At 41.9% G+C, this 45105-nt stretch carries 37 protein-coding genes; 12 read left to right on the top strand and 25 right to left on the bottom strand.

The window, feature by feature from the left end:
* Window positions 1–334: 334 nt before the first annotated feature.
* The 11 genes from BIY37_RS07040 to BIY37_RS06990 form a co-directional block, all read right to left on the bottom strand.
* Window positions 335–889, bottom strand: coding sequence for a PD-(D/E)XK nuclease family protein (locus BIY37_RS07040; RefSeq protein WP_070067128.1), 555 nt, complete (start codon window positions 887–889; stop codon window positions 335–337).
* A 499-nt stretch (window positions 890–1388) separates the two neighbouring features.
* Window positions 1389–4295 (bottom strand): UvrD-helicase domain-containing protein, encoded by a 2907-nt coding sequence (locus tag BIY37_RS07035; RefSeq protein WP_070067127.1) that lies wholly within the window; start codon window positions 4293–4295, stop codon window positions 1389–1391.
* Window positions 4296–4652: 357 nt separating this feature from the next.
* Window positions 4653–5540, bottom strand: coding sequence for a tetratricopeptide repeat protein (locus tag BIY37_RS07030; RefSeq protein WP_070067126.1), 888 nt, complete (start codon window positions 5538–5540; stop codon window positions 4653–4655).
* Window positions 5537–7378, bottom strand: coding sequence for a BatD family protein (locus BIY37_RS07025; protein ID WP_070067125.1), 1842 nt, complete (start codon window positions 7376–7378; stop codon window positions 5537–5539). The genes BIY37_RS07030 and BIY37_RS07025 overlap by 4 nt, the downstream gene beginning before the upstream one ends.
* 23 nt (window positions 7379–7401) lie before the next feature.
* Complete coding sequence (locus BIY37_RS07020; RefSeq protein ID WP_179129322.1) at window positions 7402–8283, bottom strand: tetratricopeptide repeat protein; 882 nt, start codon at window positions 8281–8283, stop codon at window positions 7402–7404.
* Between the two features lie 33 nt (window positions 8284–8316).
* A complete protein-coding gene (locus BIY37_RS07015) occupies window positions 8317–9315 on the bottom strand; it encodes a VWA domain-containing protein (RefSeq protein WP_070067123.1) in 999 nt (332 codons plus the stop codon).
* Window positions 9315–10310 (bottom strand): vWA domain-containing protein, encoded by a 996-nt coding sequence (locus BIY37_RS07010; RefSeq protein WP_070067122.1) that lies wholly within the window; start codon window positions 10308–10310, stop codon window positions 9315–9317. The genes BIY37_RS07015 and BIY37_RS07010 overlap by 1 nt, the downstream gene beginning before the upstream one ends.
* A 6-nt stretch (window positions 10311–10316) precedes the next feature.
* The gene (locus tag BIY37_RS07005; RefSeq protein WP_070067121.1) at window positions 10317–10835 is read right to left on the bottom strand and encodes a hypothetical protein; all 519 of its coding nucleotides are present in this window, start codon (window positions 10833–10835) and stop codon (window positions 10317–10319) included.
* Window positions 10836–10959: 124 nt separating this feature from the next.
* Window positions 10960–11943, bottom strand: a complete 984-nt coding sequence (locus BIY37_RS07000) for a hypothetical protein (RefSeq protein ID WP_143299201.1) — start codon at window positions 11941–11943, stop codon at window positions 10960–10962.
* 61 nt (window positions 11944–12004) lie between these two features.
* The gene (locus BIY37_RS06995; RefSeq protein ID WP_070067119.1) at window positions 12005–12880 is read right to left on the bottom strand and encodes a DUF58 domain-containing protein; all 876 of its coding nucleotides are present in this window, start codon (window positions 12878–12880) and stop codon (window positions 12005–12007) included.
* A 116-nt stretch (window positions 12881–12996) separates the two neighbouring features.
* Entirely contained in the window at window positions 12997–13986 is a 990-nt protein-coding gene (locus BIY37_RS06990) for an AAA family ATPase (RefSeq protein WP_070067118.1), read from the bottom strand.
* A 570-nt stretch (window positions 13987–14556) separates the two neighbouring features.
* On the opposite strand from BIY37_RS06990, the gene mobB reads away from it, so the two are divergent.
* The 3 genes from mobB (at window position 14557) to rtcA (ending at window position 16653) form a co-directional block, all read left to right on the top strand.
* A complete protein-coding gene (gene mobB, locus BIY37_RS06985) occupies window positions 14557–15057 on the top strand; it encodes a molybdopterin-guanine dinucleotide biosynthesis protein B (protein ID WP_179129321.1) in 501 nt (166 codons plus the stop codon).
* Between the two features lie 126 nt (window positions 15058–15183).
* On the top strand, window positions 15184–15531 hold the full coding sequence (locus BIY37_RS06980; RefSeq protein ID WP_070067116.1) for a c-type cytochrome: 348 nt from the start codon (window positions 15184–15186) through the stop codon (window positions 15529–15531).
* Between the two features lie 45 nt (window positions 15532–15576).
* A complete protein-coding gene (rtcA, locus tag BIY37_RS06975; protein ID WP_080324919.1) occupies window positions 15577–16653 on the top strand; it encodes an RNA 3'-terminal phosphate cyclase in 1077 nt (358 codons plus the stop codon).
* A 17-nt stretch (window positions 16654–16670) separates the two neighbouring features.
* Here rtcA and BIY37_RS06970 read toward each other — a convergent pair whose 3' ends face one another.
* Window positions 16671–17717, bottom strand: coding sequence for a hypothetical protein (locus BIY37_RS06970; RefSeq protein WP_070067115.1), 1047 nt, complete (start codon window positions 17715–17717; stop codon window positions 16671–16673).
* Window positions 17718–18726: 1009 nt separating this feature from the next.
* Here BIY37_RS06970 and BIY37_RS06965 point away from each other — a divergent pair.
* A complete protein-coding gene (locus tag BIY37_RS06965) occupies window positions 18727–19407 on the top strand; it encodes a class I SAM-dependent methyltransferase (RefSeq protein WP_070067114.1) in 681 nt (226 codons plus the stop codon).
* 113 nt (window positions 19408–19520) lie between these two features.
* On the top strand, window positions 19521–20495 hold the full coding sequence (locus BIY37_RS06960) for a deoxyhypusine synthase family protein (protein WP_070067132.1): 975 nt from the start codon (window positions 19521–19523) through the stop codon (window positions 20493–20495).
* Between the two features lie 344 nt (window positions 20496–20839).
* On the opposite strand, the gene BIY37_RS06950 is transcribed toward BIY37_RS06960, so the two are convergent.
* Genes BIY37_RS06950 through BIY37_RS06940 form a run of 3 tightly spaced genes read right to left on the bottom strand, consistent with a single transcriptional unit; the run spans window position 20840 to window position 26685 of the window.
* On the bottom strand, window positions 20840–22372 hold the full coding sequence (locus BIY37_RS06950; protein ID WP_230402459.1) for a TolC family protein: 1533 nt from the start codon (window positions 22370–22372) through the stop codon (window positions 20840–20842).
* Between the two features lie 4 nt (window positions 22373–22376).
* The gene (locus BIY37_RS06945; protein WP_070067112.1) at window positions 22377–25532 is read right to left on the bottom strand and encodes an efflux RND transporter permease subunit; all 3156 of its coding nucleotides are present in this window, start codon (window positions 25530–25532) and stop codon (window positions 22377–22379) included.
* Between the two features lie 10 nt (window positions 25533–25542).
* Complete coding sequence (locus tag BIY37_RS06940) at window positions 25543–26685, bottom strand: efflux RND transporter periplasmic adaptor subunit (protein WP_070067130.1); 1143 nt, start codon at window positions 26683–26685, stop codon at window positions 25543–25545.
* Window positions 26686–27321: 636 nt separating this feature from the next.
* On the opposite strand from BIY37_RS06940, the gene BIY37_RS06935 reads away from it, so the two are divergent.
* From BIY37_RS06935 to BIY37_RS06910, 6 genes are all read left to right on the top strand, one after another.
* Window positions 27322–27768, top strand: coding sequence for a hypothetical protein (locus tag BIY37_RS06935; RefSeq protein ID WP_070067111.1), 447 nt, complete (start codon window positions 27322–27324; stop codon window positions 27766–27768).
* A gap of 329 nt (window positions 27769–28097) precedes the next feature.
* Window positions 28098–28964: a hypothetical protein gene (locus tag BIY37_RS06930; RefSeq protein ID WP_070067110.1), complete on the top strand. Its 867-nt coding sequence runs from the start codon at window positions 28098–28100 to the stop codon at window positions 28962–28964.
* A 530-nt stretch (window positions 28965–29494) separates the two neighbouring features.
* Window positions 29495–30541 (top strand): transporter, encoded by a 1047-nt coding sequence (locus tag BIY37_RS06925; protein WP_070067109.1) that lies wholly within the window; start codon window positions 29495–29497, stop codon window positions 30539–30541.
* 526 nt (window positions 30542–31067) lie between these two features.
* Window positions 31068–32048, top strand: a complete 981-nt coding sequence (locus BIY37_RS06920) for a toll/interleukin-1 receptor domain-containing protein (protein WP_070067108.1) — start codon at window positions 31068–31070, stop codon at window positions 32046–32048.
* 109 nt (window positions 32049–32157) lie between these two features.
* On the top strand, window positions 32158–32346 hold the full coding sequence (locus BIY37_RS06915) for a hypothetical protein (RefSeq protein WP_070067107.1): 189 nt from the start codon (window positions 32158–32160) through the stop codon (window positions 32344–32346).
* On the top strand, window positions 32331–32627 hold the full coding sequence (locus BIY37_RS06910) for a type II toxin-antitoxin system RelE/ParE family toxin (protein ID WP_070067106.1): 297 nt from the start codon (window positions 32331–32333) through the stop codon (window positions 32625–32627). The genes BIY37_RS06915 and BIY37_RS06910 overlap by 16 nt, the downstream gene beginning before the upstream one ends.
* Window positions 32628–32810: 183 nt before the next feature.
* Here BIY37_RS06910 and guaA read toward each other — a convergent pair whose 3' ends face one another.
* A complete protein-coding gene (gene guaA, locus BIY37_RS06905) occupies window positions 32811–34361 on the bottom strand; it encodes a glutamine-hydrolyzing GMP synthase (RefSeq protein WP_080324918.1) in 1551 nt (516 codons plus the stop codon).
* A gap of 224 nt (window positions 34362–34585) precedes the next feature.
* Between guaA and BIY37_RS14365 the strand changes: the two genes are divergently transcribed.
* Complete coding sequence (locus BIY37_RS14365; protein WP_201789408.1) at window positions 34586–34687, top strand: hypothetical protein; 102 nt, start codon at window positions 34586–34588, stop codon at window positions 34685–34687.
* A 309-nt stretch (window positions 34688–34996) separates the two neighbouring features.
* On the opposite strand, the gene purM is transcribed toward BIY37_RS14365, so the two are convergent.
* The 9 genes from purM to BIY37_RS06860 all read right to left on the bottom strand — a co-directional run bounded on the left by purM (window position 34997) and on the right by BIY37_RS06860 (window position 43835).
* Window positions 34997–36067 carry a phosphoribosylformylglycinamidine cyclo-ligase gene (gene purM, locus BIY37_RS06900; protein WP_070067105.1) on the bottom strand — a complete coding sequence of 357 codons (1071 nt, stop codon included), beginning with the start codon at window positions 36065–36067 and terminating at the stop codon, window positions 34997–34999.
* Window positions 36068–36208: 141 nt separating this feature from the next.
* Window positions 36209–37258 (bottom strand): glycosyltransferase family 2 protein, encoded by a 1050-nt coding sequence (locus BIY37_RS06895; protein ID WP_070067104.1) that lies wholly within the window; start codon window positions 37256–37258, stop codon window positions 36209–36211.
* 43 nt (window positions 37259–37301) lie between these two features.
* The gene (locus tag BIY37_RS06890) at window positions 37302–38723 is read right to left on the bottom strand and encodes a B12-binding domain-containing radical SAM protein (RefSeq protein ID WP_070067103.1); all 1422 of its coding nucleotides are present in this window, start codon (window positions 38721–38723) and stop codon (window positions 37302–37304) included.
* 397 nt (window positions 38724–39120) lie between these two features.
* Window positions 39121–40491, bottom strand: coding sequence for a replication-associated recombination protein A (locus BIY37_RS06885; RefSeq protein ID WP_070067102.1), 1371 nt, complete (start codon window positions 40489–40491; stop codon window positions 39121–39123).
* 76 nt (window positions 40492–40567) lie between these two features.
* A complete protein-coding gene (gene fsa / locus BIY37_RS06880; protein WP_070067101.1) occupies window positions 40568–41215 on the bottom strand; it encodes a fructose-6-phosphate aldolase in 648 nt (215 codons plus the stop codon).
* A gap of 170 nt (window positions 41216–41385) precedes the next feature.
* Window positions 41386–41526, bottom strand: coding sequence for a DUF433 domain-containing protein (locus BIY37_RS14360; protein ID WP_420886187.1), 141 nt, complete (start codon window positions 41524–41526; stop codon window positions 41386–41388).
* A 430-nt stretch (window positions 41527–41956) separates the two neighbouring features.
* Window positions 41957–42949 (bottom strand): DNA polymerase III subunit delta, encoded by a 993-nt coding sequence (gene holA, locus BIY37_RS06870; RefSeq protein WP_070067100.1) that lies wholly within the window; start codon window positions 42947–42949, stop codon window positions 41957–41959.
* A complete protein-coding gene (gene cobU, locus BIY37_RS06865) occupies window positions 42949–43515 on the bottom strand; it encodes a bifunctional adenosylcobinamide kinase/adenosylcobinamide-phosphate guanylyltransferase (RefSeq protein ID WP_070067099.1) in 567 nt (188 codons plus the stop codon). Before cobU ends, holA begins: the two co-directional genes overlap by 1 nt.
* A 26-nt stretch (window positions 43516–43541) precedes the next feature.
* Window positions 43542–43835, bottom strand: a complete 294-nt coding sequence (locus tag BIY37_RS06860) for a hypothetical protein (protein ID WP_070067098.1) — start codon at window positions 43833–43835, stop codon at window positions 43542–43544.
* Between the last annotated feature and the right edge of the window lie 1270 nt (window positions 43836–45105).

The following is a 45105-nucleotide window of genomic DNA, read 5'->3' as shown; positions in this document are numbered from 1 at the left end:
AAACTTGTTTGTCCATGTTGTTTGAATATACACACGGATTTGGAATATATCACACGAACAAACAAAGTTTGTCAGCGCCACCCTGTGACCCGCTTAAATAAAATAAAAATTCCTATACAATTAAATTTAGATTTCATATAAAAAACGGTGTTTCCTGAGAAAATCAGGTCAATCTGTGAAAAATATCGGTATAATTCAGCAGAATTGTGTGTAATAGCTTAAGGATATGCTCAAAATCCATGCCTAATCAGAAAAATTCAATGGCTGGAAGTAGTATGGGTAGATAAAATTGAGATGAAAGAATGAACTTACTCGGGGAAGACATTTGACTACATTAAGAAATAGCTACTGCTTTACCTGCCCTGAGGAAGATAAGCTTAAATTCAGGGTTATCTATTTTCAGGCAGCGCCTGGCAGCCTCCACATAGACCGTTTTTTGATACGCATATTCTTCTGCCTTTGCTGGCAGCCCGGTCGTGGCGACGTAATCCGTCTTATAATCGGCAATAATGATACGATCTCCAATCTTGTAAAGGATGTCAATGGATCCCCTCATGATTTGGCCATTCCAATTAAGCAGGATGAACACTTCACGGCCAAGGATCTCTGCTATCTGTAGTTCTTTATACGCATCAGAATTCATAAAAGCAGAAAGTATCTTTACTACCTCTGTTTTTATATATTCCATATTCTGAAATTGTGCAGATGATTCTTCCCTCGTCATTTCAAAATTCATAGACCATTTTACCACTGACTCGACCATCCTTTGAAGTTCCTGGGAAGTTCCGTGAAAATCCCATTCCTCCAATACACGGTGACAGATGGAGCCAACTAATACAGCATGGCTTGGACTTGTCTGATCAGTGTCAGGTTGAATTTCTTTGACCATACATCTTTATTCCTTATTTAAGCCTGCAAAACAGCGGTTTATCCTTACCTAGAAAACGTAACAAATAAGTATACATGCAATTACATTGCGAGGATGACAGCCCGAAGCAATCTCCAGTGCCCGGATTGCTTCGCGGAATTTACATTGAACAATGCGAATGTGCTCTCAACGACGACTTTCTTTTTGCGTTCACTAGAGTATCTTCCAAGGATCATTTTGACATTTTCGATAAATATTATGGGCAACTTAGCCCTATTATATTTGTTGTGTCCTTCATGACAATGCCTCCTATGTGACTATTTTGAAACGTGCCCGGAGTGAAACTGGCTGTAAGGCTAGAATTGAATTTGACCGGGTTGAGACATGAATTCGGCACTTCGGGTTTTGCCTTTACCGACTTATTCGGGTTAGAAGACAAAACATCCTTTGGGACAGACTCAAAGTGTCTTATCTCGTCTGGCATCCTTTAAATTCATTCGGATAAAGCCGGGGTAACTCTTCAGCTCTCTGGTGCTGCGGACATATTTATTTCCATTGTTTCTTCATGTGCTATTGACGTTGGAGAAATAAAAAGAGGTGTCTTTGCTGCTTCAGACATTGCAGCATCTCTCTTCTTCCATGCTTCTACAAAAGTCGCCCAGTCAGCATTCAGAAATTTCTCTTTTGCAGCGCTTTTGGGGGGGCGTATTCCATCAAACATGAAATGTTCGACAAAGACCTCTGCCTTACCTAAAGGGAAGCTCACCGTTTCCTTAGAGCAACCGGAATTCATGAATATTTCATCACAAAGCTCACTACCAGCCGCGTCTCTTATCGATTGTATAATAAGTCCCATATACGATTTATTGTCGTCCTTTCTTGCCCCCGTAAGGATCAATCGTTCCTTTGCCCTGGTTGTAGCTACATACAAGACACGTTTCTCTTCTTCCCACGAACGATCATTGAGCTTCTTTTCAATCGCCATACTTTGCAGGTTCCTCACTTGTTGATCCCCCCGGCCAATAACAACACCTGTGGTAGATGTAGACCAATCAAATACCACACCGTTCAACGCTTCTTTGTCATTTCTTACTTCGCCATGGAGGTTGCCCAGAATAACAACAGGAAATTCCAGCCCTTTAGACTTATGGATGGTAAGAATTTTCACAACATCCAGCGTTTCATCCGACAGAGGACTTTCACCTTCTTCCCTGCCTTCCTTTATTCGCGCCTTAATACGGTTAAGAAAGGTTTTAAGTGAAATACTCCCCTGTTGTTCCATGTCACAAGCCATCCCGTATAGTTTCCAGAGATTGGCCAGCTTCTGTTCACCATGCCAGGCGCTGGCAGTAATCTCTGCAATATGAGTGCTGTCTAAAATTTCTGCGATAAGGTGAGAAACGGGAATGATGCTTGCCCGTGGATGGATTTCTCTTAAAAAAGCATAAAATGGTTCTGCCGGAGTCTTACCCAGGGCATCGTTGCGGTAATCTAATGAATGATTTACCCGAAGTTCATATATCTCCCGATCTGTCAGGCCTGCAATCGGCGAGCGGAGCACACCCACCAATGCAATCAGATCGTGAGGGTTTTCGATTACGCGCAAGAGGTTTATGAAATCGAGAATTTCCTGGGTAGTATAAAAATATTTTTCACCTTCTACAAGATAAGGAACTGCATACCGTTTCAATGCTTCAACATAAGGTCGTACCTGAGTAAACGCCCGCAAAAGTAATGCTACGTCTTTGTATGCAAGCTTACGAATCCCGTTTTCGGCTAATGCATCTTCCACGGTTTCATGATTCACATGTTTGGTAATCCATCGTGCAATCCACTCGGCTTCAGCTTCCCTTGCATCATCTGCTTTCAGTCCATTTCCTTCTCCATCGGAAACCAGGACTGCCTCAACTTTCTGGAAAGGATACTTCTTTTGTCTGCTCGCATGGAGAGGAATATAGTGCGGTTGCAAACCAGGCTGCCCTACCATAATTCTGCCGTCAAATAGCTGGTTTACCACCTCAATAATACCGGAATGACTTCTGAAATTTTCCTGTAATTTCAACGGCTCATCCTGTCCGCATATCTGCTTAACCACATATTCATAAGCCTCAATATCCGCCTTGCGAAAAGCGTAAATGGATTGTTTGGGATCGCCCACGATAAAGAGCTTTCCCTCCTCAAGGGTTACCTTTCGCGCATCCGTGTGGTAATGTTCTAACGACTCGGAAAGGAAAAGAACAATCTCGTATTGGACAGGATCCGTATCCTGAAACTCATCAACAAGCAGAACCCGGAAATCGTTCTTCAGCTTGTCGCGAATATACCGGTATTCTTTCTTTTGCAGTAAGTCTCTGGCCAGGATAAGAAGTCCGTCAAAGGAGACATATCCCTGGGATAAATAGGTTTGCCGAAAGGCTTTTGCAAATGGGAGAACGAGTTCTATTGCGGTTGCAACAAGGACGTGATCGACCATCTTGAGTTTTTTTAGTGTTACTTGACATTCCGTTACTAGCTTTTGTGCGGATGCAAATTCTTCTTCTGTCCAATCTTTTTTTGCCTGAGAGACACCTCTCTCGAGATCGTATGCCAAGGTAGATAAGTAATTGATACCGTGTTTCTTTATAGCATCCAAAATGCTTGACAATTCCTGTAATTGAATGAGAAGATTGTTTTTAGGATTCTTACAGGAAGGAACGATTTTCCTAATTCTGCGGGAAAGGGAATCGATCAGCAATTGGACTTTTGATTCATCATTCGCTTGTGACAAAAGCGAATCCGGGGGAATAGCAAACTCCGACAATCTCTTTGCCAGGTCTTTGAGGCTCTCTAGATCCAATCTCTTCAACACGCCTTTCCATCGGTGTGCATTGGGAGCAGTTAGTGTAAGTTCTGCCTCGGCCCAAGCGTTCCATTCTTTATCAAACATCTCCTCAAATACATCACCTTCATCCACGGTAAATCCGGGGACTACCCCTGATTCTACAGGATAGAGACGCAAGATATGGGCTGCAAAGCTGTGAATAGTCCCGATTATGGCCTTATCCATGTCCTTCAAAGATTTCTGTGCACGCCGTTCAATCTCAGCATGAGTCGTATGGTAAGCATCTCGGATGTGCGAAAGAAATGCTTCTCCCTTAATCTGCTCTTGTTGTGATGCATTTCCACGGATAACAGCAACAATCTTTTCCAACTCTCCTATCAGCCGCATCTTCATATCGCTGGCAGCCTTCTCTGTAAAGGTCATGGCCACGATCCTGAGGACAGGGCTTTCTTCTTTCTGAAACCTTTTATGACCCAGGAGTATGTGTAACATGCGGTTTACCAGGAGTGTTGTCTTGCCTGTCCCAGCTCCCGCGATCACAACGATGTTTTTCTTCAGTTCAGATACGGCAACTTCTCTTGTTTCATTATCGATGGGTTTTGGCATGTCAAGAAACCGGGGGAAAGCAATTGGAAAACACGTCGGAAAAGTCAAAATACAATGCACGAAAGCCGTGCTTCAACACTGTCTGGGGTTGAAACCCGACAGTGTTAATTTCGCCCTTATCTTCGCGAGAAATGTCACACTTAACTTTTAAAGATTCTATAATTTCGTTATCCCTTAATTTCGCCGCAACACATGGCAGATTGACTCTTTTGCTATCAGGTTCTACTCAGAAGAGGGTGTTTTGTCATCTTTTTTTCCAAAAATAATATTCATACAAACAATGCCCGTCATGAGAGCAATAAACGTACTATATGCGGCAATCAATAACTTTCCATAGAATCCGCCCATCTCATACTCCTAAATGGTATCTACATATTTTTTTTGTAACCACCCACTTCTTACCTCATTGCCGGTCTTTTCCCCGGCTCTTGCTTCTGAACCGGCACCGAGCTTTACCCCTACTTTTACATATACACGATACCAATCGTTTTTTTCATCTTCAATCACACATTCCGCGCCATTATGTATTTCAAATTTCGGTTCATATTCTTCTCCCGGTCCATAACGTACCTCGCACTTCGAAGCAATAATCACTCCATGATTCACACCTCGTTCAAGATAGATTTTCAGACCGAGGGAAACCACCACGATAAAGAGAACGGAAGAAATACCGATGAAGATTCTTTTAATCCCTCCATATTTGCAAACATTCGAAAAGAACAATACCACCATCAATAAAACATAGAGTGATATTGCTACGAGAGATAATTCGTTCTGATTCAGGAAAAATAACCAAAAGAATATCCGTTTCACTATGGCTGGAATTTCTGTTGACAGTTCTTTGTCTTCTGTAGAATCTTTTGCCAACCTCAGATTTGCGCTGAGATCTACGCTTCTCGGTATAAACCGCGCTGCCCTCCGGTAGTTTACAATCGCCTTCCCCAATTCTCCGCGACGATAATAGGTATTTCCCAGATTATAATATATATGACCGTTTTTGAATCCACCTGTCAGGATTGTTTCGTATTGTTCTGTCGCTTCTTTTAGCTTATGATCCGCTTCCGGTAAGTTTTTTGATGCAATCAACTTTATTGCCTGGAGATATTTTTCATTGGCGTCTGCAAATAGTTTGACTGCCTCGTCCCGAGACATTTCAGATTTTGACAACTCACCATGTGCTACCTGCGTTCCCCAGAGAAATAATGAATAGAGAAAGAAAAGGGGGATAACAATACATATCTTCATGACAATTGTCTCTCCATCTTTGTAATGAGTTCTTCCGCGCGCTTCAAAGAATGCTCCATTTCGTCCCATGTCCCGCTGTCTTTCGAGAATCGCCGACGATCAAAATCAGTCAGACTGCGGGAAACTTCCTCAACAATATCATCTTTCACCCCTCGTTGTTGCAATAGGACGATCACCTTGTCTTCCGTAGCGCTTGCCGGAGGAATGTTAAATTTATCCGCCAGGTAATCGGATATTGCCTTGGAAAGGCAGGAATAAAATTCTCCCTGCCGATGCTGATGAAGCACAGACAGGGCCCCATTCAGTCTCTTTTTTGCAACCGCGTGTGCCCTCCTTGTCCTGGCATATCCAACATCTGATGTTAGTCTCTCTTTATGCCTGGTTAACATAAACGAGGCAATAACTGCAACTGCCGGAATCAAGAGGCACCCCATGACAAATGGATTCCGGTAAACAGGGTTTCCCTGGTTTCGCAAAGAGGCCAGATTGGTCATAGGGGGCAGGATATCTTCCATAAGCAGTTGTACCTGACGTTTGGCCAGTGCCGGCTTGTCATGAGAAAGCGTTAACTGGATGGGTAATTCCTGTTCTCCCGCCTCTATCGTAATAGGAATCGGTTCTTTGGTAATTGTTTTATATTGGCCGGCACGCGGATCAAAAAAGCTAAATACGATTGCCGGCGTGAATTTTAGATCTGGTTTCAGAGGCTCGATGACCTTACTAAACACCTTTCTGCCTCGTAACAGTTCTTCCCTGTTTGTAATTTGCGTGGTAGATTCGGCAGGATATACTTTAAAATCGTCCTCCTTGTTTATGACCAGTGCCGGTTCTTGAATCGTCTGGATATTCCCTTCACCATACACAGACATGGAAAGCGTGATCGGATCACCGACCTTTAACCGCTGCGTCTTCGTTGAGACCTCCATATCAAAGCTACCTACAGCGCCTTTAAAATCTTTGGGTTTTCCTTCTTCCGGCAACGGTTTTATGCTTAGGGCAATTGCATTTGTTGCCCTTTCAATAGGGTATCGTTTCTGTTCTCTTCCAAAAAAGTCATCAAAGAAGGCGTCGCTAAAATAACTATCAGACGATGTATTCCTGCCTCTGCGCTGCGACACAATCAAATTGCATTTCAGTTTGGCTGACGATATCGCAAGCTCTCCCGACATCATCGGGAAAAGCGCCGTACGTAACTCTAGAACATTGTAGAGAACTCCTTCCCGAATCTCCTCATATTGTCTCTGATCCCCAAGTTTTTCTTCCATAAAGCTTTTTGTTGTCGGCTCACTATAATTTATATCACTTACCGGTAATCCTTTTTGAAAATAGAACTTGAATGATAGTATGATCTGTTCATTTACATATGCTTCATTTTTATCAACGCTTAATTCGACAAAGACAAGCTTTTCAAGATCCGGGGCTTGTGGGTCGGATGAGCGGGATTTATCAACCACTTCCACCGTTACTGGTTGAGAAGAATACATTTTTCCTTCGAATTCTACCGTTGACGGACCAATCGTGAATTTACCTTTTGCAGCAGGTTGCAACACGTAGGTATAGCCTTTACTTACCGAGACCACACCGTTCACATTTCGTGTTTGAGCAGAGATGCTTGGACCGTAGAGCAGGGTAAATCCCTCGATAACGGGAAAAGAAGGAGGTGCGGTATCCTGTGTGCCATGAATGGTCAAAGTCAATCTCAGTTGATCGCCTAATGTCAGGATATTTTGATCGACGGTCGCCGTTAGGCGAATATCCTGCGCACATAATTTACCAACGTATCCAAAGACAATAACAACAGAAATCAAAATACAACAATAGAACTTATATCTTCTCATCTCAAAAACCTTTTAGAAAGAAATCACCAATCCTTTTCTACGGATTTATGCTGCAGACGCTGATTATCCTTCAACATCTGTCTCGTCTCTTTTTCAGCATGATTTAATGCATCAAGAAACCGTTCAGCCTCCTCTTTTGACATTTGTCTCTGCCCTTGAGGCTGCATCGGCTGAGGCTGTTTTGCATCCTGATCTTTTTCTTTATCCTTATCCGATTGATCCTGTTTATCTTCTCTTGCGTCGTCATCGTTTTTCTGGGTATTTTTTTGCCCGGATTCCTGTTTATCATTTTGCGGTTCGTTTTTTTTCTTTTCCTCGTCCTTGTCTTCTTTTTGATGCTGATCTTCTTTTTTGTCCCTGGTATCTTGCTCTTGCTTCTGCTCATTTTCCTTCTGATTCTGCTCCTGTTGCTTCCGTTCATCTTCCTTCATCTTTCGCTCAACGTACTCGTAATTGTACCTGGCATCATTTTTCAGAGAATTCATTGCTTCGTCACCCTTGTATTCCAGTTCGTCGGTAAAATCCACCGCTTTCTTATAACATTCCATAGCCTCTTTCATTTTCCCCTGCCGGTACAGGGTATTTCCCATATTAAAGCTTGCCTTTGCTTGCATCTCAGGATCATCAGTTTGTACTATTTTTTCAAACAAACGAGCAGCCTCGTCGTATTTTTTTCTTTGGTATTGGGTATCGGCTATATTAAAATCCAACTGAGATACCTGAGGAGCATGAACCTGAGCATCAACGTATTTGTCCAACGCCTCTTCGTATGCACCCTTATGGTACAACTGGTTTCCTTCTCTCACTTTATCAGCCATAGGATCAATCCATCCCAACGAAGTCACGATAAGGAACGGTATCATGAAATAACCAAATTTGTAAATCTTACCTTTTCTATAAATCATATTCATCAGCTATTTAACGAGATTTCGCGTTATTTATCTTTTTCTATCCAGGAGAAAACTCTCCACGGTAATAAAAATCATTGCAATAAAAAGAGGAATCTGATATCTGTTCACGTACCTTTTCACCCGCTGAGTTTTATAGGCAGAACCTTCTATTTTAGCAATACTATCGTTATAAATCTTTTCTAACCCCCACCTGGTACCGTATGCCGGTGTATAAAGACCGCCAGTTTCCAGTGCAATTTTATTTAAGGTAATTTCATCCAGTTTTGACTTAACAACCTGACCTTGTCTATCTTTCAGTAATCGATCCTGACCACTTTCATCTTTTATTTTGATATAGGAACCATCCTTCTTTCCCACACCTACCGTATAAATAACAATACCCTCCTTTTTAGCAATAGCGGCTGCCTGTAACGGATCATCTTCGTGATTCTCACCATCGGTAATCAGAATAATAACTTTGTGATTTTTTGAATTTGCTTCAAACGAAGCAATCCCTTTTTTTATCGCCTCTGCCAGGGCAGTCCCACCCAGCGGAACGAGATTCGTATTAACATCCTGCAAAAAGAGTCGAAAGGCGCCGTAATCTGACGTTAGCGGGCAGTACGGGAACGCCGAACCTGCAAACACGACAAGGCCGATACGGTCTCCTTTCAGGACACGCAACAAATCTTCAATCTCCCGTTTTGCCATTTCCAGTCGATTGGGCTTTACATCATCCGCCAGCATGCTTCGTGAAGTATCCACGGCAATTATAATATCAATCCCTTTTTTCTCGACATCTTCCCAATGATATCCCAACTTCGGCTCAATAAGTGCTATAACCAAAAAAAAGATGCCAAGAATTATGAAAACAGCCTTAAACCACAACTTTTTTTTATGAATGGAGAGTCCGGTCTTTTGTAACAATTCAAGACTTGCAAAGGTATTGAGGTCGCGCATCTTTTTTTTGAAGGCAAGGAAGTATCCGAGACTCAAAACCGGAATAACCGCAAGCAGGTAAAGGTAAATAAGGTTTCCGTATTTCATTAAGGTATTTTTCTTAATTTTGTTTTTGCTAAACCTAATTCAACGAATAATAACCCAAAGGCAGACAATAAAAAATAATGAAACAACTCGTTATATTCTGTGTACTGGGTCACATCTGATTCTGTTTTTTCAAGTTTATCGATTTGGCCATAAATTTCTTTCAGCGACTCGGTATCTGTTGCACGGTAATAATTCCCGTCGGTAATTCTTGCAATTTCTCTCAGGGCATCATCGTCGATATCAACCTTCACTTGTTTCATCACCTTGTTTCCAAAGATATCAAATGCCGGAAACGGGGCAAGCCCCTTTGTGCCGGCGCCTATCGCATAAATCTTAATTCCAAATGTTCGGGCTATTTCTGCTGCGGTAAATGGATCGATCTCGCCCGAGTTGTTTCTGCCGTCCGTTAAAAGAATAATTACCTTGCTCTTCGCCTTGGTATTTTTCAGCCTTTCAATGGATGAACCCAGGGCAGAGCCTATGGCAGTGCCGTCTTCAACCATTCCAATCTCCACCTTGTCCAGGAGCTGTAACAACATACCGTAATCGAGCGTCATTGGGCACTGGGTATATGGCCGTCCGGCAAAAACGACCAAACCAATACGATCATTTGTACGTTTCATGATAAAATCTTTCACCACCTGTTTAACGACATGAAGCCGGTTATAGCGCCTGCCGGCGATTTCAAAATCCTCAGCCAACATGCTCCCCGATACATCCACGGCTAGAACAATATCAATCCCTTCCGTTGTTACCTTCGTTTGTTTGTTTCCATACTGAGGCCGGGCCAGGGCAATCACAAACAGTACAATTGCCGTCGATCTAAGGATAATGAGTATGTGCCTGTACCTTTGGGCAAATGAGGGTTTTATCTTTTTTAGCGCTTCCAGGGAAGGAAAGACAACCTGATTGGTTCCCCTGCTTCGAAAGTAAACATAGATCAGGGGTGGAATAACAAGAAGAAATACCAGAAATAATGGGTCACGAAAGATCATGGAAACTTATATGACAGGAAAAGAATATTGCACCTGTTTCCCTTTTGAAATAGCATTCCAGACATCTGTTTCCGGAATTTCCTTGTCGGTTAAAACATTCACGAGAAAGCGAAGCGCCTCATTGGTTGACTTGAGGAGGTCTTCCATTCCTGTTACATACGTAAAATAACGGCTGAGATTCATTTCTGCCTGCTTGTACACCTGTGCTCCTGCAAGCTCTTTCCGGAAGCCCATATTCTCCTCATACCCCATGGAAATACCTTTATCAACATATTTCAGGCTTACACGTACCTTATCATTCTCTATTTCAAAAAAACGAATTTCCTGCTTCCTTGCAAGGATTTCTTTGATCTCTGGAGTACAATATATGCCCCATAAAGTCTGCATATTTTTTTTAAGTCTTGCAAGTTCTTCCGTTGTGACCTTGCGCACAGGTGTAACTGATGACTTTGCAACCGGCTTCCCTTTCAACTTCTTTTCGTAACTTAAATACTCATCCAAAAATTTTTCTGGCGCTTTTACCATTTTTCTCATCCTTGTAAAAAAGGTTTACTCTATTAAGAGCCGATATCCTTAAAGTACAGTCATCGAAAAGAGAACGCCCGGGTATGCAATCGACAAACTTACTCTGTAAGACAATCTCTCACTTTTATGCAGGAATCGCCTCTTTGTTTTCCATGCATTCTTTGGTCTCATCGACAAATCGTTTTGCAGCGTCATAAATCTCCTGAATTTCCGACACCGATGGATCATATGTCGCATATTTTACCATATCGCATCGTTCAAGGAATTCCCGAATCAATCGTTTATGAATATCATTTAACTTATTCGTATGTGCCATTTCTGCAAGAAACTCCTCTGTTGTGCGTTCCGGCGCCAACAAATCAAACCGATTTTCAATATAATGACGCACGATACCCGTTAAACGATAATAATATTCTTTAATGAATCCTTTTGCTATCAAATCTTCTTTCAATAACCCTTCCAGCAATTCGTAGGCAATTTCATGAGGTAATTTTACTATCAACTCTCGTTCCTGCATTTTTTTCTTCCGTTTTGTGATTAACCAGAAAATAATCCCTGATAGCAACAATACGGTAAATACAGCGCCTATCCACGAAAGCAGCCGTTTGAAACTAGCAGGCACATCAGCAGGCGGGATAATGTCCTTAATATCGCCGGAAATTTCATCTCCTTGCAAAACTCCCTTGATATCAATAGATATTTCATTGGTAACAACTTCTCCCTCGCCTTGAGTCCCCTGATACGATATCTTTAATGGCGGAATCGATTGATGTCCAATTTCATATGAACTCAATACATAATAACAATCGACCGTAAACCGGCCGTCTTTTTCTTTTTTCGGTCCTTCAGCAACTCCCATTTTTTTTACCGTAAATACGCCAAGTTGCTGATCTAATTCAGGAAACCGCGGAACGACGCCATCCTTATACGTCACCCGAATTCCAAATTTTATCTTATCGCCAATGGTTATTTCATTTCTGTCTGCATGCGCAATAGCCTCTATCGAAGGTACGCCTTCTGTAGCCTGGTTTCCCGAAGCAAAGGCGCTATTTCTAACCACACCTAGTGTATAAACTACCCCTATCAAAAGCAATAGGATATTTAGCAACGAACGGTATCTTTTCACTACCATTTTCAAGAAGACCTAAGATGAATTATTTTAAAAATAATCAATATCTTTTTTCCCTTATCCTGAAAAAACGAACAATAGGCTCAACATAGTGCCGGTCGGTACCGACGATAATTTCGTCGATACCCATTGAACGGAACAATCTTGACCGTTCGTGCTTTTGTCTGGTATTGAGCGCATGAAATTCTTTTCTTGTCAATGTGTTTGCCGTATCGATCAAGAGTATCTCATCTGACTCAGCATCTCTTAACTCAAGTAAACCTACATTCGGTAATTCTTGTTCCCGCGGGTCAACAATGGTAATCGCAATCACATCATGCTTCTTATTTGCAATGCGAAGTGCATGTGCATAATCATTTGCAATAAAATCAGACACCACGAACGAGATCGCACGCCGTGAGGAAATCTTATCCATATATTCCAGCGCCACAGAAATATTTGTCCCTTTCCCCGCCGGTTTTGCACACAAGAGTTCCCGGATAACCCGCAATACATGTTTTGCGCCTTTTTTAGGAGGAATAAATTTTTCAATTCTATCTGTAAACATGATCACGCCCACTTTATCGTTATTCTTTATAGCGGAAAATGCAAGCAATGCACAGACCTCTATCGCGATTTCATTCTTCAATTGTCTGATTGATCCAAAGTTTCCGGATGCGCTCATATCCACAAGGAGCATTACCGTTAATTCCCGTTCTTCGACGTAGCGTTTGATAAAAGGACGACCCATGCGCGCCGTCACATTCCAGTCAATCGTCCGGATTTCATCCCCTGGTTGATACTCCCGCACCTCATCAAACTCCATCCCCCGTCCCTTGAAAACACTGTGATACTCACCGATAAACGACTCATTGACAAGACGACGGGTATGAATCTCTATCTGCTGGATTTTCTTCAGGATATCTTTCGTAATCATGATAATCTATCTCTCTGGTATGTCTGCTGGTTCAGACAATTACAGGATACACACACGGCACAAATACTTTGCCTTGCTTGAGCCTGCGAAACGATTAAACTGCCTGACCCGGCACTTTATGGAACCTCTACGGTATCAAATATCTTTTGAACAATATCTTCAGCGCGTATCTCCTCAGCTTCGGCTTCATACGTAATAATTACACGATGGCGAAGTACATCCATTCCTATGGATTTCACATCCTGCGGGGTAACAAACCCCCTGCCCCTGATAAAGGCGTGTGCCTTGGCTGCAAGGGCGAGGTAAATCGTTGCGCGCGGCGATGCCCCATATTCAATAAAATCTTCCATTTTCAGATTATATGCCTTTGGCTCCCTTGATGCGAATACAATATCGACAATGTAATCCTTGATTTTATCGTCGATATAAATCTCATCAACAATGGAACGCAAACGCAGAATATCTGCAGGAGATATAACGGGGGTTACCTTAAAATCTTTCTTGGTCAATGCCATGCGTTCCAGAATCTCACGTTCTTCTTTCTTGTCAGGATACGTGATGATTAATTTTAGCATAAACCGGTCTACCTGCGCCTCAGGCAATGGATAGGTTCCTTCATGCTCAATGGGATTCTGGGTAGCCAACACAAGAAAAGGATCCTCTAACTGAAATGTCTGATCCCCTATGGTAACCTGCCTGTCCTGCATTGCCTCCAGGAGTGCGCTCTGCACCTTTGCTGGTGCCCGGTTGATCTCATCGGCAAGAACAATATTGGTAAAAATAGGACCCTTCCGTATCGTAAAATCACCACTCTTGGGATTGTAAATAAGAGTGCCAACAAGATCGGCAGGGAGTAAATCCGGTGTAAACTGGATCCTTTGAAATCCGGCTTGCATTGCCTTGGCCAGGGTCATAACAGACATTGTTTTTGCCAGACCCGGTACGCCTTCCAGTAATACATGGCCGTTGGAGAGGATACCAATGAGCAATCTTTCAATTAAATATTTCTGACCTACAATTACTTTTCCAACTTCATACATCAGGGTATTCACAAAATCACTTTCCTGCTTCACCCTTTCCGTAATTTTTTTAACGTCTGATTCCATCGCTCCCTCCGCTAAAATGTGAATTGCACAAATTAGATACCTCGTATTAAAACGTTTTCAGCTTAGCATCTGTAAATAACCTTGTATTTACAAATGTTGTCGTGGCCAGAATTCTCATCATGTACTTTGTTATTAAACAGCGAACATCGCTGGATTTGTTCCTTGTAGTATTGTCATGAAAGGGCTTTTTTTATTGCAAGTTTTTTACCCCCCTTCAGCTATCTTAACAGGAGGATTGATTATGGCTTTGTTATGCAATATAGATACTAGTAAGCTTCAGACATCATGGCATAATACGGGTAGCTATTATATAGCAAATTTTCCCGATTTAAAATACCCATTTTACAAATTCTGCAGAAAGGAAAGTCCTTGACACTATATGCAAGAGATGTTACGATTTTTTTCACCGTTAAAAATCTGAAAATCTTTGATGTCGGAGTACTTGTTTCAGTAGATAACGTAAAGAGTATTTGTTATTTAAATTTTCGCAAAGTAATAAAATCTTAGAGGTATTTATTACAAAAGGCACCGGACATCCGGTGCTATTTACAGAATTCCAGATAAATAACATTGTCAAAAGCCATTCCCGTTGTTTCAATCATTGGTAAACAGAATACCGGAAAGACAACACTTATAGAGATACTTATTCCTTTATTAAAGAAGAAGGGATACCGGATTGGAACTATTAAATATAATGTACCCTTCTTTCAAGTTGATTACGAAGGCAAGGATACGCATCGACACTATGCAGCGGGGGCAGATGTAGTTTCTATATCATCGCCGGAAAAACTTGCGATTATAAAAAGGGGTGGAGGAAAATCGCCTTCAATAAAAACTCTTATTGAAACTAATTACCGGGATGTTGATGTTATATTCGTAGAGGGGTATAAGCATTGGAATTACCCTTCTATTGAAATCCAGCAAGACCAACAACACATGATATCAAAAAACAAAGAATATAAACATCGTTTGAGGATTACCAATACTGCAAAAACATCTTCTCACGCGCCCAGTTTTACGCAAGATGATTTAGATAAAGCTATTCATTTTATTGAATCCAAGATGATGTAAACCCGATAGGAGGTGATGAGGATTTCAGAAAAAGCCTGTAAATATGTGTTACTATAATTATTTCACAAAACTTATTTTTCGTGCATTTATTAATGTTCAGGTAATTCTTATTAGGAGGATAGTCCATTGAAAAAGATTTTCACCTATTGCGCAATTCCCATTGTAACGATGTTTGGCATATGTTTAGGTCTTCCCAGTTTTACGGCGCATGCCGGAGACGTGAAAAAGATTTATAAAGATACCTGCGAACTATGCCATGGCGCTGATGGAAAAGGGAGCGAGGCGGGAAAGCAGTTTAACGTACCGGATTTCACAAATCCAGAATATCAAAAGTCGAGAACTGACGCAGACATGAAAAAGTCCATGACTGAAGGCACCAAAAACCCAAATTATGTTAAACTTTCCGACCTTGGAGTTGATACTGCCGATCTTGACCCGCTTATCAAACTCGTTCGGGAATTTAATGGTAAATAAATTAACCTGCAAACAGATATTATTCAAGCAACAAAAGGGTAGGGCATGAAATGTCCTACCCTTTTGTTTTCCGCACCCATGAAGACGGATGTTATTACCATTGACGGTTCCTTTGGCGAAGGGGGAGGTCAAATCTTGCGCACAGCCCTTTCGCTATCCGCCATTACCCAAAGACCTTTTGAAATACACAATATACGGGCGCATAGAAAAACACCCGGCCTCAGCCATCAGCACCTGCAATCAGTCAATGCCACAGCCAGCATTTGCAACGCAGAAGTTATCGGGAATCATTTGCGATCCACCAATCTCAAATTTTTTCCAGGGGAGATACAAGCTGGCACCTATCATTTTGACATTGGGACGGCCGGCTCTGTTTCACTCGTTTTGCAGACTATATTTTATCCGCTCAGCCTTGCGAATAAACCTTCTTCGCTTACTATCATTGGCGGCACACACGTCAGTCATAGCCCCTCTGCAGACTACCTCACGCACCAATGGTTGTACTTTCTTGAGAAAATCGGCTTTGCTGCTGAAATACAAACCCTGCGGGCAGGATTCTACCCGCGCGGTGGCGGCGAGATCATTGTCAAAATAAATCCCCAAAACCCCCTGAATCCAATCCATCTGGAAGAGAGAGGGGAGCTCCTGATAGTGCATGGAATATCCACTGTAAGCAACTTGGATAGTAACATTGCACAGAGACAACAAACCCAGGCCAGGAAGAAATTTATAGAACGAAGCATCCCCCATAAAATAGAAATTTCAAAAATACCCGCAATAGGAAAGGGTACGATGCTACTTCTGGTGGGAAAATTTGGAAAAAGCCAATGCTGTTACTTTAGTTTGGGCGCCATTGGCAAACGTGCGGAAACCGTCGCAGACGAGGCTTGCGATAAGTTCTTCTACTTTCTTGAAACCAAAGGCGTCATCGATGAGTACCTGGCAGACCAGCTCATCATTCCCCTCGCTCTTACAAAAGGACTATCGCAATATACCACCCCCAGAATTACCCAACATCTGCTTACTAATATTGAAATTGTAAAATTATTTTTGCCGGCAACGATCGTCGTCGTTGGAAATCCTGATGAGGAAGGTTTAGTAAAAATACATTGTCATGTCTAAGGGGAATTACCAAGTTTTTATATACGAATCGGGATCAACGTTGCAACGGATTCAATCGTCTTTCTGAAAGGTGTATTTCGAACATATCTCCATTTTTCATCAGTCGTTCCATGCTCCGGAGAAGTGATGTTGTTGATAAGAGGAAATCCTTTGAGCCCTTTCTTGAAAGTAACAGCCATTGTCCTGGCGCCTGCCTCTCCCATTGGAACAATATCGGCAACAAAATCCACCAGCACCTGTGCATCATCAAACACCTCGGTAGTTATCTCCTGTCCTTTTTTACAATTACCTATGGTCGCATCGGGAACTACTTCTGCAAGATTCATGCAGGCTAATACCGCGTTTTCACTTATATGAATAGCGCTTCTTGGCACACCCACGACCACATCTCTAAACAAGGCATCCACAAATATCTTCTTAAAGAAATGCTTTGTAGATTCCAACGCATTTGTCGGTAGCTTCTCACCTTTCGGTGCATATTTACCTAACGTCACGCCACTTGCCATATCTTTGAAAAAACTAACCAACGTACCTCCTAATCCCACTTTTTTACCTTCCTGGACGAGACCGTCTTTGTCAATATATTTAAACGGTGCACCGGGGCCAAAATCCTTAAAGATATTTATGATATTTTTCCCGGCATCCTTCATATCTTTCCCTACCCGTACCGCAAACTGAGATTGATCCCCCTGATAGTCTATTACATGAGTCTTCTTATCCAGGTTGAAGTGATCCCCGCCAGGATTTGATAACAATTGGTCCTCTTTATATTTCTGAAATTGATCTTTTAATGACATGGGTTGTATCTTTTTCTTTATCTCTGCATTTGTTACTAATGTTTCAAATGCATTACGTTCAAGCAAAGATAATGCCCCACCCTCTATTCTGCTTGTTACCGTATCATAATCATAGGTTTGTCTTTTATTCAACTCACGATCACACCTCTCTACTTCATCATAGATGATTTTTCTGAAAGGAGAAGTCTCCCTGCTACTATATGCACCAAATTTAACATCAAACTCTATCGGTTTACTACTTCTTCCTACTTTTGATGCCTCTATCATGACCCGTCTTTCAGTATAGGTTTTCCTGTGGAAATCTCTTTATTTCCTATGGAATGATTTGAGCAAATGATATACCTTCACAACTCGTTTTAGTTAAATCTTGATGTGTGAACTCTAACTCGTAATGACATTGAGAATTAAAATTACAATGAAAGCATATTTTGTTATAAGCTATACAATGAGTAAGCCCATCACGGGGAATCTATTTCCTACTATTCGATCACTTTTAGTAAATTCTTTTCTATCCGTCAAATTATTGCAAGTTATTTAGAAATCCATCTCTCATTTGCTAGATATTTCTCCCCTTTCCTGTAGCAGCGCCAGACCTTGCCACTGCGACATTGGTCAATTACGAATTTGGTGTACATCAGACCCCTATAAAGAATTTGAGTTATGTTTTTGTACATTTTTATACCTTGTTTAACGATAGTATCGTTATCTGCGGTCAGTGCCCAAATTATGAGGAAATGCATACGGGGAATTCAACAAACAGGGGTGTTGAAGTCGCAGCGGACCAACAGGCCATAGAGAATCGTTTGATATTTTGAGGAAATTACTCATATAACAATGCTGACAGGTTGGCGTTTGGAACTTCAAGACATACGGTAGACGTCGGTATTCATTGGAATTACAAAAACTGGAGGTTGTTCCTATCTCACGCCGAGGTTTTCCAAGAATGGTTTTATGTCCTTTCTTCGATACCCATACCATGTAATACTTGCATTCTCATTCTGCATGTGCTAAACTCTTTTCACTTTCAACTCCCTTCGTACGGATTGACCACAAAAACAACCTAAGGGTCATCCTAAGAAAGAAGTATCTCTATTTCAAATACTTCAGTATAGCTTTTGCTATCCCTTCAATGTAGTTGGGGATTCAGCTTAGCAATTATTTTATCAAGACAACGCTCTGTATCTCTTTTTTAAGAGGGAATTTTACCGTTAGTAATTTAACCTAATGACACTGAATCTCGACTGCTCATTAACTTGAACGGATGTATTAGAAGTATATGAAAAAAACGTTTTATATTTTCACATTTGTATTTTTACAGATATGTCTATTTTCAATTCCTGTATATGCTGAGAAATCAGAAAAGGAGATATTCTTTGACAATGCAGCAAACAATTGGGAGAAGTCGTCCACCAATGCCAAAGAGCTTTCACAGATAAGTGAAGTTATTGATTATTTTGGACTAAAAGAGGGAGAGACCGTGCTTGACGCAGGTTGTGGTACCGGACGTCTCATTCCATTTTTATACACTAACGTTGGTAAAAATGGCTATGTATATGGAATAGATTTTTCACAAGAAATGCTTCGTATAGCAAAACAAAAATACCATAATGAAAATATTTCTTTTATTAAGGCAGATATTGCACAAATACCGCTGAGCTCGGAAAGTATAGACAGGATAATATGTTTTTGTACCTTTCCACACATTGACAACAAAATGGTTGCGCTCAGTGAATTTCACCGATTGCTGAAACCATCTGGTATTTTAGTGATATGCAATCTTTTGGGTAGCAAGGAACTCAATGATCTGCATAAAAAAATTGGCGGGGCTGTAGCAAACGATACTTCTCCCTGTGCCGAAGAAATGAAACGGCTTTTTCTTGAAAGTAACTTTATCCCTCTAGAACTGCAGGATTTTCAAACATCGTATTTAATGACGGCAAGCAAGCCGCATTACTAATATTTTAAAAGTGCAACATAGCATTTGATAAATAAAAGGAGAACATAATGATAAAAGATTTTAATAGGTTGGATTTTGCAAAGACAGCGGAGTCGCATGAAAAAAAATATAAAATGACTCATAGCCCCATTTCTCAATTTATAAGCCATCATTACCGGCATTTTAACGCTGCTGTTATGATTGATGCAGCCAGGGCTTATACGCAGCACCTTGAAAACGGCGGAAAGATGTTTTTGACAATGGGAGGCGCAATGAGCACCGCAGAACTCGGACTATCCCTTGCAGAGATGATTCGCCAGGATAAGGTTCACGGTATCTGCTGTACGGGTGCAAATCTGGAAGAAGACGTCTTTAATCTTGTAGCACATGACCATTACGTACGTATCCCAAACTATCGGGAGTTGACTCCTGCTGATGAAGAAAGCTTATGTAAGCGACACCTGAATCGTGTAACCGACACCTGCATCCCGGAAGCAGAGGCATTAAGACGCATTGAAAACGCAGTCCTTGAAGAATGGATTGCGTCTGATAATCGGGGTGAACGATTTTTCCCTCATGAGTTTATGTTCAAAATTCTTTTAAGTGGTAAACTCAAGGAACACTATCAGATTGATCCAAAAGATAGTTGGCTTATGGAAGCTGCGATACGAAATCTGCCAATTTTTGTTCCTGGCTGGGAGGATTCAACGCTAGGCAACATGTACGCCGCACATTGCATTTCCGGCGAGGTTAAAAACATCCACACAGTAAAAACCGGAATTGAATATATGATTTTATTGGCGGAATGGTACACACAAATCGCTCCGGATGGACTGGGCTTTTTTCAAATCGGCGGCGGCATTGCCGGAGATTTTCCTATTTGTGTCGTACCGATGCTCCACCAAGACCTGAGACGCCCTGAAGTTCCACTTTGGTCATACTTTTGTCAAATTAGTGATTCAACGACAAGCTATGGTTCATATTCTGGTGCAGTGCCGAATGAAAAAATTACCTGGGGCAAGCTTGGCAAGGAGTCCCCAAAATTTATCATTGAATCGGACGCTACCATTGTTGCACCACTGATTTTTGCCTATGTGCTTGGATGGTAAGAATCAATTATTTTGGTAATAGCCACACTTTCTTTTGCAATCAGCGTGTTTTGTGAATGTTATGTTCAGGTTGTGCCATTGTGAAGGCCAACGCCACACTTTCTTTTGCAATCAGCGTGTTTTGTGAATTATCACGGATAATATGCAAAAGAAAGTGCTGACCGTCATGGACAGGGTCAGCAATGTCCTTACCCGTTAGAATTTGCAGAGAAAAGTCATCCATTTGCGAACGGCTTATCGGCTAAACAATGGAATGTAATACAAAGAAATGTGCGTTTGGTAAAAACTCCTTTTTCTGATAAGCATTTGGGCAATCTTACGCCCGCTAAATACTTTTCTTTCGTCTATCTCCAACCGCCACCAAGTGCCTTATAAATATTTATACCGGCATTAAATTGTTGTTGTTTGGTGTTTACTAATTCTAATTTCGATTGGAGGGCATTTTGTTGTGCTATTAATACCTCTAAATAATTTGCCCTGCCGGTTTTGAACAGTTCCAACGATATTTCTATAGATTGAGTTAACGCAGCCACTTTTTTGGTTATAAGTTTGTATGCCCGTTCCAGATTCTTAATATTATTCATTTCATTATATACTTCAATAAAACCATGGATAATGGTTTTTTGATAATTGTACAATGCCTCTATCTGTTTCGCTTGTGCAGTTTTAAATTGTGCCTGAATCGCGCTCCGGTTAATTAATGGAAAAGTTAAACTACCTATTGCTGTGTACGCAATTGATTCAGGTGATCGAAATAAAAAAGAGGGATTAAAAGCCTGGAATCCCATTGCCCCCGTAATGTTGAAAGAAGGATAGAATGCCTTCTTTGCTGATTTTACATCTGCTTTCGTGGCCATCAACTCATACTCAGCTTGTTTTATATCAGGCCTGTTTTCTAACAAATCGGATGGAATACCGATCATTACCTGAGCAGGAATTTCTTTAGTGAGAATTGATTTTTTACGATTGACCGGTTGTGGAAACCTACTCAATAAATAATTTATTCTGTTTTCACTCACGGTAATTCTTTGAAGAACTTCAACTTCCAATGCCCTTGAATGTAACAATTGCGCTTCAAACTGCTGCACAGCCAACTCATTAGCTGTGGCAACTTGTTTTTGAGTGGTAACGATGGAAATCGCATCTTCCTGCAGCTTGATGGTTTCTCCGATAATTTCCAATTCCGTGTCTAAACTCAACAACTCGTAATAGGTAATCGCTATCTCCGAAATTAAGTTAGTAAGTACGAGATTTTTTCCTTCGATGCTGCCAAGGTAACGAGCAAATGCAGCTTCCTTCTTGCCGCGGAGTTTACCCCAAATATCCATTTCCCATGTAGTTTGTAAACCGATATGATAATCAGGAAGATCGGTGGGTACTGTGTGTCCGGGGGTAATATCCGTTGTCCTGTTTCCCGCTCCATCCATAGTGTAACGTCCGAATCTTCTTTGAGAAACGGAGCCACCACCGGAAATTTCAGGAAACAAAGCCCCTTTACGTAATCGCAGGTCAGCCCGTGCAATTTCAATTTTTTGCAAGGTCATCAATACGTCCAGGTTGTTTTTAAAAGCTATATCGATCAGATCAATTAATGTAGTATCCGAGAAAAATTGTCGCCAGACAATTGTTGCAGAATTTACGGAATCCTTCGTGTGTGCAAACGTTTCCGGTATTTGTTTTGTGACATCATTCTCAATATTTCTCGTTGTCTGACAACCTGCCACAAGCAAGCATGCAGCCACGAATCCAAAAGCTGGTATGTTTTTAGCATCCTGCAAAAAACATTTTAACATTTCCAGCAAAAATATTTTTTGCAATATCAAAGCGTATCTTTCCAGCCTAGTCTTTTCCGATTCATTCAGGTCAGATTTCTTCATTGATTTATATTGCCTCGGTTAATGCTATTTCCTCTTTGATCTTTTTCTTCGAAAACAGTTCTGCAAGAGTTGCAAAAACAACATACAGTCCCGGAATAATAATTACTCCAAATATAGTTCCGAATAGCATGCCCCCTGCGGCCGCTGCGCCAATTGTTCTGTTACCGACAGCGCCGGCACCGGATGCAAGCATTAATGGAATCAATCCGGCAATAAAAGCAAAAGAGGTCATGAGAATCGGCCGTAACCTCACGGTTGCCCCTTCAATGGCGGCTTGCATGGGTGTTCGCCCTTCCCGGTGTTTTAAGGAAGCAAACTCAACAATCAGAATGGCGTTTTTCCCCAGTAAGCCGATAAGCATAATCATAGCTACCTGCGCATACACATTGTTTTCTAAACCCATCAGCATCAGAAGTAAAAATGCCCCGAAAATTCCGGTTGGCAAAGAAAGAATAACGGGCATGGGCAGGAGAAAACTTTCATACTGCGCAGATAACAACAGATACACAAATACCAAGCAGATAATAAAAATAGATATTGCTTCATTGCCAGCCAGGATTTCATCACGGGTCATACCCGCCCAATCTATGCTGTAACCTTTCGGTAGTCTTTCTTTGGCTACTTCCTGAATGGCTGCGATAGCGCTCCCACTGCTGTATCCGCTGGCCGCTTCACCGTTCAACTCAGCAGATTGATACATATTGTAACGGGTAATCTGATCCATCCCATATATGCGTTCCATAGTTATGAACGCAGATAAGGGCACCATTTTATTTTCATCGTTTTCCACATACAACTTAAGAATATCATCCGGCTTAGCCCGGTATTCTGGTAATGCTTGTACCATAACCTTGTACATTTGACCAAAACGAATGAAGTTTGTAGCATACTCACTTCCTAATAAGGTTTGTAATGTGCTCATCGCATTATTAACTGTTACTCCTTTTTGAGCAGCCTTATCAGTATCAACATGAATCATATATTGCGGGTAGCTTGCATCAAAAATAGTAAAAGCCCTTGCTATCTCAGGCCGGTCTTTTAAATCTTTAACGAATTGATTGACCACCGTTTCCATTTTTTTAAAATCACCGACGCCTGTCCTATCCAATAATCTCAATTCAAAACCACTGGCATTCCCATAGCCCGGCACGGCTGGCGGAGGGAAGAATTCAATTTTTGCATCTTTAATGTGCTTCGTTTTTTCGGCAACGTGTTCAATGATGTCATTGACCGATTCCTTCCGGTCGTCCCAATCTTTTAAGTTAATTAGACAAGTGCCGTAAGTAGCGCCCGTTCCATCGGACAAAATATTTATTCCTGCCAAGGAAGAAACGGACGCTATAGTTTCTATCTCTTCGCATACTTTTTGCACTTCATTTACTACTTCTTTAGTTCTTTCTAATGTTGAGCCGGGAGGAGTAGCGATACTGGCGTAGAATGTCCCCTGGTCTTCGTTGGGAATAAACCCTGAAGGCAGGAGTTTCCCGAAAATACCCGTTCCTGCGCAAAAAAGTAACAGGATTGAGAATGTGATGACCTTGCGGTTTACAATGAGGCCGAGCAGCTTTTGATACTTTGCAGAAAGATTTCCATACCAATTATTAAAGCCTGTAAAAAAACGATCTAAAATATTTTTCTTTTTATGCCCGGCGTGTGTATTTTTTAAAAACAAGGCACAGAGCGCCGGAGTAAGCGTTAACGCACCAATACCTGAAAGAACAATCGATATGGCTATGGTGATGGAGAACTGTTTATAAAAAACGCCAACAGGACCTGTCATAAAAGAGGTTGGAACAAAAACTGCAGACATTACCAGGGTAATTGCAATGATGGCGCCACTTATTTCCTTCATTGCTTGTTCGGTAGCTTCCTTTGCTCCAATATTCGAGTGCTCCATTTTTGCATGCACCGCCTCCACCACTACTATGGCGTTATCTACCACAATACCTATAGCAAGAACTAATGCAAAAAGGGTAATCAGGTTTAAAGAGAAGCCTAATATCTGCATGAAAAAGAGGGTGCCAATCAAGGAAACCGGTACAGCAATAGCGGGAATGAGTGTTGAACGCCAATCCTGCAGAAAAATAAATATCACGAATGATACAAGTAAAAACGCTTCAATGAGGGTTTTTAATACCTTATGAACAGAAGCATCCAAAAAACGCGAGATATCATAACTGATCGCATAATCCATACCTTCAACGAATGAGGATTCTTTAATTTCAGCCATTCGACTTTTCACTTCACTGATTACCTCGCTGGCATTAGAGCCTGGCAACTGCTTCAGCATAATTGAAGCTGTAGGTCTGCCATTTAGTCTAGACTCTACACCAAAATAAACTGCGCTAAACTCCACGTCAGCGATATCTTTTATGCGAAGTATAGCTCCGTCAGAGTTCGATTTTACCGGTATATTTTCATACTGTTCTTCGGTGTTGTATCTTCCCGTGTATTTTATCACGTATTGTAATGCTTGTGCTGATTTGTCCGAACTTTCTCCAACAGTACCCGGTGCAGCTTCTACATTTTGTTCTCGTAATGCGTTCAGTACATCATTTGTTGAAATATTGTAGGCAAGCATTTTATCGGGTTTTAACCAGATACGCATTGCGTATTCCTTGGCTCCCAATATAGCTGCATAACTAACGCCATTAATTCTTTTTAATTCCGGCAGTATGTTAATATCCGTAAAATTGTACAGGAATTCTTCCTCTAACGCGTTATTAATGCTGAAGATATCTAAATACATCAGCATAGATCTCTCTTCCTTGGCAATTTTTACCCCGTTTTTTATTACCTCCGCAGGGAGTTCGTCCACTACGGTACCTACTCTGTTTTGAACATTAACTGCGGCTATGTCGGGATCGGTACCCACTTTAAAAATGATTTGCACTATTCCCATACCATCATTTCCCGCCAACGACGACATATATTTCATTCCCGGGACACCATTGATAGCACGTTCCAAAGGCACAATAACGGCTTTTGTTACAGTTTCTGCATTGGCGCCAGTAAACTTAACAGAAACATTTACCACTGGCGGGGCTATACTGGGAAATTGCTCCTTTGGTAATTTGGCTAAAGACAACACCCCTAACAAGGTGATGATTAAAGACAGGACTATGGATAAAATAGGTCTATGGATAAATTTAGAGCTCATTATGTTTTTTTTAATTTTGAACTGTAAACATGGTTTGAGATTTTGATTGTTCCGTCAGAATTTGTTTCATAGGAACCATTTCAGGAATGATCTTATCTCCCTCTTTCACCAACTGAATGCCTTCATAAACAATTCTATCATTGGAAGATAACCCGGATTCAATTACATATAATTGGGGAACACGGAGTTTGGGAACAACGCTTCTCATTTTTACTATATTGTCAGAATCCACCGTAAATACATATATTTTATCCTGAATTTCAAAGGTAGCTTTTTGCGGAATTATCAAGGCGCCTCTTTCTTCCTTTATTATTCTGACTTCTCCGCTGGAACCGTGTTTCAAAAGAAGGTCCGGATTAGGAAAAGAAGCCCTGAAAGCTATGTTTCCGGTGGTTTTGTCAATTTTTCCTGCAACGGTTTCAATACATCCTTTATACTTATGAATTTGATTATTGGCTAAAACAAATACCACATCATTCTCCTTTCCTGAGTCCATGATCGTGGTAAATTCTAAATATTCTTTTTCCGGTACGTTGAAATATGCAAATACCCTTGTATTATCTGAAATGGTAGTCAACAGAGTTCCTTCATCGACTAAACTTCCAACCTTATTGGGAATTCTGTCAATAATTCCATCAAATGGCGCTTTTATTACTGTGTAAGAAAGATTTAATTTAGCGCTTGTTACCTGAGATTGCGCTTCATCAACTTTTGCACGAAATGCATCCAGTTTAGCCTGAGCCATTTCAAGCGCTGTTTTTGAGACAATGTTTTTTTCTACCAGTATTTTTACATTTTGCAAATCCAGTTCAGCAGTCTTTGCATCTGCAATGGCACTTTTCTGCATTGCCTTCGTTTTTAATAAATTCACTTCATATTCCTTGCGGCTAATACTAAAAAGGATTTGTCCGTCTTTTACGCTATCACCTTCGTCAACATGAATTTTTTCGATATATCCTTTAACCCTGGTCCTTAGCTCTACATGCTGCAAAGACTGTATGTGCGCTACATAATCATGCGTATAGGGCATATCCATCACGATAGGATTGGTAACAGGGAATTTTTCCTGCTTAACGCTACTTTTTTTATCCGATGAACATGCGCTTATGAATAAAACTGTCCAGACACTCAAATACATGAATTTGTTTTTCATAGTGATCATTAGCAATAAAAAATGTGATAGAAAATTACCCTTTCCGTAAGCACAGTACAGTAATGTATTAACAGAAAGTGCTAGAATAATGTTCCTTGTATACCATGAAATTGGATTAGTAAGAATACCAGTAAAGTCTAAATTCTGCAAATGATTTTCGTATAGCGAAAATCGGGACGGGGACATACCCTCCTCCCTTGCACGGTGTTTTCAACACAAAAAATACCCCAAGTCAAAGATAAAAATCACTTTCTGCCCGAACATAGTACTCAGCAACATGCCTTCTCACGCCGTCTATCAACCTGGCTATAATCATGTGTACCGCTTCGACAAACTGACACCCTGCGTTCACTATACAATGATAAATCAAAAACTCTTTGACTTATTCCAGGATTGCATGATATATATCAACCGTGAAATTCAGATAGGATAAGTTTTTTCAGGAAAGTCTATCCATAATAATCTTTTTATTAAAGAAATAGAAACACCTTACGTAAGGGGTGGTACATTATTTTAGTATAGGGCATTTCTTTTGCGAATGTCGTTCTTTTACGGTATCTTTTTAAACGACTATTTTCCAAAGTAACTTCCTGGTTTATAATTGAATTTTATGGGTAATGCTATGGATGAGGAAAAATGCGGACAACTATAAGTAACGTAAATAAGGTACTTGCCTCTATTCAAATCCTCTTTCTTCTCAGCCTTGCCTTGTTTAACAACGGTATTTCCTTTAATACATCAATAGAGCCGGATGAGTTTCCCTGTAAAAACCATGCATGCGGTTGCAAATCTGCGGCTGATTGCAAGGCGCATTGCTGTTGTTCTTCACACGGAAATCTGTTAATGTCTCAATCTGGCGTAAACAAACAAAAAAACAGTTTTCAATCATTCATAGGCAGTCTCAGATGTAAATCAGGAAGTGATGTAATTACTGGTATATATGCCGAGTTTAAATACATACCAGAGGAGTGTTGTGGAATTCCTCAAATACCATTTTTATGTTTTCTTACCAGCGATACCCTGACTCGCCTCTGTGAAATCATGGTATCACCTCCCGAAAAACCTCCACGTTGTCACGTATAAAGTCCAATCTCATATTCTCGTAAACGACGAAAGAAAGTTGCCATGAGGATATTTCGCACTGAAACAATCCCTATATTGGGGTCGTTTTATTGCCGCCCTTGAGGTCTATTACCCGTCAACTTATTTTAGGCGTTTACTAGAACATTGCTAATCAATAGATCCGATACATAGGCAGGATACTACCGGCAACCCGGCATTGGCCTGTTCACAGGGATATCATATTGTATGTTTTTGTTTCCCATCAGCCATCTTCTATGCTTATCTTGCCCATGACGAGCGTGAAAATACGTAATAACTACATCATTTTTAAGAGTTGGAGGAAATATCATATGGTAAAATTTTCAAAACATCTTATCGTTGTCACAATTTTTGCGACACTGATTATATCAGAAAACGCTGTAGCACACACAACAGTTATGTCGAAAAATACTCCTACGAATTACAGCTCTCGTGATGAGCTTGAGGGAACGAGTGGTTTCAATTGGTTTAGTATACCCCATGGATGCGGGGCAACGGCGGTCCACGCTCACGGCACAAAAAATCAGCCTGTACGGGCGCAGAGCGTTGTTTTTCCCAATGGTGAGGACTCTATAGCTGAACGCATGGATACAAAAGAATCCGTAAATCTTCAGGATCATATCGTAGGTAATCCCGTAATGACTCCGAAACCTGCAGTAAACAGTCTCTTCAAAATAATCAAGACGTTGACAGGGCCTGTTCCGGCATTTATTTCACATGGTTCAGAATTAACAGAAGACGTCAGGGCCTTTGTTTTTACCAATGGTAAACTACAGGACGGTTTGCTGGGAGTCATTCCATGGAGCGCATCATTTCCCACGTTTAAATCAGATTCCTGCGCAACGGCGCTGACCGTGTACATTGCTATTGCTAACTATTGCACCAAATCCAGCAACAAGAATGATGACGATCGCGCGGATATATGGTTAGGTCGGTTAACGGAAAAGTTCGACGACGCTGACATCGTATCGGTGGATTTTTGGCCAAACCTCAGAGTCGTACGAGACCTGGAAAAGAATCCTCTACCGGAGGGGTGTGACAAAGGATTTGAGATTGGTGTATATCCTTCCGATGAGGCTATCGATAAATTTCTGCCGATTGCCGGATATTGGCCTGCAAATGGTAATCACGGAGACCATGGAGATCATGGAGGCCACCACGGCGGCCATAACCACTAAAGCCGTTCCTGCGTTCCCTATAGTTTATGGTAGTTCGGTGTTTTCCTTGTAACCTGAATGCAGACAGGAAAAGGACAGTCATCTTTTGCATATTGACCGTTCGCTGGGGAAATTCTGCATTTAATGCATTAAATTTTTAATTACCCTCCTGATCCTCCCGTAAACGAAGGGAAGTCTGTCTCCCTCCCTGTTTACGGGGAGGCTAGGGATAAGGTTAACCAAATACCATTAGCTGCAGGCCTGATTTAATGTTAAGGAATTTCAAAGCTACGGTTGTAGAGCGACGAGGCTTATCGCTCTACAGATACAAAGTTGCCAAATGTCTAATTAAACAAATCCCCGAACCAGAATGGACCGGAAAAGACCGGAGTGGCAAGGTGCGCCTCATTATCACCAAAAAACATTTTTGCTAAAATGTGAGAATATTTATCGCAAACTAAGCCTCCTTCTGCAATGGGGTGCATGGGATCGACTCTGGCGCAAATTACACTTTTTTGATTATACGTTATTCAATTTTCCGAGGAAATATTATGAGAATCTTTGGTACATTTTTTTTAGTCCTCTTTTTTACTTCCGGCGTTGCTTACGCACATGGCGAATGTTGCCTCTCAAGATCGCTTTGCGAGGCAACCACCTCAAATGTCATCACGGCAACAAATTTTGGTCTCTCACTTCAATACGAGTATTCCAATATGGAGACGATACGGGAGGGCAGCCATAGCAGAAGCCCTAATTCAGTATTGGATGATGTTGCTTCAACGTGGCCCAAAATGCCAAAAGAGGAAAAAAGTTTTTCTGTCCCGACACGAATGATTATGCAAAAATATACCCTGCTGGGGACATACTCTGCAACCAAGAGACTCCAATTCATGGCTACAATTCCCTATGTTATCAACGATATGGACATGAAGATGGTAATGAGGAGTCCAATGGGCATGGATATGAAGATGAAGATGGAGATGGATGCCGTCGAGGGGTTTGGAGATATGACTCTTATGGGTCTTTACAAAGTCTACACGGATAATTCTGATTTTCCAACAAAGAAGCTCACTGCCGGCATGGGACTAAAACTTCCAACAGGTAAAAACGACGAAGGGACAGATTCTGGCCATCTTGTCCACGCCATGATGCAGCCCGGTACAGGTTCCTGGGATCCTATTTTTCTTGTCAACTACATGCATACCTTGTCCCCTGTGGTCTTTCAGACCAATCTTATGTATCATGTAACCACAGAAGGAGATGAGGGTTATGAATTTGGCGACAAGGTGTCTCTGGATCTCGTCGCCAGATACCCGATAATCGGTTATCTAAATCCCGGACTGGAGCTCAACCTATTTCATGCTGGACAGGATAAAGATCACGACGGTAAATATTCAAGACCAGATGTATCTCTTATAGACAACCCTGACAACACAGGTATTACCTCTGTTTCAATAACACCCTCTCTTCAGATAAGGATACCAAAAACGGGCGGGAGCATTGATCTGAAATTTCAACAACCTCTTTACCAGCATGCCAGAGGTGTTCAACAGGTAGTGGACTGGAGAGCAATGGCAGCTATTGTTTGGGCATTTTAAAGGAACGCCGTGTTATGAAGGGCTTTACGGTTAAATGTCTCATAGCCCAAACAAATTAGAAAAGACAAAATAGGAATCGCAAAATTTGTACTTCAACCCTGTCAGAGTTTCAAACTCTGACAGGGTTAATTTTGTTCACATCTTTGCTAAAAGTGTCGAATTTGTCTTTGAAATAACCTAAGGGACAACAAGATCTGATACCCAATTTATTTGGTAAAGATAGAGTTGAACCGGGCTACACATCTGGGATTGTTATTATGAATGGAAACCGGAACCAATTTTTCACTTAGTGTTATGCTCTATTTTGTAAAAAGAGCGGCAGGGATATTGAGCATGAATACTTATCCTATTTCTTGTTATCACTCAATCTGTGTTACTAACGAGGTAGAAATTATATTTATAAAGACTTCATAGGTCAATTTAAATGCCTTTTTAGTTGACAAACGTTGTACCTTTTTGTTATTAAAAGGAAAACTTGTTAATAACATTGTTAGCGGTAACACAATACAGGATGAAGGAGTGAACCGTGTGGTACATACATCCGACTGAGAAGTGGATTGAGGAAGTAGTCCGTTTGATGAATGAACAGCAATTGAAGCCGGAAAATTCTCGGTTCATGATTGCTTTTTTCTCGTCACTCGACAATGAGTATGTGGATTACTTTAAAAATAACAAAGACAGGATATCATCATTCAGCGGTAAGAACTTTCACATATTCACGCCACTCATTTATGAAGGGAACATCATTCCGGACGAAGACTGGCGATATATGCGAAATGAATTTAAGACAATGGGAATACCACTCAAGAACGACCCAACTTTTATATTTTTTAGCCTTGAAGGTGGTGGCGTTCCCAAACCGGGTGGCTGGTCAACCTATCACTATTATCCTGAGTTTTTTGCAGGTTTCGCTTGTAGCACCTTTGACAGATTCCCACATAAACTGAAAGAAGCTATCAATGCTTGCATCGAAGTAAAACGGACGCACCATCTTGCACAAAAACTGTCCGAGACTTTTTTATCTGAAAATCTAATTTGGCATGACCGGGTGAATCATCAATTCAAAGAAACAATAACAAGACAACTTCCAAAATCTACAGTCTTTATTAGCCACTCCAGCAAAGACAAAGCATTTGTTAAAAAGCTCATTCATGAACTGTCTTCAGATATTCGATTCTGGATTGACGAGAATGAGATTCTTGCCGGTGCTGATATTCAGCAGACGATTACGAACAGCCTTCGTTCCTGCGACACAGACTACTTGCTTCTTGTGATTTCCAGACATTCAACAGAGTCAAGCTGGGTCAACTTCGAGGTGTCCCAATTTATGGGTTTCGCTGATGGTAAAAACATAATTCCAGTAGTGCTTACAAAAGAAGAGAGTTTCCCCGAACCTATCGATAACCTCATTAGAAGACTGAAATACATAGATTTCTCAGATGAATCAAAGTGGAGTGAGGGCATCGGAGAGTTAAGAAAGGCTTTGCAACCAAAAGGGAACCGCTAACAACCGCATCAACGCGGACTGGCAATTTCGCTGCGCTTCATTGCCAGCCGGTTATGCGCAGCGTTGGATTTTACTTCATTCTATAGGAAAAATTTCCTATAATATTGTTATGAGTACTTTAAAAGACAACATTACAAAAATGATTCATCACTTGCCGGAAGATGCCACACTGGAAGACATCCAATACCATCTTTATGTGCTAGAAAAGATCAGGAAGGGCCAAGAATCCATAAAAAACGGTAAAGGTATTTCCTACGAGGAAGCCAAAGTACGACTTTCAAAATGGATTACAAAATAATTTGGTCACCTGAAGCTTTAGAAGATATAGAGGCAATTGGGGAGTTTATCGCAAGAGATTCTGAGTTTTATGCTGAATCTACAATTCAAAAAATATTTGAAGCTCCTCAGTCGCTAATCCAACACCCCAAAATAGGCAGAGTTGTGCCAGAGGTTGGCGATGAATCTATTCGAGAATTATTTGTTTTCCAATATCGTATCGTTTATGAAATCAAAGCAAATGAGATTCATATTCTTACCGTAATACATGGAAAACGTATGTTCGATAAAGAAAAAATCTAACAAGTTGCTGGAGATTGACGCCCAAGAGCGAGTCTCCGTTCAAGCGATTGTTAAACATAGACAGTTTGTCTTATTCAAACCTGGTTGCTACCTTTGTTGGGCGCAACTCAGCTTTATCGTTGCCCGGTTACGGAAAGAACTTATTTGTTGGATCATACGACCCATTTCATTGCGCAAAAATGCCTACTCCCACTCAATGGTACTCGGTGGTTTGGTACTGATGTCGTAAACTACGCGGTTGACGCCTTTGACTTCGTTGATAATCCGGCTGGAAATAATTTCCAATACGTCATAGGGTATACGGTACCAATTGGCAGTCATAAAGTCGGTTGTCTCTACCGCACGAACGGCAATGACGTTTTCATAACTCCTTTCATCCCCCATAACCCCCACAGTACTGAGCGGTAAAAGTACGGCAAAACACTGGGCTATGGAACGATAGAGACCTGCCTTGCGTATTTCTTCGATAACAATCCTATCCGCATTCCGAAGGATATCGAGGCGTGGCTTTGTAACCTCACCAATAATCCGGATGGCTAGTCCAGGGCCAGGAAAGGGATGACGCCAGACCAATTCTTCCGGCAATCCAAGCGCTTCTCCTATCTTTCGCACCTCGTCTTTGAATAAAAGTCTCAGTGGTTCAACGAGTTCAAAACCTAACTCTGCCGGCAGGCCACCCACATTGTGGTGACTCTTGATGGTGACCGTCGGACCGCCATGGGCGGGGATGCTTTCAATGACGTCGGGATAAAGCGTACCCTGCGCAAGAAATTTTGCCTGAGATATCTTCTTTGCCTCTTCCTTGAAAACCTCAATAAATTCGTGTCCAATAATTTTACGTTTTTTTTCCGGATCAGTTACGCCTTTTAGTTTTTCTAAAAAACGGTTCTGTGCATCAATGGCGTGCAGATCTATAGTAAAGTTTTCTTTAAACGTTTTTATAACCTCATCGGCCTCATAGTTTCTTAGAAGTCCGTTATCAACAAAAATGCAGGACAGGCGATTTCCAATGGCTCTATGGATGAGCGCCGCTGTTACAGCGGAATCGACCCCGCCCGATAATCCACAAATGACCCTTCCCTCTCCAACTTGTTTGCGAATCTCACTTACCGATTTTTCTATATAGGAGTGCATCTTCCAGTCACCGGCGCAACCGCAAATTTCATATAAAAAATTACGAATGATATGATTTCCCTGCGGAGTGTGTGAAACTTCAGGATGGAATTGTACAGCGTAAAAATCCTTCCTTCTATGTTTTACTGCTGCAAAAGGGCAATTATTGGTAAATGCAAGTGATTCGAATTCTGCCGGTAATTCTACCACCTGATCGCCATGGCTCATCCATACAACCGCATCTCTGGCCAATGCTTTGAACAACTTACTTTCGGTGTTGAACGTGCAGGCAGTTTTTCCGTATTCCCTTGCGGTAGTTGGGCGAACGGTAGCGCCCAGCATCTGGCATCCCAGTTGCATTCCGTAGCAGATGCCTAATATGGGTATTCCCAGAGCAGCGATCCCTTCGTCGCATCGCGGGGCATTTTTCGCATACACGCTGGCTGGACCACCGCTGAGGATAATGCCTTTTGGATTGGCCTTTTGTATCTCCGCTATAGTTATCTTGTGTGACACAATCTCACTATAAACGTTATTCTCTCTTACCCGGCGTGCAATAAGCTGGGCGTATTGAGAGCCAAAATCGAGGATTAAAATCTTTTCCTTCTTGTCATCCATCATTTCGTTTCCCGGAACATGAAGTAGTTATTGGAATGATTTCTTGTCTTTTTAGTACCAATGTAAAAATCTACACCCAGAGAGTGTAGTCAGAAAAGGGTGATTTTGTCAGTAAAACACCCTATTGTTACAATATCAGTTAATTTATCCCGATAACATCAATACGGAAGTAACGAAGGAGTCGGTTTCGCAAATTATCGCATACGATATAGCATTGTCAATATCATATTCTATGGATACCAAAATATCGTTTAAGAATTTTCACAGGGCAAGTAGCTGAGGAAGTAAGCAGATGTAGAAGAATATTTTCCGTGCAAAAAAAGTTATGAAGTAATCAATGCTGTCCGGTTGGGGATTTACATACCTTATTGTACTCCTCTCGGAAGATCGTTCCCGCATGTTTTAGGCGGAAATCTATGAAGTCCGGAGTTCACTGGGTACCCGATAAAGCCGTTCAAAAATGATGGAAACCGTACAAATAGAGATCATGAGCCATTATTAGCCTTATAACCTTTGTAAAGACTTTAACATTCCCAGCAAGAGGACGAGGGTGAGGTTAAGCTTACCCAAAGGAACATGATTTATCTTGCCGTCAATATTTATATTTTTGTTTTTTTTCGATCTTGCGTAAAATCTTTTTACACAACATGCACAATCCCGCTTCCTTTTACCACCTCACCAATAACCGTTCCCGGTTCTTTTGCGTGTTTAAGATCGGCTAAGACTGTTTTCACATCATATTTGGATACAACCAATACCATCCCTATTCCCATGTTAAACACACGGAACATTTCCTGATCCTCAATGTTGCCAACGTTCTGAACAATTTTAAATATCTCCGGGATATTCCATTTGTTTCTTTCCAAACGAACGGCACAACCTTGCGGTAAGATACGGGGTATATTTTCCAACAGGCCACCCCCGGTAATATGCGCCATCCCCTTTATGATCCTCCGGGTCTTGTGCTTGCTTAGCACGCTCAGAATCGACTTTACGTAGATCCTGGTTGGTTTCAGTAATTCCGTTCCCAGGGTAGTCTTCAACCCATACTTGTCTAGACTCTGGGTTATCTTCATCTTTGCCTTGTCAAAGAAGACCTTTCTCACAAGGGAAAATCCATTGCTATGGATTCCGCCCGATTGCAAACCAATCACCACGTCTCCGGGTTTTATTGTCTTCCCATTAATAATTTTGTTTTTTTCAACAACGCCGACTACAAAGGCTGCGATATCGTATTCCCCCTCGTGATAAAACCCGGGCATCTCCGGTGTTTCACCGCCAATGAGGGCGCAGCCTGCCTGACGACAACCATCCACAATACCATCCAATACCTCGTGAAGCACCCTTGGCACGATCTTGCTGCTGGCCAGGTAGTCCAGGAGAAACAGGGGCTCGGCGCCCAATACGATGATATCATTGACGCACATGGCCACCAGATCAATCCCGATGGTGTCGTGCTTATCCATCATAAATGCAATCTTTAACTTGGTACCAACTCCATCCGTAGAAGAGACAAGAACAGGTTGACGATATTTCTTCACCCGGGAGTTTAAAGTGAACAATCCGCCAAAACCATCAGGATTTTCAATCACCCTCTGATCAAAGGTCGTTCGCATTTTTGAATAAATATCTGTAGTAAATTGACCTTTTGTGTCAATATCAACTCCGGCATCTCTGTAAGATAGTCCTCTTTTTATTTTTTTTGTCATAGATTATCCATAATTAATCAGGTCTTCAGCGACTTCCCCCCTGTTTCAGCCCATTCACAGGGAATTACGGGAGGGGAATGTTTGAAATTCCTTATCATTAGAGTAGGAGCAAGACGATGGTTCGCTCCTGCAATAAGTAAATTAACGTTTTGTCTCTGTGGCCTCTATGCCTCCGCGTTTTATATTCTCCTTCCACGAAGGGGTTATTGAACCCGCTCTCCCTTTACAAAAGCCCAGACACAAACCATACACATAAGCGGACTCCCGTACAAGCGGTAAGATTGCAAGCACGAATAACGTTTTTAATGACATACGATCCCCGGTTCTTGCCATAATGAAAACGCCTGGCGGAACGTATAAGAGTGTCAAAAAACTGCATAATACCAGGAAGATCACACCCGGCACAAAAGAGACACGTATTCCGTACGGTACGGTAACCAGAAAAGCCAGGAAACTGATAAAAAGCGCCATAAATAGTGTGGGTCTTATCCACAATTTTATATTGAAGGGTATCTGTTCACGAAATTTTAATCCCATTGCATAACCCCAGTAAAACTTCCTCCTCCAAATGCCCGACCATGTGTCGGGATATTGGGTGCTCACGATATTTTCAGGATCATAAACAACCTTGCCTATTCTGCTTAATTTCCATCCTAACTCAGAGTCCTCGCTCCACCAGGAATTTTCATTAAAACCCCCTGAATTTAGTAGTGCATCTCTCTTAATAGCAGAATTCACACCAGACAACTTATTGGGAACGAACGACTTCTTAAATACTCCATTCATTATTTGATCCAGAATGCTTGTAGCATTCGCCAGGGGTTTATCCCTGTTTTGTGCCTGGTAAGCACCGCCTACTGCTACGACACCTGGTCGTTCAAGCTGTGATTTAAACCTTTGCAACCAATCGGCTGGCACCACCGTATCCGCATCCGTTGTGATAATAGCGTCACCGGTGGCTATTTCCAACCCGGAGTTCAGGGCAGCAGCCCTTCCACCGTTCTTCTCCCGTCTAACCAGAATTACGTTTTTACTGAGAAATGTTTCAACAATTTGTGGAGTGCGATCAACCGATGCGTCATCAATAATAATAATTTCCTTGTCTGTATAAGAAAGTGATATGAGGGAGTTCAGGCAGGACAAGACAGATTGTTCCTCATTGTAAGCCGGGACAAGGACCGACAATTTCATGAAAAAACCTTTATCACAGGGTCAGCAAAAAATATTATTATTCCTAAAAAAGCTTTCTGAACATAGCTTTTAAAGAATCCAGGGAACCCAGCCGCCAAATATTTTTCAGGATGAACCGAGGGGTTAAAAAAAATTCAAAATTTGCACGACGTACAGCACTCTCAAGCGCCGTTTTGTCAAGATGAGGATAGGCGATGTTCGCCTCCTTTGCCACATTGACGGGTTTATAATCTCCATAAACAAACAACTTATTTTCTTTAGCAATCTTGTAAAATTCCGTCCCCGGAAAAGGGTTCGCAATGTTATACATAACCTGATCCACCTTCAGCCTCTTTACCTCTTCCATATTTCTTTTAATCGTGGTCATGGTTTCCAGTGGCGAAGCGCCAAACATAATATTAATCTTGGCCGATATGCCGTATTTTTTTACTAAATTGATCGCTTCCTCATTTTTTTTCACATCAATATCTTTCTTTACGTAATCCAATATCTCCTGGTTAAACGATTCAACCCCAAGGTCAATAAACTTACAATGTGCCGATGCCATGGACTTCACAATAGATTCGGTCAGATGATCCGACCGTGCCGAACAGCCCCACACGATGCCAAGGTCTTTAATGCCTTCGCAAATCTTTACCGTTCGTTCCTCTCCCCATACAAACTGGTCATCCTGCACGTTGACGGCCTTGTAGCCCAGGGATTTGAGCAATTTGAATTCCTCAATAATATTTTCTGGCGACCTCTTTCTTACGGGTGGTTTCTTGCCCAGATAGTGTTTGTATTCGAGTTCCCGCGAAAAACTTAAAGAAGACGGGACACAATAGATACAGCGGTATGAGCAGCCCCGGGATGTACAGACGGCGGTAAAGGGCCGCTTCCCTAACTTAGGATTGTAGTAGACATCCCTCTCTTCCAGGAAATGTCTGGCAGGAAAGGGCAATGCGTCAAGGTCTTCAATCGGCTCTCTGTTCGCATTATTCAGGATTTCATCATTTTTTTTGAAAGAGACGCTTTTAATACCGGTACCGACTGATTTTGTCTCTAATGCCCGTATAAGCTCCAGCATCGTGTATTCGGGTTCACCCCGAACGACGTACGTGTTGTCATCTACAACAAATTCTGCGGGTCTGTCAGACGGTGCGGGACCGAAAAAGACAATCGGTACATCTCCCCGAATTTCCCGAATGTCATTGAGCGCCCGAAAGTCGGTATTTTTGGAGAGGTTTACGGAATAGAAACCATAGACATCACTCAGGTCTTCTTTTAAAAATGTTAAAAAATGTCCACGATCCCACTTTTTAATTGTAGTTTCAATATACCGGACTTCATAACCTGCCTTTTCCAGGACTGCAGCAGCACTCAGGAGAAAGATGTTCGGAACATAATAGAGCAGGTATGCACAGCCGGCAACCCGTTCCGGGATATTTCCATCAATGGGTGGTGGTACAAGAAAGGTAATTTTCATACGGGTCATCTTTCTTTCAGGATGTCCGGTGTCTCAAAAATTCTTCATTGACCAATAACGTTAGCGTGTTACCATACTGCTCGTATTCCTCAGCATTATAAGGTCTCTGCTGCATAACCGATACCTGCGGAAAATATCTTCACGAATAATCTCATAACACAACAATACCGCAAACTTCATCATAATTTTCTACGCTACACGATGGGCCATTAGCAACCAAAACAGACCAGGCTTTTAGTACGTCTCCGCCGGTATTCGCTTCATCTGCTCTATCCCAAGAAGTTTGGGCTTTACCAATATCATACACGTGCATCGCTGGCACAACACTGTGGCACTCCCATCAAATCCTGTAAGTATTTTCTGTAGAAAATCCGTCAATACCCGGGGCGACGATTTGCTAAGTGCCGTAAGAATCCTCCCTAAACTGCGTTTCCTTTTCTTTATTCTGGCCTTTTTTATAACAGGCAAGTCGTTCCTTAATTGTCTTATCAAATCCATTATTTGTCGGCTTATAGTATTCCCGCCCTTTTAATTCGTCCGGCAGGTAAGTCTGTTCAGTATACCCGCCATAACTATGCGGATATTTGTAGCCCTTACCGTATCCAAGATCCTTCATTAACGATGTGGGAGCATTACGAATGTGGAACGGCACGGGCAACGCACCTTTCTCTTTGACATCCTTTAAAGCGTTCAAATAAGCTATATAGGAGGCATTGCTCTTTGGTGCGCAGGAAAGATAGGTAACACCCTGGGCAAGAGGTATCCATCCTTCCGGCATACCTACAAAGTCAAATGCGTCCTTTACGGTAATTGCCAGTTGAACAGCCTGTGGATCTGCATTTCCAATATCCTCTGAGGCAAAGATGACCATGCGCCGGGCAATAAAGAGCGGGTCCTCGCCCGCATCCAGCATCCGTGCCAGCCAATAGAGAGCGGCATCGGGGTCGCTCCCGCGCATGGATTTAATAAAAGCGGAAATGACATTGTAATGTTCCTCCCCTCCTTTGTCATAGAGGAGCGCCTTCCGTTGCATTGACTCCTGAGCAGCCTCTATGGTCACTGTCCGCTTGCCACTCTGGTCCGGTTTCGATAGCATAACAGCCGCTTCCAGGGTATTTAAGGCAACCCGGGCATCTCCCTGGGCAAGGCGCGCCATGAAACCGAAGGCATCATCGTGTATTTCCGCTTTCAGATTACCAAGCCCCCGTTCCTTATCCACGAGTGCATTCATCATAATACTCTTAAGATGCTCCTCGGCGAGTTGTTCCAGCACCAACACTTTGCAGCGGGAGAGAAGAGGTGCATTCACCTCAAAGGAAGGGTTCTCGGTGGTAGCGCCAATGAGGGTTATCGTGCCATCTTCCACATGATGAAGAAAAGCATCCTGCTGGGCTTTGTTAAACCGGTGAATCTCATCTACAAAAAGGATGGTTTTTTTATCATAAAACTTTAGCTGCTCTTTCGCTTCTTCAATAACAACCCGGATATCCTTGACGCCTGACAACACCGCGGAAAACGAGACGAAATGGGCATCCATTGCCTGTGCAATAATAAAGGCAAGTGTTGTTTTGCCAACGCCGGGCGGTCCCCAAAATATCAATGACACCAGTTCTCTATTTTCAACCAGTCTGTGAAGAATCTTGCCGGAACCCACCAGGTGCTCCTGGCCAACAAATTCTTTTAACTCCCTTGGCCGCATCCGGTCTGCAAGAGGAGCTTTTTTTGTCGTACGGGCCTTTGTATCAAATAAATCTTTTTGTAGTTTCATTTGCACGGTTCACTCTTCGTGGATTTGTGCACGGTTTCGTTCTGCCACCATAAATTCCGTTATTCGTATTCAGAATCTATTTTTTTGGCACCTTCTCCCAATCCGCCAGGAATCGCTTAACACCGTCATCCGTAAGCGGATGCTGAACAAGCAGGTCAAACACGTTAAAAGGTATGGTGGCAATATCCGCCCCCATGATCGCTGCATCGCGGACATGGACAGGGTTGCGAATGCTGGCAACGATAATTTCAGTTTGAAATCCGTAATTATCATAGATTGTACGGATTTCTTGTATCAGATCCATTCCAAACTGGCCTCTGTCGTCCAATCTCCCGACAAAAGGGCTCACATACGTACCACCGGCCTTCGCTGATAAAAGGGCCTGATTCGACGAAAAACAAAGCGTTACATTCGTCTTAATACCCTCATCAGCTAATCGTTTTACCGCCTTCAGACCATTTTTTATTAAAGGAATTTTGACCACAATGTTGTCCGCAATCTTTGATAGTTCCCGTGCCTCTTTGAGCATACCTTCCGTATCCAGGCTCACCACTTCCGCGCTTACAGGCCCTTTTACAATGGAGCAAATCTCTTCAATCGTTTCACGAAAAGGTCTTCCCGTTTTCGCGATTAATGAGGGATTTGTTGTCACCCCATCAAGGATGCCCAAACTGTGCGCCTCCCGGATTTCTTTCACATCCGCAGTATCGATAAAAAACTTCATCTTCTTTCCTTTCTTATTTCAATGATTGATAACAGAACTTAGGCATCAAGACACGAAGAGTACCTCTGCATCTTCCCGCCTGACGCATGAGAATACCAATAAACACGTGCTACAAGGGTATCTGTTTCCTCAAACAATTTGGTAACCCACACCTTCAACGACCAAAAATCTCATGAAACTATCACACGGATAGGACAAACAACATCTGCCCGCAAAACCTTAGCTGCAAATTTCTCTAAAATTAGCTCTATCGTAATTCGCGTCCCTGCAACAACCAGTTTTCCCGTCATCACTTTTGGGTTTGATACAATCCTCTTTTTCTTTGTTATTTCCTCCGCATAATTATCTGTTCCAACGTGCTTTCAACTATAACTTTTTGCAGGTTCAAAACTTTGTAGTCAGAGCCATAAAATTTCATAATTTGCAGAAATAACCTACTCGTAAATGTAATAACTGTCAAGTTTTTTCCGTTTTTGGTCGACTCTTATATTATTTCAATGAATTATAGACATCCAGGCACACAAGAGATTTGAATATCGTGAAGCCGATGTTACTATGACATTCCTTCAGATTACGGGATCAATGTTTGCTCACCTTAATCATAATTAGGAGTAAAAGCATGCCGGATAGTTATGAATCCTTTCAACCGGGAAATCTCTTTGCACGTACTGTTTATAAATCCCAGGTCTCTTTTTCTGCATAGATTGTTCTGAAAAAGAAATAATCACAAGGATTTTCCACCTATGTACATAATCTAAATACAAGCAGTTCCAGCAGCAACGGTATACTGAGGGAACTGGTCTTACTCTTTATATCGGTTTCCAGCAAAAGCGCATGGTTTTTCGTGAGGTCTTCCTCGCTATAGCGTTTAACCTGCTCAAAAAATCGTTTCGCAAAGAATGGTAATATCTGCAACTCTGATACGACCTTCTGCTCATTTCCACCCTGCTGTAAGATCTGCTTCGCCCGCCACAGCCGCTTAATTTGCCAGGACAATAGGCTGATAATCCTCACCGAATCTTCTCCGTGAGTCAACATCTGGCCAAGGATTTTCAACGCCAACGCTACATTTCTCTGCGCGACAGCTTCCGTTAGTTCAAAAACTGTCCGGCTTCTATCCACACCCACAAGGGCATCAACATCCCTCTCATCGATGGTAGTTTTCTCACCCAGGTAAATGGATAACTTTTCAAGATGTTTATCCAGGATCGCCAGATTGCCGCCTACATCATCCACCAGTTTTTGTGCCGCCGGGGTGGTAATTTCTTTTTTGTACTGTCGTGCATGAGTCTGCACCCAATGGGGCAGAGAGTGTTCCTTTAACTTTTTACACTCAAGAGAAATGCCAACCTTGTCTATAAGGGATGCGACTTTTGTCCGTTTATCCCATTTATGGCATATCAATACCAGATGGGCGCGGCTTGCAGGCGTTTGTACATATTTTTCCAGTATCGCCCGGTTTTTTTCAACAAAAGCGTCTCCCTCTTCTACAAGAACCAGCTTGTTCACGCCCGGAAAGAATGGCACCGTCCTCAGTTCATCAAACACTACACCGCCGGAAATTTCATTCCCATTAAATTCAATCAAAGCGATACCGGGGTCTTTATCCTTCAGGAGATTCGCCTTTGCTGCCGTAAGGGCCTCATGAATAAAGAATTCCTCATCCCCATAAAATACAAAGACCGGAAAAGTCTTACCCTTATTCATCAAGGTCTTAAACTGGTAAATGTCCATTATTTTATCCTCTGGGCGATTCCGGCTACCATGAAATAGACCTCATCTGCTTCGCCAGCAAGTATTTGGTTTGCACAACCCGCAATATCCCGAAACTCGCGGGACAAAGCGTTGTCGGGCACAATACCAAGGCCGACTTCATTCGATATGATAATAACGTCTGACCGCGACTCATGACATACCCGATTGAGTTTCCTGATCTCAGACAGTATCAGCTCTCGTCTCTGTTTTGAAACCTCATCCCGCATATCGGAACAACCGGTTGAATTTGCCGGTTCACCACGTAAAAGCATATTGGTAATATAAAGGGTAATGCAATCGATCAAGATAAGCCCTGCCTTGTCGTTGCAGCCCGAGACAACGGTGTCCACGTGATAAGGGGACTCAAAAGTCTTCCAACTCAGGGGTCGCCGGACGCGATGACTCTGTATCCGCTCACGCATCTCGTCATCGTTAGCCTCTGCAGTGGCAATATAGCTAACTTCCTTATACTTTTTGGCAAGACCTTCTGCAAAAGCAGATTTACCGCTTCGTGCACCGCCGAGAACAAAGGTTATTTTTGCCATTATGTTAAATAATAATCAACTTGATGCTAAACACACAGCGTCAGCAATCCGATACGAATATGCCATTCCCGCGGAAGCAGGAGTCCAGAAAAAACGGGATCTCGGGTCGATCCCGGAATGACAGGCAGGTGTAAAGCTATGCCGCTATGTATAGCAAGGGGCGAAACCCTCTGAACTTGAACAACAAAGACTACAAGCCGCCTGATTATTCCACCAATATGTACGAAAAGCCTTTCATAGAGGGTACCCTCCTGCCATGGAACCCTATCATTTGCGCGAAACACAAAGTGCATACCGAAAAATGTGAATGTCACGGTCATGCACATCCCTTTTGCCATGTGCAGGGCCAACTAATCTATTTTTCATTTTCAGAGGGGGGTCTTCACCACCTGCTGTGTATGATCTGCCCTTTAGGCATAAGAGGTAGCATACCGGTATCTTGCAAGGTAAAACACTTGCCATTTCCATTTCAAAATACCAAGCGAATATCCATCATCTAGATTTGCCGGAAACAACCTTCGGCTCTTTGGGTTTACAGAGAACATTTTCTGCAGACATCAATTCTTTTTCTTCGTCCATCCTCCCGCATCTCTCGTCCCTTATTCATCAGGTCAATGATTCGCACTTTTCGATAATCGGATTTATGAAAAGGTGGCAAATATGATTCCAGAGTCGCAATCCCTTATTCATCAGGTCAATGATTCGCACAGTGCCCCTTGTAACCCTCCTTTTGACAACCACTTGCAAGGCCATTTCCTGTAACCTCCCTTTTTGAGCATAATTTTTTACCTTCACCTCCTTAAAAATTTTAAAAAATCGGTCATAACCGTACCTCTAACAACCTCTTACAATTTTCCTGTAACCCCCCCCTTTTTTTGTCATCTTTTTAAGTTTCGCTCCCCTCACATCGCACACCTCACACACGGGAAACATCCTCCGTACCAGTTAGCTCTCCTGCCTGGTCACGTGAACAGTCCGTCCACAACTAACGCAAATGGTATAGGCTTTACGCTATCTCCCCCCGCCAGTACAATCTTCCAAAACCTGGCCACCATTTTGTGCAGGCAAATAAAGATTAGCCATAATAACATTATTTTACCAACATATCTTCAAATACTGAAGCATTATCTTTGGGTGCCATGGACAAACTCTGTTTGTCCACGTCTTACCATTCGTACCAATGCGTCTATTCGAGTAAACACGGAAAAGCAGAGTTTGTTCATGTTTTATCATTCATTCCAACGCGTCTATTCCAGCAAGCACGGATAAACGAGTTTAGCCGTGCCACCCCTTTCTGCTATTTAGAGATTTATCCTATCAACTACCGTAGCAGGATCTCTTTCTCTATCGTGCCAACTCACGCCAGACCATCTCAAAATTTAAGAAACTGGCGCAAACCCTCGTCTCAGGGTGGCATGGACAAACTTTGTTTGTCCATGTTTTATCATTCACACCAGCGCGCGAATTAAACAAGCACGGACAAACAAGCTTGTCCGTGCCACCCTGCTTTTATTGTCTAGTATAACGTTTCATAGAAACATTGACAAATACTATGTTGTTAGATCGAATTTTTTCCAGCGATGAATAACC

Origin of the sequence: Candidatus Brocadia sapporoensis (genome assembly GCF_001753675.2) — a bacterium.
Classification (GTDB): Bacteria; Planctomycetota; Brocadiia; order Brocadiales; family Brocadiaceae; genus Brocadia; species Brocadia sapporoensis.
Note: the sequence above shows the minus strand (reverse complement) of the source record. Positions and strands in the feature narration are given on the sequence as shown.

Excerpts from the sequence above, each read along its gene's own strand:
- BIY37_RS07040 (WP_070067128.1), bottom strand. The coding sequence starts at position 889 with ATGGTCAAAGAAATTCAACCTGACACTGATCAGACAAGTCCAAGCCAT.
- BIY37_RS07035 (WP_070067127.1), bottom strand. The coding sequence starts at position 4,295 with ATGCCAAAACCCATCGATAATGAAACAAGAGAAGTTGCCGTATCTGAA.
- BIY37_RS07030 (WP_070067126.1), bottom strand. The coding sequence starts at position 5,540 with ATGAAGATATGTATTGTTATCCCCCTTTTCTTTCTCTATTCATTATTT.
- BIY37_RS07025 (WP_070067125.1), bottom strand. The coding sequence starts at position 7,378 with ATGAGAAGATATAAGTTCTATTGTTGTATTTTGATTTCTGTTGTTATT.
- BIY37_RS07020 (WP_179129322.1), bottom strand. The coding sequence starts at position 8,283 with ATGATTTATAGAAAAGGTAAGATTTACAAATTTGGTTATTTCATGATA.
- BIY37_RS07015 (WP_070067123.1), bottom strand. The coding sequence starts at position 9,315 with ATGAAATACGGAAACCTTATTTACCTTTACCTGCTTGCGGTTATTCCG.
- BIY37_RS07010 (WP_070067122.1), bottom strand. The coding sequence starts at position 10,310 with ATGATCTTTCGTGACCCATTATTTCTGGTATTTCTTCTTGTTATTCCA.
- BIY37_RS07005 (WP_070067121.1), bottom strand. The coding sequence starts at position 10,835 with ATGGTAAAAGCGCCAGAAAAATTTTTGGATGAGTATTTAAGTTACGAA.
- BIY37_RS06995 (WP_070067119.1), bottom strand. The coding sequence starts at position 12,880 with ATGATTACGAAAGATATCCTGAAGAAAATCCAGCAGATAGAGATTCAT.
- BIY37_RS06990 (WP_070067118.1), bottom strand. The coding sequence starts at position 13,986 with ATGGAATCAGACGTTAAAAAAATTACGGAAAGGGTGAAGCAGGAAAGT.
- rtcA (WP_080324919.1), top strand. The coding sequence starts at position 15,577 with ATGAAATGTCCTACCCTTTTGTTTTCCGCACCCATGAAGACGGATGTT.
- BIY37_RS06970 (WP_070067115.1), bottom strand. The coding sequence starts at position 17,717 with ATGATAGAGGCATCAAAAGTAGGAAGAAGTAGTAAACCGATAGAGTTT.
- BIY37_RS06965 (WP_070067114.1), top strand. The coding sequence starts at position 18,727 with ATGAAAAAAACGTTTTATATTTTCACATTTGTATTTTTACAGATATGT.
- BIY37_RS06960 (WP_070067132.1), top strand. The coding sequence starts at position 19,521 with ATGACTCATAGCCCCATTTCTCAATTTATAAGCCATCATTACCGGCAT.
- BIY37_RS06950 (WP_230402459.1), bottom strand. The coding sequence starts at position 22,372 with ATGAAGAAATCTGACCTGAATGAATCGGAAAAGACTAGGCTGGAAAGA.
- BIY37_RS06945 (WP_070067112.1), bottom strand. The coding sequence starts at position 25,532 with ATGAGCTCTAAATTTATCCATAGACCTATTTTATCCATAGTCCTGTCT.
- BIY37_RS06940 (WP_070067130.1), bottom strand. The coding sequence starts at position 26,685 with ATGAAAAACAAATTCATGTATTTGAGTGTCTGGACAGTTTTATTCATA.
- BIY37_RS06935 (WP_070067111.1), top strand. The coding sequence starts at position 27,322 with ATGCGGACAACTATAAGTAACGTAAATAAGGTACTTGCCTCTATTCAA.
- BIY37_RS06930 (WP_070067110.1), top strand. The coding sequence starts at position 28,098 with ATGGTAAAATTTTCAAAACATCTTATCGTTGTCACAATTTTTGCGACA.
- BIY37_RS06925 (WP_070067109.1), top strand. The coding sequence starts at position 29,495 with ATGAGAATCTTTGGTACATTTTTTTTAGTCCTCTTTTTTACTTCCGGC.
- BIY37_RS06915 (WP_070067107.1), top strand. The coding sequence starts at position 32,158 with ATGAGTACTTTAAAAGACAACATTACAAAAATGATTCATCACTTGCCG.
- BIY37_RS06910 (WP_070067106.1), top strand. The coding sequence starts at position 32,331 with ATGGATTACAAAATAATTTGGTCACCTGAAGCTTTAGAAGATATAGAG.
- guaA (WP_080324918.1), bottom strand. The coding sequence starts at position 34,361 with ATGATGGATGACAAGAAGGAAAAGATTTTAATCCTCGATTTTGGCTCT.
- purM (WP_070067105.1), bottom strand. The coding sequence starts at position 36,067 with ATGACAAAAAAAATAAAAAGAGGACTATCTTACAGAGATGCCGGAGTT.
- BIY37_RS06895 (WP_070067104.1), bottom strand. The coding sequence starts at position 37,258 with ATGAAATTGTCGGTCCTTGTCCCGGCTTACAATGAGGAACAATCTGTC.
- BIY37_RS06890 (WP_070067103.1), bottom strand. The coding sequence starts at position 38,723 with ATGAAAATTACCTTTCTTGTACCACCACCCATTGATGGAAATATCCCG.
- BIY37_RS06885 (WP_070067102.1), bottom strand. The coding sequence starts at position 40,491 with ATGAAACTACAAAAAGATTTATTTGATACAAAGGCCCGTACGACAAAA.
- fsa (WP_070067101.1), bottom strand. The coding sequence starts at position 41,215 with ATGAAGTTTTTTATCGATACTGCGGATGTGAAAGAAATCCGGGAGGCG.
- holA (WP_070067100.1), bottom strand. The coding sequence starts at position 42,949 with ATGGACATTTACCAGTTTAAGACCTTGATGAATAAGGGTAAGACTTTT.
- cobU (WP_070067099.1), bottom strand. The coding sequence starts at position 43,515 with ATGGCAAAAATAACCTTTGTTCTCGGCGGTGCACGAAGCGGTAAATCT.
- BIY37_RS06860 (WP_070067098.1), bottom strand. The coding sequence starts at position 43,835 with ATGACCGTGACATTCACATTTTTCGGTATGCACTTTGTGTTTCGCGCA.